This window comes from Kurthia huakuii LAM0618, from assembly GCF_000505545.1.
GTDB lineage: Bacteria > Bacillota > Bacilli > Bacillales_A > Planococcaceae > Kurthia > Kurthia huakuii.
The window spans coordinates 57,672-115,342 of sequence record NZ_AYTB01000013.1; the positions used below are offsets into that span (position 1 = coordinate 57,672).

54 protein-coding genes, 1 pseudogene and 1 CRISPR repeat array (2 of these 56 cut by a window edge) are annotated in these 57,671 nt (G+C 40.1%); of the genes and pseudogenes, 40 read left to right on the top strand and 15 right to left on the bottom strand.

Annotated features, from left to right (window positions below; translation table 11 throughout):
- From V514_RS0110110 to V514_RS0110140, 7 genes are all read left to right on the top strand, one after another.
- A protein-coding gene (locus V514_RS0110110) for a dynamin family protein (RefSeq protein ID WP_029499831.1) crosses the window boundary here: on the top strand, positions 1-1,566 show its 3' portion. The gene continues 522 nt to the left of window position 1, outside the view; 1,566 of the gene's 2,088 nt are visible here — the last part of the coding sequence; its start codon lies beyond the left edge, outside the window; the stop codon is at positions 1,564-1,566.
- Positions 1,567-1,581: 15 nt separating this feature from the next.
- Positions 1,582-3,822: a dynamin family protein gene (locus tag V514_RS0110115; RefSeq protein WP_029499832.1), complete on the top strand. Its 2,241-nt coding sequence runs from the start codon at positions 1,582-1,584 to the stop codon at positions 3,820-3,822.
- Positions 3,823-3,836: 14 nt separating this feature from the next.
- The gene (locus V514_RS0110120; protein WP_029499833.1) at positions 3,837-6,104 is read left to right on the top strand and encodes a dynamin family protein; all 2,268 of its coding nucleotides are present in this window, start codon (positions 3,837-3,839) and stop codon (positions 6,102-6,104) included.
- A complete protein-coding gene (locus V514_RS0110125; RefSeq protein ID WP_029499834.1) occupies positions 6,088-6,888 on the top strand; it encodes a hypothetical protein in 801 nt (266 codons plus the stop codon). Before V514_RS0110120 ends, V514_RS0110125 begins: the two co-directional genes overlap by 17 nt.
- Positions 6,872-7,150, top strand: a complete 279-nt coding sequence (locus V514_RS0110130; RefSeq protein ID WP_029499835.1) for a hypothetical protein — start codon at positions 6,872-6,874, stop codon at positions 7,148-7,150. Before V514_RS0110125 ends, V514_RS0110130 begins: the two co-directional genes overlap by 17 nt.
- Before the next feature lie 19 nt (positions 7,151-7,169).
- On the top strand, positions 7,170-8,117 hold the full coding sequence (locus tag V514_RS0110135) for a hypothetical protein (protein WP_029499836.1): 948 nt from the start codon (positions 7,170-7,172) through the stop codon (positions 8,115-8,117).
- A gap of 146 nt (positions 8,118-8,263) precedes the next feature.
- Positions 8,264-8,803, top strand: a complete 540-nt coding sequence (locus tag V514_RS0110140) for a PadR family transcriptional regulator (RefSeq protein WP_029499837.1) — start codon at positions 8,264-8,266, stop codon at positions 8,801-8,803.
- Between the two features lie 293 nt (positions 8,804-9,096).
- Here the strand turns inward: V514_RS0110140 and V514_RS0110145 are convergent, their stop codons facing one another.
- Positions 9,097-9,519 (bottom strand): hypothetical protein, encoded by a 423-nt coding sequence (locus V514_RS0110145; RefSeq protein ID WP_029499838.1) that lies wholly within the window; start codon positions 9,517-9,519, stop codon positions 9,097-9,099.
- A gap of 81 nt (positions 9,520-9,600) precedes the next feature.
- Positions 9,601-10,848 carry a hypothetical protein gene (locus V514_RS0110150; protein ID WP_029499839.1) on the bottom strand — a complete coding sequence of 416 codons (1,248 nt, stop codon included), beginning with the start codon at positions 10,846-10,848 and terminating at the stop codon, positions 9,601-9,603.
- Between the two features lie 172 nt (positions 10,849-11,020).
- Between V514_RS0110150 and V514_RS20000 the strand changes: the two are divergent.
- Positions 11,021-11,415, top strand: a pseudogene (locus tag V514_RS20000) (DUF1572 family protein).
- Between the two features lie 157 nt (positions 11,416-11,572).
- Entirely contained in the window at positions 11,573-12,700 is a 1,128-nt protein-coding gene (locus V514_RS0110160) for a zinc-dependent alcohol dehydrogenase family protein (protein ID WP_029499840.1), read from the top strand.
- A 43-nt stretch (positions 12,701-12,743) separates the two neighbouring features.
- Here V514_RS0110160 and V514_RS0110165 read toward each other — a convergent pair whose 3' ends face one another.
- Together V514_RS0110165 and V514_RS20390 are read right to left on the bottom strand one after the other, a co-directional pair.
- A complete protein-coding gene (locus V514_RS0110165; protein WP_029499841.1) occupies positions 12,744-13,073 on the bottom strand; it encodes a nuclear transport factor 2 family protein in 330 nt (109 codons plus the stop codon).
- A gap of 98 nt (positions 13,074-13,171) precedes the next feature.
- Positions 13,172-13,345, bottom strand: a complete 174-nt coding sequence (locus V514_RS20390) for a hypothetical protein (protein ID WP_161630190.1) — start codon at positions 13,343-13,345, stop codon at positions 13,172-13,174.
- Positions 13,346-13,523: 178 nt separating this feature from the next.
- Here V514_RS20390 and V514_RS0110175 point away from each other — a divergent pair, with 178 nt between their 5' ends.
- Positions 13,524-14,243 (top strand): Fe-S oxidoreductase, encoded by a 720-nt coding sequence (locus V514_RS0110175; protein ID WP_029499842.1) that lies wholly within the window; start codon positions 13,524-13,526, stop codon positions 14,241-14,243.
- A 123-nt stretch (positions 14,244-14,366) separates the two neighbouring features.
- Here the strand turns inward: V514_RS0110175 and V514_RS0110180 are convergent, their stop codons facing one another.
- Positions 14,367-15,245: a LysR family transcriptional regulator gene (locus tag V514_RS0110180; RefSeq protein WP_029499843.1), complete on the bottom strand. Its 879-nt coding sequence runs from the start codon at positions 15,243-15,245 to the stop codon at positions 14,367-14,369.
- A gap of 115 nt (positions 15,246-15,360) precedes the next feature.
- Between V514_RS0110180 and V514_RS0110185 the strand changes: the two genes are divergently transcribed.
- Complete coding sequence (locus V514_RS0110185; RefSeq protein ID WP_029499844.1) at positions 15,361-16,236, top strand: DMT family transporter; 876 nt, start codon at positions 15,361-15,363, stop codon at positions 16,234-16,236.
- A 34-nt stretch (positions 16,237-16,270) separates the two neighbouring features.
- Here V514_RS0110185 and V514_RS0110190 read toward each other — a convergent pair whose 3' ends face one another.
- On the bottom strand, positions 16,271-17,116 hold the full coding sequence (locus V514_RS0110190; RefSeq protein WP_029499845.1) for a hypothetical protein: 846 nt from the start codon (positions 17,114-17,116) through the stop codon (positions 16,271-16,273).
- 123 nt (positions 17,117-17,239) lie between these two features.
- Here V514_RS0110190 and V514_RS20540 point away from each other — a divergent pair, with 123 nt between their 5' ends.
- Positions 17,240-17,464: a hypothetical protein gene (locus tag V514_RS20540; protein WP_029499846.1), complete on the top strand. Its 225-nt coding sequence runs from the start codon at positions 17,240-17,242 to the stop codon at positions 17,462-17,464.
- A gap of 169 nt (positions 17,465-17,633) precedes the next feature.
- Here the strand turns inward: V514_RS20540 and V514_RS0110200 are convergent, their stop codons facing one another.
- Positions 17,634-18,224 carry a hypothetical protein gene (locus V514_RS0110200; protein WP_029499847.1) on the bottom strand — a complete coding sequence of 197 codons (591 nt, stop codon included), beginning with the start codon at positions 18,222-18,224 and terminating at the stop codon, positions 17,634-17,636.
- Between the two features lie 119 nt (positions 18,225-18,343).
- On the opposite strand from V514_RS0110200, the gene V514_RS0110205 reads away from it, so the two are divergent.
- Positions 18,344-18,814 carry an SH3 domain-containing protein gene (locus V514_RS0110205; RefSeq protein WP_029499848.1) on the top strand — a complete coding sequence of 157 codons (471 nt, stop codon included), beginning with the start codon at positions 18,344-18,346 and terminating at the stop codon, positions 18,812-18,814.
- 148 nt (positions 18,815-18,962) lie between these two features.
- Here the strand turns inward: V514_RS0110205 and V514_RS0110210 are convergent, their stop codons facing one another.
- The 3 genes from V514_RS0110210 to V514_RS0110220 are packed head-to-tail and all read right to left on the bottom strand — an operon-like array spanning position 18,963 to position 21,341.
- Positions 18,963-19,352, bottom strand: a complete 390-nt coding sequence (locus V514_RS0110210) for an OsmC family protein (protein WP_029499849.1) — start codon at positions 19,350-19,352, stop codon at positions 18,963-18,965.
- 12 nt (positions 19,353-19,364) lie between these two features.
- On the bottom strand, positions 19,365-20,423 hold the full coding sequence (locus tag V514_RS0110215; RefSeq protein WP_029499850.1) for an LLM class flavin-dependent oxidoreductase: 1,059 nt from the start codon (positions 20,421-20,423) through the stop codon (positions 19,365-19,367).
- Positions 20,424-21,341: a VOC family protein gene (locus V514_RS0110220; RefSeq protein WP_029499851.1), complete on the bottom strand. Its 918-nt coding sequence runs from the start codon at positions 21,339-21,341 to the stop codon at positions 20,424-20,426. It lies immediately after the preceding gene.
- Between the two features lie 120 nt (positions 21,342-21,461).
- On the opposite strand from V514_RS0110220, the gene V514_RS0110225 reads away from it, so the two are divergent.
- The 14 genes from V514_RS0110225 to V514_RS0110290 all read left to right on the top strand — a co-directional run bounded on the left by V514_RS0110225 (position 21,462) and on the right by V514_RS0110290 (position 38,933).
- Positions 21,462-22,052 (top strand): AbiV family abortive infection protein, encoded by a 591-nt coding sequence (locus tag V514_RS0110225; protein WP_235073263.1) that lies wholly within the window; start codon positions 21,462-21,464, stop codon positions 22,050-22,052.
- Positions 22,053-22,154: 102 nt separating this feature from the next.
- Positions 22,155-22,703 (top strand): glycerol-3-phosphate acyltransferase, encoded by a 549-nt coding sequence (locus V514_RS0110230; protein WP_029499853.1) that lies wholly within the window; start codon positions 22,155-22,157, stop codon positions 22,701-22,703.
- A 2-nt stretch (positions 22,704-22,705) separates the two neighbouring features.
- Positions 22,706-24,223 (top strand): GNAT family N-acetyltransferase, encoded by a 1,518-nt coding sequence (locus tag V514_RS0110235; protein WP_029499854.1) that lies wholly within the window; start codon positions 22,706-22,708, stop codon positions 24,221-24,223.
- A gap of 197 nt (positions 24,224-24,420) precedes the next feature.
- Positions 24,421-25,566: an acyl-CoA dehydrogenase family protein gene (locus tag V514_RS0110240; protein ID WP_029499855.1), complete on the top strand. Its 1,146-nt coding sequence runs from the start codon at positions 24,421-24,423 to the stop codon at positions 25,564-25,566.
- Positions 25,563-26,573 carry an acyl-CoA dehydrogenase gene (locus V514_RS0110245; RefSeq protein ID WP_029499856.1) on the top strand — a complete coding sequence of 337 codons (1,011 nt, stop codon included), beginning with the start codon at positions 25,563-25,565 and terminating at the stop codon, positions 26,571-26,573. The genes V514_RS0110240 and V514_RS0110245 overlap by 4 nt, the downstream gene beginning before the upstream one ends.
- An 11-nt stretch (positions 26,574-26,584) precedes the next feature.
- Positions 26,585-27,391 (top strand): enoyl-CoA hydratase/isomerase family protein, encoded by an 807-nt coding sequence (locus V514_RS0110250; RefSeq protein ID WP_029499857.1) that lies wholly within the window; start codon positions 26,585-26,587, stop codon positions 27,389-27,391.
- A gap of 30 nt (positions 27,392-27,421) precedes the next feature.
- Complete coding sequence (locus tag V514_RS0110255; protein ID WP_029499858.1) at positions 27,422-28,561, top strand: CaiB/BaiF CoA transferase family protein; 1,140 nt, start codon at positions 27,422-27,424, stop codon at positions 28,559-28,561.
- 47 nt (positions 28,562-28,608) lie between these two features.
- The gene (locus V514_RS0110260; RefSeq protein ID WP_029499859.1) at positions 28,609-29,385 is read left to right on the top strand and encodes an IclR family transcriptional regulator; all 777 of its coding nucleotides are present in this window, start codon (positions 28,609-28,611) and stop codon (positions 29,383-29,385) included.
- Positions 29,386-29,463: 78 nt separating this feature from the next.
- Complete coding sequence (locus V514_RS0110265; protein ID WP_029499860.1) at positions 29,464-30,009, top strand: NUDIX hydrolase; 546 nt, start codon at positions 29,464-29,466, stop codon at positions 30,007-30,009.
- A gap of 326 nt (positions 30,010-30,335) precedes the next feature.
- Positions 30,336-34,265, top strand: a complete 3,930-nt coding sequence (gene cas9 / locus V514_RS0110270; RefSeq protein ID WP_029499861.1) for a type II CRISPR RNA-guided endonuclease Cas9 — start codon at positions 30,336-30,338, stop codon at positions 34,263-34,265.
- Positions 34,266-34,277: 12 nt separating this feature from the next.
- Entirely contained in the window at positions 34,278-35,171 is an 894-nt protein-coding gene (cas1, locus tag V514_RS0110275; protein WP_029499862.1) for a type II CRISPR-associated endonuclease Cas1, read from the top strand.
- A gap of 24 nt (positions 35,172-35,195) precedes the next feature.
- Positions 35,196-35,504, top strand: a complete 309-nt coding sequence (cas2, locus tag V514_RS0110280; protein ID WP_029499863.1) for a CRISPR-associated endonuclease Cas2 — start codon at positions 35,196-35,198, stop codon at positions 35,502-35,504.
- Positions 35,501-36,364 (top strand): hypothetical protein, encoded by an 864-nt coding sequence (locus tag V514_RS0110285; protein WP_029499864.1) that lies wholly within the window; start codon positions 35,501-35,503, stop codon positions 36,362-36,364. The genes cas2 and V514_RS0110285 overlap by 4 nt, the downstream gene beginning before the upstream one ends.
- 92 nt (positions 36,365-36,456) lie before the next feature.
- Positions 36,457-37,676: a CRISPR direct-repeat array (repeat unit 36 nt; unit sequence GTTTTAGACCAATGTAATTTTAGATAGTAGTAAAAC).
- Between the two features lie 162 nt (positions 37,677-37,838).
- On the top strand, positions 37,839-38,933 hold the full coding sequence (locus V514_RS0110290; RefSeq protein WP_029499865.1) for an iron-containing alcohol dehydrogenase family protein: 1,095 nt from the start codon (positions 37,839-37,841) through the stop codon (positions 38,931-38,933).
- A 128-nt stretch (positions 38,934-39,061) separates the two neighbouring features.
- On the opposite strand, the gene V514_RS0110295 is transcribed toward V514_RS0110290, so the two are convergent.
- Positions 39,062-39,994 carry a LysR family transcriptional regulator gene (locus V514_RS0110295; protein WP_029499866.1) on the bottom strand — a complete coding sequence of 311 codons (933 nt, stop codon included), beginning with the start codon at positions 39,992-39,994 and terminating at the stop codon, positions 39,062-39,064.
- Between the two features lie 182 nt (positions 39,995-40,176).
- Here V514_RS0110295 and V514_RS0110300 point away from each other — a divergent pair, with 182 nt between their 5' ends.
- Both V514_RS0110300 and panF read left to right on the top strand, forming a co-directional pair.
- Positions 40,177-40,443 carry a YhdT family protein gene (locus V514_RS0110300; protein ID WP_029499867.1) on the top strand — a complete coding sequence of 89 codons (267 nt, stop codon included), beginning with the start codon at positions 40,177-40,179 and terminating at the stop codon, positions 40,441-40,443.
- Positions 40,443-41,888 carry a sodium/pantothenate symporter gene (panF, locus tag V514_RS0110305; RefSeq protein WP_029499868.1) on the top strand — a complete coding sequence of 482 codons (1,446 nt, stop codon included), beginning with the start codon at positions 40,443-40,445 and terminating at the stop codon, positions 41,886-41,888. Before V514_RS0110300 ends, panF begins: the two co-directional genes overlap by 1 nt.
- Before the next feature lie 36 nt (positions 41,889-41,924).
- Here panF and V514_RS0110310 read toward each other — a convergent pair whose 3' ends face one another.
- Positions 41,925-42,500: a hypothetical protein gene (locus tag V514_RS0110310; protein WP_029499869.1), complete on the bottom strand. Its 576-nt coding sequence runs from the start codon at positions 42,498-42,500 to the stop codon at positions 41,925-41,927.
- Between the two features lie 321 nt (positions 42,501-42,821).
- Between V514_RS0110310 and V514_RS0110315 the strand changes: the two genes are divergently transcribed.
- A complete protein-coding gene (locus V514_RS0110315; protein ID WP_029499870.1) occupies positions 42,822-44,111 on the top strand; it encodes an SH3 domain-containing protein in 1,290 nt (429 codons plus the stop codon).
- Positions 44,112-45,023, top strand: a complete 912-nt coding sequence (locus V514_RS0110320) for a hypothetical protein (RefSeq protein WP_029499871.1) — start codon at positions 44,112-44,114, stop codon at positions 45,021-45,023.
- A 44-nt stretch (positions 45,024-45,067) separates the two neighbouring features.
- On the opposite strand, the gene V514_RS0110325 is transcribed toward V514_RS0110320, so the two are convergent.
- Entirely contained in the window at positions 45,068-46,237 is a 1,170-nt protein-coding gene (locus tag V514_RS0110325; protein WP_029499872.1) for a M20 metallopeptidase family protein, read from the bottom strand.
- A 229-nt stretch (positions 46,238-46,466) separates the two neighbouring features.
- Between V514_RS0110325 and V514_RS0110330 the strand changes: the two genes are divergently transcribed.
- A complete protein-coding gene (locus V514_RS0110330; protein WP_029499873.1) occupies positions 46,467-47,297 on the top strand; it encodes a protein-ADP-ribose hydrolase in 831 nt (276 codons plus the stop codon).
- A gap of 36 nt (positions 47,298-47,333) precedes the next feature.
- On the opposite strand, the gene V514_RS0110335 is transcribed toward V514_RS0110330, so the two are convergent.
- On the bottom strand, positions 47,334-48,062 hold the full coding sequence (locus V514_RS0110335; RefSeq protein WP_029499874.1) for a hypothetical protein: 729 nt from the start codon (positions 48,060-48,062) through the stop codon (positions 47,334-47,336).
- Positions 48,063-48,272: 210 nt separating this feature from the next.
- Between V514_RS0110335 and V514_RS0110340 the strand changes: the two genes are divergently transcribed.
- The 4 genes from V514_RS0110340 to V514_RS20395 all read left to right on the top strand — a co-directional run bounded on the left by V514_RS0110340 (position 48,273) and on the right by V514_RS20395 (position 53,940).
- Complete coding sequence (locus tag V514_RS0110340; protein WP_152528965.1) at positions 48,273-49,568, top strand: hypothetical protein; 1,296 nt, start codon at positions 48,273-48,275, stop codon at positions 49,566-49,568.
- Positions 49,569-51,446, top strand: coding sequence for an McrB family protein (locus V514_RS0110345; RefSeq protein WP_029499876.1), 1,878 nt, complete (start codon positions 49,569-49,571; stop codon positions 51,444-51,446).
- The gene (locus tag V514_RS0110350; RefSeq protein ID WP_029499877.1) at positions 51,430-53,007 is read left to right on the top strand and encodes a nuclease domain-containing protein; all 1,578 of its coding nucleotides are present in this window, start codon (positions 51,430-51,432) and stop codon (positions 53,005-53,007) included. Before V514_RS0110345 ends, V514_RS0110350 begins: the two co-directional genes overlap by 17 nt.
- Before the next feature lie 693 nt (positions 53,008-53,700).
- The gene (locus V514_RS20395) at positions 53,701-53,940 is read left to right on the top strand and encodes a hypothetical protein (protein ID WP_029499879.1); all 240 of its coding nucleotides are present in this window, start codon (positions 53,701-53,703) and stop codon (positions 53,938-53,940) included.
- A 61-nt stretch (positions 53,941-54,001) separates the two neighbouring features.
- Here the strand turns inward: V514_RS20395 and V514_RS0110365 are convergent, their stop codons facing one another.
- The gene (locus tag V514_RS0110365) at positions 54,002-54,238 is read right to left on the bottom strand and encodes a hypothetical protein (RefSeq protein WP_152528966.1); all 237 of its coding nucleotides are present in this window, start codon (positions 54,236-54,238) and stop codon (positions 54,002-54,004) included.
- A gap of 236 nt (positions 54,239-54,474) precedes the next feature.
- Between V514_RS0110365 and V514_RS0110370 the strand changes: the two genes are divergently transcribed.
- The 4 genes from V514_RS0110370 to tnpC all read left to right on the top strand — a co-directional run.
- Positions 54,475-56,706, top strand: a complete 2,232-nt coding sequence (locus V514_RS0110370; protein WP_029499881.1) for an ATP-binding domain-containing protein — start codon at positions 54,475-54,477, stop codon at positions 56,704-56,706.
- 124 nt (positions 56,707-56,830) lie between these two features.
- Positions 56,831-57,025: a hypothetical protein gene (locus tag V514_RS0110375; protein ID WP_029497974.1), complete on the top strand. Its 195-nt coding sequence runs from the start codon at positions 56,831-56,833 to the stop codon at positions 57,023-57,025.
- A complete protein-coding gene (gene tnpB / locus V514_RS0110380; protein WP_029499882.1) occupies positions 57,022-57,375 on the top strand; it encodes an IS66 family insertion sequence element accessory protein TnpB in 354 nt (117 codons plus the stop codon). Before V514_RS0110375 ends, tnpB begins: the two co-directional genes overlap by 4 nt.
- 60 nt (positions 57,376-57,435) lie before the next feature.
- Positions 57,436-57,671, top strand: the 5' portion of a protein-coding gene (gene tnpC / locus V514_RS0110385) for an IS66 family transposase (protein WP_029499883.1). It continues 1,345 nt past the right edge of the window; the window shows 236 of its 1,581 coding nt (coding positions 1-236); its start codon is at positions 57,436-57,438; its stop codon lies off the right edge, out of view.

Below are 57,671 nucleotides of genomic sequence, written 5' to 3' on the forward strand. Positions count from 1 at the left end.
ATTTATTTATTTTTAGGAACGAAAGGATTAGATTTACAAGATTATGAACTGCTAGAGGAATATTTGAAGCGGCAAAAGAAAATTTTCTTAGTCGGGACAAATCGAGATCAAGTGATGGATGAGCAGTGGGATGATGTAAAGGCTGATGTCATTCAGAAGCTAGAGCCGTATGATGCACTGAAAAATGTCGAGATTTTAGGGGTTTCTTCATTAGATGCATTAGAAGCGAAGCAACAGCATAATCAATCATTATTAGAACAATCGCATATTTTAAAACTAGAAGAAAAAATTGCGCAGTACATGGAAACGAGAGAATATGAACAAGCTGAATTGCAATCGATTCAGTATGACTTCGAAGAACTGAAAAAAGATATCGAGGCAGAGGAAGTTATTGCGCAACAAACGAAGGATATCGAAGAACAAGAGCGTCTGTTTCGTTTAAATCGCTTGCGTACGATTACAAACGGTCAATATGATGACGTGCTGCGTTATGGTGAAAAATATTTGAAACAACGAGATGTGCTAGTGGCGGAATTAAGTCGCCCGTATAAGGAATCGTTGTTAGTTGAAAATAAGAAAATTTTGGCGAAAGTCAAGAAAGCGTATAGTACGTTTAAAAAGACTGTGCTTGATATGAGGCAGTCGCGTTATGGATTGGCGCAGTTTGGTTTACAGGAGCTAAAAAATACCTATGTTGCGCATTTAAATAATGTCGAAGAAACGTATCAAACGTGGGATGTAAGTTTAGTGCGATTAGCAGAGCTGTTCCAGCAGGCTATCAATGAAAAAGTAAAGCAGGAAGATCAAGCATTTTTAGCGTTGTTGCGAGAAGTCGATGCACAAACTGAAATTAAATGGGATGATTTTGATTCCATTTTGAAAAATATTCAACTAAAGGAAATTTCGATTGCACATGATGTGAGCAATTTCCGCGCATATGAGCTCGCAAGTGACGAAAGTAAGCAACGCAATGAGGCTTTTACAACACAACTGAAAACGTTAGCGTCAAAAAAACAACACGAACAAAAACAAGCTGCAGCCGCCGAGCAACGTGTGAAAAAAGAAGCACGTGAACAGCAGCAGGCGCTCGGAAAACAGCCAGACCGAGAGGCAATTTATGAAACGAAAGGAGTATGGGTTTTTAAAAAAGAGAAATTTGTTGGGTATGATTATTCTGCTCAGGAACAGTGGCAAAGTGAAAGCGAAAAAATCCACCAGCAAAAAAATAAGGCGATGCAAAAAATCAATCAATTGAAACAGCAAAATGAACGTCAAATTAATCAACAAATCGCCAACGTTGAACAACAAAAAGATGATTTGTTTGAAGCTGAAAATGAAGCGACCGATGCTTTTTTAATGACGCTTTATAAAACGATTACAGAGCAAGCAGAAGAAATACAAAAGCTTCACGCAGAGCATACACATGAAATTAAGGCGCAGTGGCAACTCGTTGTCTCCGAGCAAGAAGAACAATGTTATGAGCATAACGGCGCCATTTTTGATGCCTTTAAGCAGTTTGTTGAGGATGCGAGAGAGCAGGAACTAACTAATTTAATCGTAAATTAAGAAGGAGTTAGAGAGATGGATTATAAGCAAAATTTTCAGGAGCGTAAGGAAGAATTAAATCGTTATTTTGTCAATGCGATTGAACTTGGTGCAAGTCTTCAACAATACAATGAAGTTGTAAACATTGAACAATTGGTTACAACGTTGCAAAGTCACCAAAAAAATTGGGAAGATAATCGTTTTGAAATTGTTGTTGTTGGCGAGTTTTCTACAGGGAAATCGACGTTTATTAATGCGCTACTGCAACGTGAAATTTTACCGTCAAAAGTAACACCTACAACGGCAACGGTAAACTTTATTCGTTCAATTGATGATTTAAAAGATCGTGAAAATGATGAGCCGGTAGCTAAAGTAGTGTATATGGCTGGGAATGAAGTAATCGTGCCCTATGAACAACTTGCAGATTATGTGACAGAGATGAGCCAACTAGAAGATGTTAGTAAAAATATTCATCATGTTGATTTATATGTGGATTCGCCGTATTTAAAAAATGGTGTCGTCATTGTCGATACACCCGGGTTGCAAGCGTTAAATCCAGCGCATGAAAAAATTACGCGTGCGCAAATTAAAAAATCAAATGCGAGCATTATTTTATTTAATATGGAGCAACAAGGGAAGCAAACAGAGTTTAAGTTTTTACAAAGTTTAAAGGAATCTATCGATCGCATTTTCTTTGTGTCGAATCGTTTAGATGCTGTGCCGCCTGAAGAAGTAGCGGAAGTGATTGAACAACTAGAGCGTACACTTGTAACGAATGACTATCAAACCATTCCTGCAGCAATGGCGAAAGTACATCCGGTGAGTGCATTAAAAGCGTTAAAAGCACGCGACCAACAAGTGAAAACGATGCACTGGGAGCAGAGTAGTGCAGCGCAGCTACTAGAAGAGTCGCGTTTTGAGACGTTTGAGCAACGTTTAGAGCAATATTTATTTGAAGGTGAGCAAGCGGAAGATTTTTTAGCGGCGCCTTATGAAAAAATTGAACAATTTTATACGGCCTTATTACAACAATTTAAAGAATATCAGGTGCATTTGGAAAGTAACGATAATTTAGAAGAAATCGAACAGCAATTTAAACGCGCGCAAGAAGAAGCCGAGATGCGCAACATGCAATTAAAGCAAGAAATTACACGTTTAAAAGGAACGTTTAATGATGTTGTACGAACGAATGAAAAAGAATACAATGCAGCAATCGAACAATTAGTGCACGATGTAAAAAATGATGTGGAAGCGATTGCGATTGTTGAGGATTTTGAAGATGTTGTGAACAGTGCCATGATGGATTTTAATAACTATTTCCAACAAGTATTCGATACAAAACTGCAAGATTTAGCAATGGAAATCAACGATGTTATGCGCAAAGAAATCAATGATTTTGAATTGAAAATTGAACATGATACGACGACAAAACAGCATCATATTCAAGTTCGGACGCAAGCTAGTCACGGGAAGAGCTATGAAGATGTTGTAAAGGAAACGGAATTGAAATTTGCGGAGCGTGAAGCAGAGTTGCGTGAAGATGCTGAACAGTTACGTGAAAAAATTCGCTTAGAAGCGGAATTACAATATATGCGTCAAGAGAAAAAGGATCAAGAAGCTAGTGCAAAAGATGATATGAGATTCCAAGAATTACTCATTAATAGTACACCACAAACGAAAGAAACGTATGGCACGATTAAAGAGCGTCGCTTCTGGTTTGATAAAAAGGGCATGGTTAGCGAAGATAATGAGAATTACGATCAGCTCGTGCGCGAAAAGCGTAATCTAAAAAAAGAACATGAAGCACAGCAAGCTGAATTACGTCACAAAGAAAAAGAATTAGTAATCGCTACTGGCCAAAATAATAGCAATTATAGCAATCATGAAGAATTGCGCGAAGAACGCCAAGAATTGCGCGAACAAAAAAATCGAGAACTTATGCATCGCTTAAATGAACAGTTGAAACAATCAGACCGCGAGCTGCAACAACAACGCCGCAAAGTGATGCGTGAACTCACAAATATTGCGACAGGTGCTAAACGTGACTATCGTGCATTTTTGCGTGGATTAGATACATTGGACATCGCGCAACAAAAAATTGATGATTATATTCAACGTCAAGATCGTCAATTAATTGAAGTGCAACAACGCGCGCTACGTTTAGAACAACAAAAAACAAACTCTGAAACAGAACGTGCCAACATTCATACAGAAATCGAGAACATTAGCCAAAAAATTGAACATGAACTGACAGCATTAGAATTGACAAGAATTTAAGGGGGACTGAAACGATGCTAGAACAAATTAAACAATTACCACTACAACCAGAGGACCGCGCTTTTATTAAATCGATTGAAGCACAAGCCAAACTAGAAAATGTTACGCTAGGTGTTTTTGGTTCATTTAGTGTTGGGAAATCGGCGCTGATTAATGAGTTGCTTGAACAACGTGGATTGCTACCAACGCATACGAATGAAACAACAGCACTACCAACGTATATTGTAGGTGGCGACACAGATTGTATTACAACGGTTTATTTTGATGGCCATGAGGAAATGATTACGCGCGAGCAGCTGCAACAATTAAAGGCAGGCGGCAACATCGAAAATATTGAATATGTACATATTCAATGCCAATCACCCGACTGGCTGACATCATTTACCGTGATTGATACGCCGGGACGCAATACGAAATATCAAGCGCATATTGATGCATCAGAGCAAGCATTGACTACATCTGACGCAGTTATTTACGTCATGCCATGGCAAGGGTTGACACTTGAAGATGTCGTTTACATTAAACATATTTTACGTTATCAACCTAACTTATGTTTTGTTATTAATAAAGTCGATGAAGTGAATGAAGCACAAGGCGTTAGTATAGAAGAATTGAAAATGCATGTCGCACAAAATTTACGTGAGCAGCTTGGGAAAGACTATCCATTATTCACCGTTAGTGCAAAGACGGGTTTCAATTTACAAAACTTTAAAGAAGGCTTTGTAGCAGACTTGAAAAAGAATGCGCAGGCAGTGAAAAAACAACGTTTACAACATGCACTGACACAATTTTTAAAAGATGAACAGCAACGTGTCTCACAACAAGTAGCGATACTAACAGAGGCATTATCACATGATGAAGCAGGTTTTGAAGATAAAAAGCGTGAACTAGCGCTACAACGTGAACAAGTTGAATTAGAAGTGAGTCAAAAAGTTTCGACGTTGCATAATGCATTAGAAAAGATTGAAATCGAGGCGGAAAGTTTTGTCAAAAAGCACTATCAGGAGCTTGAAAAACGTTTAATGAGGCTTGCAACGTCAGAGCTAGCTATTGATGAGTTAGTCGTTCAACTCGAAGACCAAATTGTAACAACACGTAACCTCGTTTTTGAACAGCTCCAACAGCGCGTGCAAGATGTGACAAATGAAGAAATTGCGAGTACATTACAACAGTTGAATTTAGAAGTAGCAGGCTTCCAACTTAGTGAACCAAATTTAGAGCAGCTAGAAATGCATTACGAGTTGGCAAAAAATAAACATATTAAGCGCATTGAAGAAACGCAAGAACAATTAAATATGATGTTGCCCGCTCAAAATAATGAAGCACAACGCCAACATTTAGAACAAGAAGTTCAAGAATTATCTAAACGAGTAGCAGAAGTGTTCGTTCCCAAAATAATTAAAGATCCAACATTTGATCCGGACCGTGCGAAAAAAATTGCGGGTGTAATCGGCTTCGTTGGCGATATTGGTGTATCAGTAGCAGCAGCCGTGGCAACGTCAGGAGCAACTGCCGCAGCACAAGTTGGCGGAAAATTAGCAGGGAAAGAGGCCGCCAAAGCAGCAGCTAAAGTGGCGCTTAAAAAAACAGCGACAGAATTAGCGGAAAAAACTGTTGTAGCAGGTTTGCAAGCCGCTTCTAGCGAGAAAAAAAGCGCTTGGGTAGCAGGTGCACAAGCGTTAGATAAAATGACAAGTCCAGTGCAAACGATTGCTACAAAAATTGGTACACAAATCGATGAAGGACGCCAACAACCTGAGAAGGAAGATTTACATCATCGACGAGCTTTTTTTGCTAATAAGTTACAAATTGAAACAGAGCGTGATGAACGCCTTGCTAAACTGCACGACATGGAAGAAAAAGCGACAGCAAATGAACAATTACAACAACAATTGACAACGAAGCGTGAAAAATTGAAACAACAGGCTGAAACAAAATTAGCAGATTTAGAAAAAGCTTATGAACAAGAAAAAATTAGTACATTACAACAACATCGTGCATCAGCCATCTCGCAACATATTACAACCGTGCTAAAAGACGAAGAACAACAATTAAACGAATGGTTTAACTTACAATTTTCGAGTATGTTACACGTCATTAAACAAATGGTCCCAGCACAGTTTGATGCTCAACTAGATGAATGGCACCAACAATTGACGGCTTTAGAACAATTGAAAAACACCGATTTAAAGGCGGTTGAAACACAGTTAGCTGCACAACAAACAACGCTTGCAGAGATGAACAAATTAATCGAGGGTTCTTTGTATGAACTACACAGCTGAGGCGATTATTTGGCTTGCAACACAACTCGATCGTATGCCTATATCGACTGAGGTGTCATTATGGAATGCTATTCGACAAGAGGAAGCGCCACAACACCGTTTTGCGAATGATGAAACATTGCGTGTTTACATAACGGGGGAGCCTGAAGTTGTGTATGGACAGACTGATTTATTTCACACAATACCATCAAAAACGCAGCCTATCGATGTTTTTGAGCAAAACCCTACGCATCGTTTAAACGAATGGTTGGCGATTACATATGTGCCACCACAAGCGGTAGATGTGAACAGTCCGTATAACGTGACACTTTTCGTCAAGGATCGTTTGCCGCGATGGTCGCGTGAGCTATTGTTGGCGCAGAAAATTTGTCGTGTTGTATCGACCGTGCCAATTCGTACACTAGAACGTTTTAACGGCGTACATCAAGTGGTGTTAACAGACTTTGATTATGAGCAATTAATGATGGATATGTTACCTGCTAGTCCTAAAAAAAATCGCACAACTGCACCACAATTATATCCAACAGTTCCAAAGCATCACACATTAAAATTATTAAATTCTAATAGTGGACAGCAAGAAGAAAGTCATTTGATATTAGACAGCATCGCAGTAGACATGCTCAATATTTATTGGCTGCAAAATCGACCAGTTATTTCAGATTGGATGCCTTATTTATTAAGGGAAATTGATGCGTTTTTAATGATTAAACAACAGCATGGCCATGATTTAAATAACATCATTCAAAAATTAGAACGGTGGGGAGCTCGTGACAAACTTAATTGATGTAGAACGTACGTATTTAGCGTTGAAACATTTAGTATTAGAAAAAGTTGCGGTGTATTTTCCGCAATGTTTAGTCGAAACAACGACATTTCTTGAAGATATTGATAAATCCTCAATACATGAACGAACATTATGCGCTGCACAGCTATTAAATAAAATCGAGCAGAGTACAAGCAATCATGAGTGGCTTCAAGCAAAGCAAGTGTTAGAGGAGCAACAAGTTAGCCACGCAACGATTGCACAATTAGAAAAATATATGTAATAAGAAAAGAGGAATTCATGTGAGTCAATCACATACAGTAACATTGCCAGTAGGTTTAGGGCTGTTTGCATTATTATTGACGCCTATTGCACAACAAGCAGCAATCGCTTATAGTGCGATTGCTTTAGGTGTTGTTTTTTTAATACTCGCTTTTGTATCACAAGCAAAACAGCAGCAACACCGCACATTAAAATTACAAGCGCTAGAACAATTAGTAGAAAAATCGCAATTAGATAATCAGAAGCTATTAACGACGACACAAACATCTCAAATGACCGTTGAAGAGATGCTGCAACAATTTTTACCTAGTTATCAGCAACAAGCAGTAAGTAATGCAGAAAAAATAAATCAAACATTAGAACAATTAGTGAATGGCGTAAACGATGGCAATCAAGTTCGCGAAACATTGACGATGGCTTTAATTACAGATACGCGTAATTTAGCGGCAGATGTATCCGCCATTCTTGATGAAATGCAAGCTGGTTTCGACCGCCTTGACGAAACGATGACACAACTAGACAATACGACACGCGACAGTATAGAAGATTTACGGGATTCGATGGATGATACGACTTCAAAAATATCGGACAGGATTTCTAGTGTAATAGAGCAAACAAAAGAGGCTGACGAAGCATTAGTAGGAAATTTAACGGCAGCATTTAATGACGTTTGTGCCGAACTTCAGCAAACGGCGACAATGTTTGAAACAAATGTAGTAGCACAAACGGCGGCAACAACCGAGCAAGCTAATCAATTACAACCAATTATCCAAACAACCCAAGCAACGACGGAACAACTGGTTTCGCATACAACTGATTTTTCTATGAAATTAACAGAACAACTCCAACAGCTAATGATAATGAATCGTCAATTAATTGACGCGACAACGGAATTAGCAGATTCAAAAAGTGCGGAACGGAAACGGCTATTAAACGTACAGAAAAAATTGTTAGAAACATTTTCATAAGCAAATGCAAAAAGGAATCGCCCTTCTTCGTGTGATTCCTTTTTTTATGTTAGCGTGGGGCAACATGCGAAATATACCGCATGAATAATATTTTTAAAAAGAGGGTACTGCCAATTAGATATATCATGAAAATAGGAGGGTTTTTGTTGAAAAGATATAATGCAACTACTTACGCCATCCTTGGATTGCTGACGACGCATTGTCGTACCGGCTATGATATAAAGCGAATGATTGATACGAGCTTATCGCATTTTTGGAGAATAAGCTATGGACAAATTTATCCGTCTTTAAAGTTGTTAGTAGAAGATGGTTTACTAGAACGTCATTCGCCAACAATTGATCATAAAGTGGAACGTGTTGAATATCGATTGACGTTTGCTGGGCAACAAGCTTTAAAGGAGTGGTTACATGAGCCAATTGAGAAATTTTCGTATGAAAAAAATGAAGTGTTGTTGCGGTTATTTTTAAGCGATGACGGAGATACCGCAACCATGATCCAACAAATCGAAAAATATCGCTCTGTTCAATATGAGCGACTTGAAACGTATAAGTTGCTCGAGCATAGTTGGCATATGGGCACGGTGACGACACAAAAGAAGCGAGCATTAATGACACTATCATTTGGTAAAAAAATCGCACGTACCATCATAGAATGGTGTGACGAGGCGATTGCACAATTAACATAGTAGCAGAGAGGGCGCAACTGCACTGTTATTAAATAATATCCTCTTTTAAAAATAGTACAAAAGTAAAATTAAATACAACATATCAAGGCATATATAAGCTACCCTAATATTCTTGTAGTCACTGTCTTTATCAGAATTTAAACAGAATGAAGCGAGATGAAGAATTTTTTCATCTCGCTTTTTTGTACCTAGATATAACTAATTATGAAGCAACACAACTTCAACATTAAAAAAACGCAACCACCTGGTATTACTATCAGATGGCTGCGCTTTTTTGTGTTATTTAATTGAATTTACGGCATTAACACTTCTGCAAATTGTTGTGTGACCGTTTTTTCCGGGTTGATAGTAATTAATAAGTCGCCGCTTCGCGGGTGTACAATACTCGTTTGATATTTATTAGACTGTGCATCTGCATGCCAGCCGATGCGGTATATTTCATTTGTCGTATCGTCATATGTAAGGGCGATTTTTGCGATGTCACATGTTTGTTGAATGCGATCGAATGGCAGCGTACGCTCACCTTCTAAAAATTCGTTAACATACGACTCAAAACGGTTTGCATTGTGGTAAAGAAAGACGCTCACGTTTTGCACTGTTTGTTCATTGTTGTGTTGTTCAACATCGTCAAAGTGCATCATACGGAAATCATCTGCGTCAAAATGAAGGCTTTCGCCATTTTTTAAAATAAAATCAAAGGCTGTAATTTGTTTCATGAAATTCCACTCTTTCTTTGATAAAGATAGTCTTAGCATAACATAACACAGACCCTTGGTATATACGGCTTTTGGGCAGTTTTACTCGCTACGCAAGCGGCGCTCTTTTACGAGTAACCAGCTGACAAAAATGGTCATACAGCCACTAAAAAGTAGTGTCAAAATAGGCAATGTCGTTGGAATAAGTGCATGCATGAGCTGTGGTAAATCGACGGTACGCTGCCAGGCGATACTAACGATGATTGCGACAATCATTAGTTGAATCGAAATTCCACCGAGGCGATAAAAGCGATTTTTAATAAGCAGTGATTCATCTTTTATCGTGATGGCTGCGACGTCATAATAGGTGTGATTTAACTGCGTTGAAAGTTTTGTATGACAGAAGCCGACACCGATAGCGACAACAGGCAGTAGTGGTGCATACAGCAGCCCCCAGTTACATAGTAATAGCAGTAACAGCAGTAGATTTTTTGAAGGTTTTATTGGTAGCGCAAAGGCCAGCAAAAGACCGATAATGTACGGAATATAGATCATATAAAGCGAACCGGCCGTAACCCAATGTTCAAAAACGGTTGTCATAAAGAAAAAGGCAACGAATAAACCATCTGCATAACTATAAAGATGCAGATGAATTGGAAACGTACAAACGCTGCGCCAAGCATACCAAATCGTTACACAAGTTAATGCAAATAATAACAGTAACACGATTGTTGAGAAGAACGTTTGCCATTCTACAGTACGCGCAAATTTTACGATAAATAAGGTGACACTGAGCACAATAAATGCGGCAATTCCTGTATAACGTAGCGCCTGTTTTGTATAAGGTACGGTATCGTTCATAATTTTTACCGGCAAAAAGAGCAGGAAAAAGAATGCGAGTCCGAGCCATAAAAAGGCGAATGAAAATTGCTTTGTTGTAAGTGCCGGTAATAAAATAATGAGCCAGCAACATGCAGGAATAATCGACCATAAAATAGGGCGTTTTTTCGCGTTTTTCTTTTGTTTTAAAATCGTATTATACGTTGGAAGCAATACGCTACAACATAACCCAAATAATAACGCTGAAATGTTTAGTACCGCGGGATATTTCGGTGCGGCAATGCCGAGGATAGACCCCGCAACAGCACACAAAATCAACCATTTAAATAATTGCGTCGTTTGGATTGTAGAAAATGTATACCAAAAAAATGCGCCGGTATATTTGGCTGTATAAAAAATAAGCAGCGGCAATAACCCAAAAAGTGGCTGCGTCGTTTGCGCACCAATAATTAGGAACACCGCATAAATAATATAAACGATGAGGTTCATAAATGCATAAGCATAATACATGCAAACACCCCTTAAACAGTTATGTAAGTAGCTACAGCATAACATATTGTCGTTTATTTTTTTGATGAAAAAGGGTAAAGAATTCTAGGGGGCGATGAATTTGCTATGACAACTTTATTTAACAGCGACAATTGCTCGCTTTGAGAAGTCAAAAAACTTGGCCGAAAAGGCGATGGCACAATTAACATTTCATGAATTGTGTACGAAGCCATCTCGTGAATCCAATAGTATTGCAACGATCGTGAAGCATATGCATGGCAATATGTTATCGCGTTGGACAAACTTTCTAACCGAAGACGGCGAGAAGGCTTGGCGACAGCGCGATGCAGAATTTAGTGAGCTTTATACAACGCGCGCCGCACTTAAACAAGATTGGCATTGCGGTCGCTTGATGAAGTAGCGCTTAGCCAAATGATTACGATTCGTCATGAGGAAATGACAGCGCTTGATGCGATTCAGCGTCAGGTCGATCACTACGGTTATCATATCGGCCAAATTGTTTACATCGCAAAATGGTTGAAGGATGGGGCATGGCAAAATTTAAGCATTCCTAAGAAGAGTGAGTGAATCAGTAGTAGCTAATATGTATATTTGGTTAATTGGATAAGATAATAATTGTATAAAACGTTATTTTTACATGATTTAAAGCATATACGAATGTGATTAATCTAGAGCACAATAGCTTGATTTGAGAAGAAATTATGTATACGAAGGAGTGTTTGGCGTGAAAATTCGTTCAGCAGTATTACGAGAATTAGGTGCGAAAATGCCGTATAAAGACAGTAAGCCCATTCATATTGAAGAGCTGGAATTAGATGCGCCGGGTCGCGGTGAGGTGCTTGTCAAAGTGTTAGCGGCGAGCTTATGCCACTCGGATTTATCAGTTGTTAATGGCAGTCGTCCGCGTCCGGTTCCAATGGCGCTTGGTCATGAAGCAGCGGGTGTCGTGATGTCGGTTGGTAAAGGTGTGAAAGAATTTGCGAAAGGGGACCAAATTATTTGTGTCTTTGTGCCGAGCTGTGGTCAATGTGTCCCTTGCCAAGAAGGACGTCCAGCATTATGTGAGCGTGCGGCCAAATCCAATGAAGCGGGCACGTTATTGAATGGTGATATTCGCCTGCATAACGGCGATGAAAAAATCCATCATCATATTGGCGTGTCAGCATTTTCAGAATATGTCGTTGTATCAAAGCATTCGCTCGTCAAAGTAACCGAGGATTTAACAGCCGAACAACTTGCCTTATTTGGTTGTGCTGTCATTACCGGTGTAGGTGCTGTGACGAATACCGCAAAAGTGCCACTAGGTAGCTCTGTTGCAGTTGTTGGACTTGGGGGAGTTGGGTTTAGTGCCATGCTAGGGGCCATTGCAGCCGGTGCTCGCGAAGTGGTCGCCATTGATATTAATGATACAAAGCTTGCGCGTGCAGCAGAGCTAGGTGCGACTACGACATATCGCTCGGACGAAGAAGGGATTGTCGAACGGATTATGCGCGAGACAAATGGCGGCTTTGATTACGTATTTGAAACGGCGGGCGTTGTACCGGCACTTGAAGTCGCCTATGGCATTACAAAACGCGGCGGTGTGACAACGACGACCGGCTTGCCAGACCCGAACGCGAAATTTGAGTTGCCGTATGTGACGTTGACGGCGAATGAAAAAACGTTAAAAGGTTCGTATGTTGGAAGCTCGGTGCCACGCCGTGATATCCCGCACTACATTCAATTGATGAAAGCAGGGAAGCTACCGGTAAACGAGCTTGTCGCAAAAACAATTCGCTTAGAGGAGATTAATGAAGGGTTTGATTTACTAGCAAGTGGTGAATATACGCGTATTTTAATCTCGTTTGAATAGCAATAAAGCGAGCGCCTACTAGGGAGGGCTCGCTTTGTGGTGCTTAAAATTTAGTGCCTTGATGGAAAAATAATTGCCACGCATCGTCTGTTTTACGCCATAGCGAGCTACGATGGGAACGACGACCGGAAAACTCGACCGTATCATAAATGGCTTGGATGAGCGTGTCGGATAGTTCGTGAATACGGAAATTCAGCACTTCTGGTAATTCATTGGCAAGCGCTTCATTTGTTAGCGCATCGAGTTCAATTTGCTTCGTATAGATTTTTCCTGATGTGCCAATTTCATAAAAATCATCAGCAAGTAGCTGTTCCATATCATGGCGTGAACGGCGCATCAATTGGCGCTCGAGTGTTAAAATATAATTTTTCACCAAAATCCCCTCTTTCATATGTGGACGTTGATTTTACCATTTTTTGTCGGAAATTTTCAACTAAAAAAGGAATCGCACGCATCGCGATTCCTTTTTATTTATACTTTGCCCGAGACAAGTGTATTTTTAATTTCAAGTGTGCCCACGATTAACATGATGATGCTAATCGGCACAATACCAATAATAAAGACAGTGCTGCTAATAATATTTGTGACAAATAAAATTGAAATGATTGCCGCTATTGCGACAAGCCCATGAAAGTATTTTTCCATTTTACCACGACCTTTATTTAGAATATACGCACTATTTCTTACGGTAATCGTACCATATTTCCTTTGTACTTGTGAACGATGACGACTTATTCGTTTATGTGACGTAGTACGACAATTACCCATTTTGCATTCATTTGTATTATGATAAAGAGGACTACTTAAGAATTTAGGTGATACAATGCCAACTTTAACGATGGATCAAGTGCTTGTGCTTGATTCGTACAATGTTTATACGACGCCACCTGTGCGTACGTTGTTTACGCTTGACCGCGTACATAAGGAATTTTTCCAAGAAGATGAAATGGGCGACTTGATGCAAGGTATTACAAATGCTACATCGAAAACAGCCGCAATTTCGCATTTTTCAAAGCGCTACGGCCAATTTGTTGCGATGCAGTTTTATATGCTGACGGCGTTTGATGAAGTGTGGGATGGTCATGAAGAAGATTTGCAGTTTGATGTAACGAATGAAAACGGTGTTTATACCATTAGTATGTTCGCAAACCCCAATGATTGGCGTTATGTCGAGGATTCAGAGCGTGCGTCTACCATTGCGACCATTTTGTATAGGCAATGCTATCAAGTAGTGAAAGATTTGCGCAATGTGACGGCGATTTCGCCACGCGTCATTTGGGATAATTTCTTCGTTCATATAACGAATGTTTATGCGAAATTACTCGATGATCCGCTACTAGCAGACCGTGCCATCGATGACCTTGAATTATTAGAGTTACCGGAAGTATGGGCGCGCTTTAGCGAAAAATCGCTGTATTATGATTATACAAAAGGCCAAGCACCCGCGAACCTTGTTAATCAGCCGATTCGTAAATCATGTTGTTTGTCAAAAGATATTCCAGGTCTAGGTGCCTGCGGTTATTGCCCATTAGAACGAGATTAACATACATAAAAAAAGAGGCTAGGACAAAACATTTTATTTTCCTTTTTTAGCGTTCGTAACAAAAAACCGGAATCGCGCTGTGGCACGGTTCCGGTTTTTCTTATGCTCATCTGAGATGTTTTTTTAACGCGTTCGTTCAAAGCGCGAAAATTGTGTTAATAGCGCATCAATAAAGCTACGGCTCGCAATCGGTAAAATTTTATAATCTTTATACGCGAGGTGCAGTGGGCGCATAGCAAGTGGTTGAAGTGGTTTTGTAATGACGCGGTACGGTGTGCGCGCAAGCATTAGTTCCGGCATAATCGCCACGCCGAGCTGTTGCTCAATTAACGCCATTGCCGCATAATCCTCTTCAACAATATAATGAATATCAGCGGTTAATTGCGCGGCTTCAAACAATTCAAGCGCGTCATTTGATTCACCTTCATCAATGAGTACAAATGGCTCGTTGGCAAGAGCTTGAAGCGAGAGTGCTGGCTGCGTTGCAAGGATATCAAGCGGCGAGAGGACGGCTAATAATGGGTCATCGAATAAATGATGCATCGTCAATAATGGACTTGTCGGGTCACTTAAAAATCCAAAATCAACGGTTCCTTCTAAAATCCAATTTGTAATATCAGTATATTCCCCTTGTCGAATCTCAAATTGCACGCCAGGAAAAGTCCGTTTAAAACGTTTGATAATGTCAGGCAACATATGACATGCCACACTCGTTAGCGCACCGATTTTGACGATGCCCGCATCAAGCCCCTTCATTTCACGTTTCTTTTTGAATAACTCCGTTTCGGCGTAGCAAATATTTTTAATATAGGGTAAAAATTGCTCACCATCGGCTGTGAGCGTAATCCCTTTGCGCGAGCGGACAACGAGCTGTGTATCGAGCTCATATTCGAGGGATTGCACGATTTGACTGACCGCTGATTGCGTGTAGCCTAACTGCTTAGCAGCGGCTGTAAAGCTCCCGGTTTCAATGATTTTTAAAAATGCTTCGTATGAATTCATTGTGTACCTTCTTAAATAAGATTTTCTAATGTTTCCATTATAAACATTCGTTTTATTAATGCAATAGATGGTGCTAAAATAACAAATGATTTTTAGGTGGAAGGAACGTAGAAACATGAGTCATACAAGAGCAAATTTATTATTAATCTCGATAGCCATCGCATGGGGGAGTTCATACATCTTTATGAAAGTAGGTCTTGAATCGCTGAATACGTCGTCGATTATTATGTGGCGTTTTGCGATTGCCTTTGTCGTCATGTCGGTGCTATTTTATAAAAAAATCATTCGTGTCACGAAGCAAACACTCGTTGCGAGCGCCATGCTTGCACTGCCGATGTATGGAGTTTTTGTTTTCTTATTAAATGGTATGCAATCAACGAGCGTATCAACAGCGAGTTTTTTAACGAGTACAACGGTTGTTTTTGTGCCGCTCATTCATGCGATGCTCACAAAGCGCGTGCCATCGCGTAAAACGATGATGGCACTCGGTGTTGTCGTAGCTGGGCTTGCATTATTAACAATTGGCGATGATTTTGGGTTATCTTATGGTGCCATTCTTTGTCTATTATGTGCTGTGTGCAATGCATTGTATTTAGTGTGGACCAATCATTATGCGCGTAAAGTACAACCGCTTCAACTTGGTATTTTCCAATTAGGCTTTACGGCATTGTATGCTTGTGTAGGTTTTGTGAAAGAGACACCGATGATACCAGCGACGACGAATGAGTGGATGGCCATTCTTGGCATGGCACTATTATGTTCGGCTTACGGTTATGTTTTACAACCCGTTGCACAGCGCTATACATCAGCGGAAGAAGCTGGTTTTATTTTCTCATTAGAACCGGTATTTGCAGTGATTTTTGCGTTTATGTTTTTCGGAGAGGTGATGTCTGGCGTAGCCGTTGCCGGTGCAGCGCTTATTTTAAGTGGCGTGTTGATTGCCAATTATGTCCCAAAAACAAAAGCGATGATGAAAAAAGGACATCTTTAAAAAAAGAGAGCTTCCAAATAGTGGAGGCTCTCTTTTACATTAAATAAGCAGTTAATTCGGTGCTAGCAGGTGTGTCGGTCAAATAACGTTGCCACTCCGTATAAAGCGGTGCGATATCCGGCGCAATAACTTGCATCGCCGCAATATCGCCGAGGAATACCGATAACGCAATGCGCGACATTGGTTGGCATGCTAAAAATAATGCTTCATTGTCTTCAAATGATAGTGGTATTCCTTCTAAAATATGTTGTAATAAGTTTTGCCGAATTAATAAATGGGGTTTTACAAGAGGTGCGTCATCAATCCAAGAAATTTGTGTCATTGCCTGTACAAGTTCATGGGCTGTGCGCCATTGACCAAGACGTAAATAGGCGCTTGTAAGATGTCCATGAATTTGCAACGATAGCACAGGTACTGAGACTTCGAGTGCTTCAATCATAGATTCGCCTAACTCATTGTACGTTTTCACGGCTTCCATATAGTGACCTGTATCAAGGAAATGGAGTAATTTATAGTGTAGCGTAGCGGCATAAATATAAATATAATCAAGCAAGTTTGGCATGTTTTTAATCGTTGTTAACAACGAGTCAGCTAATTTAAGCGCTTCATCTTGTTGCTTGATGAAAAATAAAATCGCTAGTTTACAATGTAAAAATGGAATTTGTTGTTCAATTGTAGCCACAGCAGGCATTTGTTCACTATACAATTTATAATATTTTAAAATTAACGCGGGCTGCTCTAAATAGCGCGCACATAACGTACAACGATAGAGTACGTGGCGCCGGTCGTGCGCACTCAATGGTTGGTCAAGTAGCGTTTCGCCGACTGCGAGCGCTGCTTCATAATTAGCAGCTATAAAGTACTTCTTCAGTTCATCCATGCAAGCACCACCTTTTTCTGTATTATACAATAGCTTGCATGAGCGTAGAGAATAATGTTCAAAAGACTTAAAATATTCATTCGGTACAATAGTATTACGACAGCATGGGAAGGAACATAGTGGATGAAAGAATTACGCTCATACAGTTTAATTGTGCTAGGGACATTGATTTTAGGGATTTCCTATAACGCCTTTTTAATACCGGCAAAGGTGCAGCTGCGCACGTCAACATCGAAGTTAGTGTTGATTGTGACAGATCAGGAAGATGCGGTAAAAGCATTGATTCATGATGAGATTGACCGAGGGATTACGAAGTTATGGTCAGAAGGTGGCTATTCGAAGCAATAAAAAGCGTTGCTATTTACAGTAGTCGAACAAGCGGAAGTGGTGTATTTGAAGGAGCTGTTGCAGCAGCAAACGGATTCATTTGTTATTTTTCTAAATGCCTCCGATATTTATTGGGCGCGGATTTTCAATGTCACGTTAAAAAAAGCAGGAGTGGCGCTTCCTGCTTTTTTTAATAGGCAACTTCATAATACGTCAGCATCGCATCGCCTAAATAACGTCGTAAATCAATAGCCGTTTGAATTTGTATTTGCCCTGATGTGGGCTCATAATATAATGCACCGTTTGTGATGGGTTCAAGACGCTTCAATAACTGTTGACTATGCGATGATGTAATCGAAAATTGCTGCGGTGCTTCTTCAATTAGTTCATACATTGGTGGAATATGTTGGACATCAATAAAATGAACAGGTAACGGAAGCGTATCGAAAAATAAAATATGCTCATCAAATAATGCGAGCAATGTTTGGTTTTTTTCAAACGTGCATTGGAGGTCTAAACCACTTAACTGCTGAATAAATTGTCGCTCGGCGGGACCAAGACGGAAATGGTAATGCTTTTTTGCAGCATCGAGACAATGATATTCAATATGCAGCGTTTGATGTTCAAGAAGCTGCGGGTTTAAATTAAGAATCGAACAAGAGTCGGCTATTTCTAAAAAATAGAGGAATAGTTGTTTATGTTCGCGGACAATTTCTTCATCGCGCCATAAAAAATCAGTTGTTTGCACCTCAAATGCATTCGTTTGGTCTAAAATATACATAAGGAAACTCCTTCAAGCGTTAACGTCAGTTTATTATAGCGGAAAATGACGTAAAAAATCAAACATTAAATAGATTTTTATCATGTTTGTCCGTATTTTACAATGAAAAGGGTGAGTGTGTGAATAAGAAAATAATCATAGGACTTGCTGTAATCGCGTTTACGGCTATAGGGCTTAAAAAACGACAACCTCAAAACACGAACAATACATTTTATTTAGCAAAGGATACTCCTTACTATGATGCTGTGCGAGGGATGAAGTTAGGAACGTTGCAAGCCGTTGTTGATGGCGTACAGCAATGCGTAACGGTGACGCATTTTGCAAACGAAAAATGGGCGGTCTTAACGGGCAATCGCTATGTGAAATTGTCGTATTTGCAAGTGAATATCGACGGCGTACAGGAATTAATGGCGAAAGAGGATGTACTTATTTTTTCTGCCCCGCAGCAACATGCATCGCGCGTTGGTGTATTATCATTTGGTACGCGTGTGACGGTCATTGAAAACGCTGGGGAATGGACGAAAATTTGCGTGCAGAAAGGTTGTCGTCAGCGACAAGGGTACGTCGTTACAGCGTATATGAAATATTAAATGAAAAAAAGAGGGTTGGGCCATACGTGTAAAAATATCCTCTCAGATGAGCATAAAAAAAACGGAATCGCGCTGTGGCGCGGTTCCGGTTTTTTGTTGTGAACGCTAAAAAAGGAACAGGAACTGTTTTGTCAAAGCCCCTTTTTAATTAGGCTTCGTTAACTGTAATCGTAGCCGAAGCTGCTAGTGTATTCCCAATCGTACAGCTACGTTCGGCCATTTTTACTAATTTTGCGCGATAGTTAGCCTCTAAATGCGCCGGCAATGTCAGCGTCACCGCAATCGTTGTGAAGCGATTTGTAATGCCTTGTTCTTTTGAAGCGGTTGCGGTTGCTTGAATCGTATCAAGTTCAAAGTCGATACCATCGCGCTCTAACACATGGCGTACATTTAGCGTCATACAAAGTGCTACCGATGCTTCTAATAATGATTTTGGGTTGAGACCTTCTGTACCGGCTACACCGTTCCAACCAAGTACTTCGAGGCCTTGTTCGTTTGAAATTTTTGCTTGCTGCTGTTCATAGCGAATATGCGCCAACTATAATGCCCCCTATGCTTTCGTGTATTTTTTAATCGCTGGTAAAATATCGCGACCAATAATTTCTACATTATGCATTAATTTATCAAATGGTACGCCACCAAAATCAATTTGTGCCATAAAGCGGTGCATACCGAATAATTCATATTGGTAAAGAATTTTTTCGATAATCATTTGGCTATCGCCAACCATTAGCGCATCAGTCGGATCTTGTGCAGCATTGGCTACTTGGTCAAATGGATAACCGCCACCGCGAATTGCTTGGAAGCCGCCTGATAAATGAGGATGCATGCCTTCTGTTGCTAGTTGTGCATTGTCGCCAACATGGAAGAGACTCGCTGTCGCAAGTGGGAAATCTTCACGTTTGAAGCCGCTACGTTCAAGTGCTTCATAGTAAGCATCAACCGATACTGCAAAGTTTTGTGCTGGGCCGCCAAGTGTCGTCAGCATCATCGGCACGCCCATATAACCGGCTTTGATGGCCGAGCCAGGAGGACCTCCAACCGCGCGCCATAGCGGTAAATTTCCTTCGACAGGTTTCGGTAAAATATCGGCATTAACGAGTGGTTTACGGAATTGTCCTTCCCAATTGACCAGACCTTGTGCATCGTTGATTTGTTTTAACAGCGCTAATTTTTCTTCGAAAATGGCCTCGTAATCTTTTAAATCAACGCCAAATAGTTCATAGGCACCGACGCGTGAGCCACGACCTGCGACGATTTCCGCACGACCGTCTGAAATTAAATCAAGCGTTGCAAATTCCTCATAGACACGTACAGGGTCAGCTACGCTAATCACCGAAGCTGAACTTGTTAATTTAATGTTTTTTGTTGCTTGTGCAATGGCGCCAAGCACAACGGTATGCGCCTGTGTTGTAAAGTAGCTTTGATGGCTTTCGCCAACGCCAAAGACATCAATGCCAACGTCCTCAGCAAGACGCGCTAACTCAATAATTTCTTTAATACGTTCGCCAGCAGAAAGGCGAGAACCTGTTAATGGATTGGGGATATGGTCGCCAAGTGAATAAAGGCCAAATTCCATTCCATTTGCTGGATTAATGCGGTTTTTCATTTATAATTCCTCCTCAATAACGGTTAATTTTTGCTCAATTTCTGGGCGGCGTTGTTCTAAAAATGGTGGTAAATCTAATGCCTCGCCCATCTGTTCAATATTTTCATCAATCGTGAATCCAGGGCCATCTGTCGCTACTTCGATTAAAATACCATTTGCTTCACGGAAGTAAATGCTGTGGAAAAAGTAGCGGTCAATAATGCCCTCTGATTTAAAGCCATGTGCGCGCGCTTGTACTAGTACGTGTTCAAGTTCTGCGACATCATTGACGCGCAGTGCGATATGGTGAATGCTACCGCGACCTGGTTTTTCGCGGTCGCCTGCTTGTTCGATAACGAAAATTTCGCCAACTGCTGAGCCAGCTTGTTGTTGATAAACATGACCTTGCTGCGCTGTGTAGTCGAAAATTTCTGTTAATGTTGTTGCAAGAGCTGCCTCGTCACGTACGGTCATTTCGACGGTGCCCATCCCTTGAATTAAATGCTCAGTAGGGATTGCCGCTTGTGGCCACGGTTCCCAAAAACTTTCGCGCTCATCCGCTACAATTAAATGCATACGTAGGCCATCTTCATCTTCAAATGGCAAGGCTTGACGACCTGCATACGTTGTGATATCGCCATGTTTGACGCCTAACTGTGCAAAGCGTTGTTGCCAAAATGTTAAGCTTTCTACGCTTGGGACGATTAATGAAAAGCCTGTAATGGCATTTGTGCCGCGACGTGTGGCACCGGCAATTTTCATTTCGAAAAATGTAATGTTTGTGCCGGGTGTTCCCGTTGTATCGCCGTAAAATAAATGATACATATGAGGATCATCTTGGTTGACCGTTAATTTAACGCGGCGTAAGCCTAAAATATGACGATAGAAATGGTTGTTTGTATTGGCGTTTTTCGTAATCATGGAAATATGGTGGTGCATGTAGAATCAGTCCTCCTTCATTGAGTTTATTTTATCTTGAATTCAAGATAAATGCAAGGGTTATAGAAAAAAAGATACTATAGTCCACTATTTTTACTATAATAGAAGAGAGGGGGATGGATGATGCAACAACAGACACAGCAACTTTTGAATGCGCTTCGCCAAAATAGCGAGGCGCTCATTGATGACGGTCTCCTTTTAGCGACACGTCATCGCTATAGTCGTGCCTATATGTGCTTTCAGGCAGCGATTGATGAGATGAATAAATATTTTAGTATTGAACGTACAGAAAAGGTGGCACCGATTAATTGGCCAGCGATCGACGTTGAATTATTAAATGATAATACGGTGCTTGAAAAGGATACGATTATTGAACAAGCACTCGTGAAATTATTAAAGGAGCGCGCTTTTGGCAATGAAGCGCAAACGTTACAGGAGTTTGTGAATGCCATCGATTCGTTTAAACGTGTACTTGCAGGTGATGAAGAAGCATTAGTTGCAGCACTTGATGAACCGCTACAATATATGATGTTTGACGGCGAAGCGCATATTAAACAAGTGATGCATGAGCGCAATGAATTGCGAAAAAGTGTATTGCAAGTTGACATTACGAATGACGGCAGCATCGCACCAGAACAGATGATTACGCGCGAGCATATGACCGAAATCGGCATGGCCGCACTCGCAAACCAATTAATGATGGATTACTAATGATAAAAGACAACTCCTAGACAGCAGTGTAGGAGTTTTTAATTACATTTTAACGAGATTTTTTCGTTAAAAAGGGAATATATGAAAGAAGGAGGGAGGCCGATGAGCATTGTACTCTATAGCTTATGCTGTTATTTAGTTGGTTCATTTATGACCGCTGCAGTTGTCGGGAAATTGTCTGGCGTGTCATTAGCTGCTGAACATAGCGGCAATTTAGGGGCACGTAATGCAGGGCGTACGCTCGGTAAAATGGCGTTTGTGTGGACGGCAGCGGGAGATGTGTTAAAAGGCGTTGCAGTCGTGCTTGCTGCGCGGGCGCTTGGTTTAGCCGATACGGTGGCTGCAGTAGGACTTACATGTGCACTGCTCGGGCATCTTTATCCGGTGTGGTGGCGATTTCGCGGTGGTAAGGGAGTAGCGACACTATTAGGTGGACTACTCGCATTAGAGCCGGTGTTATTATTAGGCGCGTTGCTTGTGATGGCACTCGGTTACTTAGTAACGAAAAGCTTAACGCTTGGCTTTGTAGGGAGCGTGCTAGTATTAGCCATTGTCATTGTCGCATTTTACCCAGCTTATTTCATTTTACTACTCGTACTTGCGGGCATTCTATGGAAGCATCGCACAAATATACAGCAAAGGTGGCGTTAACGATGTATTTTTGCAAAATAGCGAATACAGCAGCAGAGTTTGATGCGATTGCTGCACTCAACTATGAAACATTTGTCGAAGAAATCCCACAGCATGAGTCCAATACAACGCGTCGTCTCATTGATCGATTTCATCATGAAAACACGTATGTAGTTATTTATAAGGAACAGCATTTAATTGGCATGTTGGCATTTCGTGATAATCGTCCATTTTCTGTAGATGGCAAGGTGGGCGTGCCGGTCGAGCAATTACTACAAGACTATGACACATCAAAACTATGTGAAATTCGTCTATTGGCAATTCAAAAAGCCTTTCGGAATGGGCGCGTTTTTCAAAAACTAGCACAAGCGATTTATACATATGTTTATGAACGCGGCTATTCCGGAGCGGTTATTTCCGGCGTGACGCGTGAAGAAAAATTGTATCGTCGCATTGGCTTTGAGGCATTTGCCGCAGTAACGGGAACAGCAGAGGCAGCATTTATTCCGATGATTTTAACGCGCGCAAATTGCTTGCGCATACAGCAGCAAATTCGTTTAGAGCCGCACAATTTTTATCCGGGGCCGGTCGCACAAACGGAGTTGACGCATACGACGATGTCGCATCGCTCGGTCGCTTTTCAGGAGTTATATGCACAGATGAAGCAGCGGCTACTTACATTAACATCAATGCGTGACGTGACGACATTGGTCGGCAGTGGCACGTTGGCAAACGATGTTATGCTTGGGCAAATTCGCGCGACATTTGGCGAGCGACGTGGTTTAGTGTTAGCAAATGGTGAGTTTGGGGAGCGATTACAACGTCAGGCAGCGCAGTGGCAGTTGAATTTTGAAACGTATGATGTACCGTGGGGAGAGGCGTTTGATAGCGGAGCGGTGCGTCAATTAATCGCACAACAACATTATGCGTGGCTAGTGTTCGTGCATGGCGAAACATCGACTGGCGTTTTTAACGGTGCATTGATCGATGCATTAGCAGATGTCGATGTCGCGATTTGTGTCGATGGCATTAGTAGTATCGGTGCAACGCCGACTAATTTGGTGCGTTGTATGATGGCAACAGCGGTTAGTGGCAAGGCTATTGGGGCATTAAGCGGCTTGGCGTTTGTGTTTACAAATGAGCATTTTACAGAAAATGCGGCGCCGTTTTATAGTAATTTAGCCTATTATCAGCAGCAAGCCTTGCCATTTACACTACCAGCTTATTTAGTCGCGAATACGGTTCGTGCGCTGCAACAGTATCCAGCGCGTTTTGAGTTGCTGCAGCATCGCTTTAATAGACTCGCTCAATCGTCATTGGCGAAATACCGTTTTAGCGCTGCGCCGGGGTATGCGATGATTGCGAGTTTTCAATTGCCAGAGGAGCTTTGTGCCATTGCGCGCCTAAATAGTTTATTGCTACATGATGAAAGCCATTATTTAAAGCAGCGGCAGCTCGCACAAATTTCTGTTATTGGTCCACAATTTGATGAAGCGTTTGTGGCATTACAAAAATTAGTTGCATGGTATGAAAAATTATAATGAATTAGGGGCATTGTCAGCACAATGCTTCTTTTTTTATGCCAAAAACTTTATTTTAAAAGAAAAATTTTCTATAAAAATAACACAAGGCAGAAAATAAAAACATTTTGTAGAAAATATTGACAATTTAAAAAACTCGTAATAAGATACTAATATAAGCAAGTGATTACCGAATATGCGTAAAAGGAGGATGTTCAATGAATTTACCTACAGTGCAATTTACTGCAGAGCAAGAGCAATTCAGACAAGAAGTACGTGCATTTTTACAACAACATATCGAGGAGGGTACATTCCAAACGAAATGTGACTCATGGTTAAGCGGATGTGATCCAAGCTTTTCAAAAATTGTTGGGGATAAAAATTTAATCGGTCTTACGTGGCCAACAGAGTATGGTGGTCAGGCGCGTAGCACAATCGACCGTTACATTTTAACGGAGGAACTACTAGCGGCTGGGGCACCGGTTGCGGCACACTGGATTGCCGATCGCCAAACAGGTCCATTATTACTACGTTTTGGTACAGAGGAGCAAAAGCAATTTTTCTTACCGAAAATCATCGCTGGTGAATGTTACTTTGCGATTGGTTTAAGTGAACCAAACAGTGGCTCTGACTTAGCATCTGTTCGTACACGAGCAGAAAAAGTAGATGGCGGTTGGATTATCAACGGTGCAAAAACATGGACAAGTAATGCACATGACGCACACTACATGATTACACTTGTCCGTACAGGAGCATACAATCCTGAGAAGAAGCATGAAAATTTAAGCCAAGTAATTATCGATTTACATGCGCCAGGTATTACGATTACACCGATTAGCTACTTAACAGGTGAGCATCACTTCAACGATGTATTTTTCGATAATGTGTTCGTACCAGATGAGCGCGTTGTTGGAACACTTGGAAACGGTTGGAAGCAAGGCTTAGCGGAATTAGCGTTTGAGCGTAGCGGCCCAGAGCGTATTTTAAGTACATTCCCTCTATTAAATGAAGCCATTGAAGAATTAAAACGCCAAGGGGATGAGCGTGGTTTAGCAGAAGCGGTGAAGCTAGTAGCGGAAGTGTGGAGCCTGCGTAATTTATCGATTGGTGTAGCGAAAGTATTAGAAGAAGAAGGCGAAGTAAGTATTCCGGCGGCACTTGTAAAAAGTGTTGGTACGAAATTCGAGCAAAAGGTGCCTGAAATCGTTCGTCTACTATTAGATGTGTATCCACGATTAGATGCGGAAGATAAAATCAATCGTTTATTAGCACAGTCAACATTGCATGCGCCAGGATTTACAATTCGTGGTGGTACTTCAGAAATCTTATACGGCATTATTGCGAAAGGGGTTATTGCACAATGAGCGAAATGAAAGAGATGTTAGTAGAAGTCGTTGAAAAAATGTTAAAAGATAAAGTGGAAAAAGAGGATGTTGACGTATTAGAGCAAGGTCAGTGGGGCGAGGCTCTATGGAACTTGCTTGATGAAAACGGCATGATCAACATCGCTGTACCAGAGGAGCAAGACGGTGCCGGTGGCGATAAAGAGGACTTATTCGCCGTGTATCAATTAATTGGTAAATACGCAGCGCCAATTCCATTTGTTGAGCATACGTTAGCAAACGTGTTATTAAACGAAGTCGGTGAAATCGCACAGCAAACGCTAACAACACTTCATTTAGCAAACAGTGTTGAGACGACATTACCATTCGTTCCATGGGCACGCCATGCGGAGCAAGTTGTCGTTGTGACACCAGAAAAGCTTGTTGTGTTACCGTTAGCAGATGCCGTAATTACTGAAACGACAAATATCGCTTCAGAGCCGCGCGATACAGTTGAAGTAACAGCAGCGCCAACAGTAGAGGTGGCGTTAACAGCAGCACAATACAAGCAATTAATGAAAATTATTACCGCTTCAACAATCGTGAAAACATCTGGTGCGCTTGAAAAAGCATTTGACTTAACTGTACGCTTCAGTAAAGAGCGCGAGCAATTTGGTCGTCCGATTCACCGCTTCCAACTAGTGCAACAACACCTTGCATTAATGGCTGGTGAGCAAGCGATTATTAGCGTAGCTGCTGAAAATATTTTAGCGTCACTTGAAACACTTGAATCAAATGATGTTGGTTATGCGCGCCTACGTTTAGAAGATGCAAATCGCGTCATCGCAGCGTCTGCACACCAAGTCCACGCAGCAATCGGTGTAACGGATGAGCATAGCTTAAACCATTACACGCGCCGCATCTGGTCTTGGCGTGATGAGCTTGTAAAATCAGATTACTGGAAGAAAGAACTAGTACATGATATTTTAACGAGCTCGACGGATATTTGGACGTCATTAACAGCGTCAAAGCAAGCACAAAACGTTTAGGAGGGATTTAAGTGGCAGATTTATTATTTGAAATCGAAAATCGTATCGCGACGATCACGTTGAATCGTCCAGATAGCTTAAATGCATTTAGTGAGGACATGGTGCTAAAGTGGATTCAAGCACTAGAGGAAGTGCGCGATAATGATGACATTCGCGTTGTCATCTTAAAAGGAAACGGTAAAGCGTTTTGTGCAGGCGGCGACATTAAAGCGATGACTGCTGGCAAAGGCTTCTTTGAAAGCAGTGACGATATTTCGTCAACAGCACTAGCACGTAAAAACTCGCTATGGAAACGAATCCAACGCATTCCGCTTCTATTAGAAGAAATCGATAAGCCAGTCATTGCACAAATGCATGGCTATGCGATGGGTGCAGGACTTGATATGGCATTAATGTGTGATATTCGTATCGCGGCTGATACAGCGAAATTCTCAGAAAGCTACATTAAAGTGGGCATCGTGCCAGGCGATGGCGGCGCGTATTTCCTACCGCGTATTGTAGGCGTTGATAAAGCGCTTGATATGCTGTGGACAGCGCGTGTGCTTGATGCAGCGGAAGCGAAAGAAATGAATCTTGTGACATATGTAGTGAGTGAAGAAGAACTCGCAACGTTTACACAAGCTTATGCTGAAAAACTTGCCAATAGCCCAGGTGAAGTTGTGCGCATGGTGAAACGTGCAGTGTATCAATCACAAACGATGTCACTACGCACGTCACTTGATTACATTTCATCGCAAATGGGCATTGTCACAGAGCTTGCGGATTATAAAGAAGGCGTGCAAGCTGTGTTAGAAAAACGCAAACCGAATTTCCAATAACAATAAAAACTGAGAAAGGTGTGGAGGCGGATGAGACCGTTAGAAAATATTCGTGTATTAGATTTATCGCGTGTGTATGCAGCACCAGCAGGAACAATGATTTTAGGGGATTTAGGCGCGGAAGTCATTCGCGTTGAGCAGCCAGGTGGCTCAGACAGTACGCGTGGTTGGGGACCATATGCGGGGGGGCAAAGCACGTATTATTTATGTGCAAATCGCAATAAAAAATCCATTTTACTCAACTTAAAAGATGCGGCAGATCGCGAAGAGTTTTTAGAGCTTGTACGCGATGCTGATATTGTCGTTGATAACTTCAAAACGGGTGATTTAAAACGTATGAAGTTAGATTACGAGCACTTAAAAGCAGTAAATCCACAAATTATTCATTGTTCTGTAACGGGCTTTGGCCAAACAGGACCATTGGCATTTGAGCCTGGCTTTGACCCGGTTATTCAAGCAATGAGCGGCTTGATGGATGTAACGGGCGAGCCAAGCGGTGTCGCAACAAAAGTTGGGATTCCAACAGCGGATATTTTAACGTCTCATTTTGTTGTCATCGGTATTTTGGCAGCACTTCGCCAACGTGATTTTACAGGTGAGGGACAATATATCGACATCTCGCTATTAGATGTGCAATTAAGCAGCATGGCAAATGTATCGAGTGCGTATTTGAATTCGGATTTCGTATCAAAGCGTCTTGGCAACCGTCACAACAATGTGGCGCCGTACCAAGTGTTTGAATGTGCAGATGGTCCACTAATGTTCTGCGTGGGGACGGAAGGACAATATAAAAAATTCTGTGAGGCGATTGGGCGCCCAGAATGGATCACTGACGAACGATTCTCGGATAATTCGAAGCGTAAAGCGAATGAAGATGAACTTGTAACATTATTAACACCAATTATTCAACAAAAAACACGCGATGAGTGGATTGCGTTACTACAAGAGCACAAAATTCCGGGTGGTCGCGTGAATTCGATTACCGAAGCGCTCGAACAACCACAAGTGATTGCGCGCGATTTAATCGGCGAAATCGAGCATCCGGAATACGGACCTGTGCGTTTTGTGAAAAATCCATTGCAACACTCATCACTTGGTATTGAGTATGAGTTAGCACCACCAATGCTTGGGGAGCATAGTCATTTATATGTGAAACAACCGAAAGCATAGTCCTTGCGACGTATTTTTGGTACGATACTTGGTAGGAGGGGAACGGCGTGAATCAAGAAAAGCTAGAAAAAAATTATTTGATGAATACTGTCCAAAAAACGGCTAAAATTTTACGTGCCTTTACCCGCGAAGAGCCGAAGTTATCGCTGACGGATCTTCATAAAAAAACCGGTATCGGCGTTTCAAGTTTACAGCGCTTTGTCGCGACGCTTGTATATGAAGGTTTTCTCATTCGTGATGAGCGCACGAAACTGTATCGCCTCGGCTTATCGTTGTTTTATTTAGGTAAGCTAGTCGAGCAGGAGTCTAGCCTATTATCTCTTGCGAAGCCAGCGCTAAAAGCATTAAATGACAAGTACAATGAAAGTGTGTCGATGAGCATTTTAGATGGCAATGAACGCCGCTGCATCGTCAATTTTGATAGTACGCATTTATTAACAGCACGCAATCATGTCGGCGATACGTCACCACTTTATGCGGGTGCATCCGCAAAATCGTTGTTGGCCTTTTTGCCAGACGATGAGATTGCAGACTATTTAGAGGAAGTAAAATTAGAAATGATTACCGAAAATACCGTTGTAGACCGCGCAAAATTGTTAGCCGAATTAGCTGAAATTCGTGCGCAAGGCTATGCGGTATCACGCAAGGAGCGTATTTTTGGCGCCTGCTCGGTCAGCGCACCGATTCAGACGGATTCAAGTACGCGTCCTGTGGCATCGATTTCGGTCATTATTCCAGATGTGCGCTTTGACGATGTTGATTTAGCGCAGCTAACATCAGACGTGATGGATGCGAAGCGTGAAATTGAACGTTTAGTGCATTAAAAAAAGAGGCTATGGCCTCTTTTTTTTGCGTACATACGTGCTATGATAAGCATATCGTAATTAAAGGGGTTTTTGAACATGACTTGGCAACAGCAATTATTACAATACAAACCAAAAAACGAGCAGGAGGAGCGTGACCTAGCCGCATTTCGCTATGCCTTTGAACATTTTGATGATGTATTGACGCGCGACAATCCGCTTGCGCATATGACGGTGTCGGCGTTTGTCGTCAATCGTGCGCGTACACATGTGTTAATGGCGTACCATAATATTTATAATTCATGGGCTTGGACAGGGGGTCATGCGGATGGCGACAGTGATTTTTTAGCGGTCGGCTTACGTGAAGTGAAAGAGGAAACAGGTGTCGATGCGGTCGCTGTGAGCACAGAGCCGATTTCAATTGAGCAGTTATCGGTGCTTGGGCATATGAAAAAGGGGCGCTACGTGTCAGAGCATTTACATATGAATGTCACGTATTTAGTTGAAGCAGATGATTCGGCGCATTTAGTCGTATGTGAAGGCGAAAATAGCGATGTGGCGTGGATTCCGTTCGATGAAATTGCGACGTATTGTAATGAGGCGCATATGATCCCGATTTATGAAAAGATTATTCGGGCGTTGTAGGGCTACTGATTTGAAGAATTTAAAGAGGAACAGCTATGAATCAACATAGTTGTTCCTCTTTATTTTAGTTTAAATAAGTAAAAATACTTATTTATTTTACAAAATATTTGTTAAAAATGACTACTAATAATATAATTAATAAAAGTAAATAATGTCTTAAAAAATAAAAAACCTGTAGACATATAGTCTACAGGTTGGAGGTCTAATATGACCAACTTTTACGCTTTAAGCTTATTTTAACTTACCAATGTAATGTTACATAGTAGTAACAAATTCATTGTATAACATAATATAAAAAAAGTAAATAATAGGTTTTGGAGGATTATATGAATTATTCAATTGGTTTAGATATTGGAACAACAAGTGTAGGCTGGGCTTGTATCAATGAGCAACATGAAATTTTACGCTATCAAAATAAATGGGCGATAGGTGTACGTGAATTTGAAGCTGCGCAAACGGCAGAAACTACTAGACAAAAGCGCCAAACTCGACGTCGTTATAACCGTCGTAAAAAAAGAATTCAGTTAGTGCAACAGTTATTTTCAGCTTATGTACCTACAGATTTTTTTGGAGCAACAGATTCACTCCATTTTTGGAAAAATGACAATCAATTTGAGCAACGTACTTTATCACAAGTATTAAAAGAATTACGTATTAACCCTAAAAAAATTCCAACTATTTATCATTTGAGAAAATTACTAATGGAAGGTCCAAAACAAGATATTCGCTTAATTTATTTGGCGATACATAATTTAATAAAATATAGAGGCCATTTTCTAAATACTGGGCGCTGGACGAAGCAAAATCAAGGGTTTAATTTTTTAGTAGAGTGCAGCGACATAGTAACTGCCTATAGTGAAATCAATGGTTTAGCATTACCATCTCTCGACTTTCAGGCAATACAGTCCATCATTGAAGATACCGATATGGTGCGCAAAGATAAACAAAAACAATTAGAAAAAGTATCATCAAAATCATTTGTGCCATTGTGGCAACTACTATTAGGGTTAAGTGTAAATGCAGAAAAACTGTTTGTTGAATCGCAAAATACAATACTTTATAAAGAAGCTAAATTGAAATTAGTTTTAGGAAGTGAAGAATTAGACGAGGTGCGTGAAAATTTAACAGAAGTAGAAAATCATTTTATTGATGAAGCTTTTGCACTATATCAGCAAATAATGCTACAAGATTTGTTGCAAGGACATGAATGTGTTGCAGCATCTAAAGTGGCTAGTTATGAAAAATATCAAGAAGATTTGTGTGAATTTAAACGTCTTATAAATGAAACTAAAGATGAAGCATTATATCGTCGCTTATTTATTACGCCCAAAAAAGCAATGGCAGAATATAAGGAACAACCGAATAAAGATAATAAAGAGAAATTATGTTTATTAGATCGTTACAATCGTAGTTCAAAAGATAAAGAAGCGGTACTGAATACTATGGCTAAACTATTAGCAACATCAAATGTAAATCATCATGCCGATTTGATTGAAAATATAAAAGAAGGCACATTTTTAGCACATCAAAAAGGCACACATAATGCGGCAATTCCAAATCAAAATAGTATTTATGAAATCGAACAAATTTTAACGAATCAGCAATCGTATTATAGTTTTATCACCGATGAATTTATTAATAAAGTTATCGAAATTGCTTCATTCCGTATTCCATATTACATTGGACCATTGGCAAAGAATAATCAAAGTAAATTTGCATGGTTAGAGCGTATAAACAATGAAGGGCATATTACACCAGCAACATTTGATTCATTAGTTAATGAATCGATAACTGCTGAGCAATTTATTAAACGCATGATTAATAAGTGCACATATTTACAGGAAGAAGATGTTTTACCAAAACAGTCTTTATTGTATCAATATTTTGAAGTGTTAAATGAACTAAATAGTATTCAGATTCGCCCAGCTAATGCGGCAAGTCATACAAAATATCGTTTACCAATTGAAGCCAAAAAATGTGTGATTGAATTTGGTTTTCGACAATACAAGGTAATGACACATAAGCGTTTAATTCAAGTATTAAAAGAACAGCAATTTGAGTATTTGATTGGTGAAGATTATGAAGTATTTGGCACTCAACAAGAAGGACGATTTGCAAGCAGTTTAAAATCGTATGTTGAATTTAAATCACTATTTAAAAATAGTGCAGTACCATTTGATGAAGTAATGATTGAGCAATTGATTGAATGGTTAACAATTTTTAATGAAAAGACCATTATTAAAAAGAAAATAAAAGAACAGTATCCAAAATTTCCTGATGTGATGATTGAGCGCGTACTTAAAAAGAATTTTGTTGGATGGGGAAATTTAAGTAAGAAATTATTAGATGAACTGATTTTAAATGATGGAAAAACAGTGATTGAAAAAATGTGTGATTCTACTTTAAATTTTAGAGAAATGTTGACGGTGAAAAACTCTAATTTAGAAGAATTAATTAAGAAAAACAATCGTTCAAAACGTCAAACGAAAAAAATTAAATATAAAGATGTACAAGATTTAGCGGGATCTCCAGCATTGAAACGAGGTATTTGGCAGGCTATTAAAGTAGTAGAGGAACTTACGGAAATTTTTGGAGAACCACAGCATATTATGCTAGAAGTAGCACGCGAAGAAGGTACAAAGCAACGTACGCAAAGTCGTCTGATGAAGTTTAAAGCAGTAGTAGACGGTTTAGGTAAGGACGAAAAATCTCTAAAAAATGAATTAAACTCGTATTTAAATGAGCCAGAAGCAAAATTTAAAGACAATCGATTTTATTTATATTTACTGCAACAAGGTAAATGTGCATATAGTGGAAAGCCTTTGGATGTTCAACACTTAGCGCAGTATGAAATTGATCACATTTATCCGCAAAATTTTGTGAAGGATGATAGTTTAGATAATCTAGTATTAGTAGAAAAATCACGCAACCAACAAAAAGGTGGTTTCAAGATGCCTTTAGAAATTTTAAATGCTGCAGAAGGAGCGCGTATGCGTGGCATTTGGAAAAGTTGGCTTGATAAAGGATTCATGAATGATAAGAAATTTCATCGCTTATGTAAGGCTGCTTTTTCAGAGCTGGATCGTGACCAATTTATTGCACGCCAGTTAGTTGAAACAAGACAAATTATTAAAAATGTAGGCGTGCTGTTAGAAGAACGTTTTAGTGAGACGACCGTTCACTTAGTAAAAGCGCCGATTGTTTCGAAATTTAGAAAAGCTTTAGAACTACCTAAATTACGTAACTTAAATAATAAACATCATGCGATGGATGCACTTTTAAATGCGTTATTAATTAATCACGCAATTCAACAGTACGGTGAAAATATTTTCGCTTTCTCATTTAAAGACAAAGAGCGATCAAGTAAATTAGCAAAAGCAGCTCAACAAAAAAATGGCTTTTTCTTATTTAATAGTTTTTTATCTGAACAAATAAAAGGGCCTCGCTCTCGTAAAACTTTATCTGCTATAGCATACGTAGAAGAAATTTATTATGAGTTACCTTGGCAAACAACAAAGAAAATAGGAAATAGCGACGAAATGTTTTTTGATGAAACATTACACTCACCCAAAATAAAACCAGCGAAATATGAATCGAATAAAACTAACCTAAGTGTTCATGATAGTGTGAAAAGTTCTGCTGTTATTGTAGTGAAGTTGATGGAACAAACAAAAAAACAAATTGTCGAGAAAATAGATTTGATTCAGTTGAGTGTATTAGAAGATAAGCAGTGGCAGCATTTATCTAATGATGAGAAAGCTTTGAAATTAGCATCTCGTAAATATTCTACTAAAAAAATTATAGCTGCTACATGGATTATGAAACTGTCAAAATATCAAAAATTTATGTGGAATAATCAGATGTTTTATTTAGCGTCGATGAAGGAGCGACATTTAGCAACACAATTTATAGTACCTAAAGAGTTATTGATGGCCTATTTGCAAGCCAATGAACAAACTTCAGTGGCAAAGTTGCAAACAATTTATGCCACGATTGCCGAAGAGATGTTTAAACAGTATCCAATTTATAGAGAAGGGAATATGCCAAAGAAGGTAGCAGAATTTACAAAAGATATTCAAAATTTTGAACAAATGACAAAACAAGTAACAGAAATTTTTAAAGCGACAGCGAATAATGCCACGCGTTCGGACAGTTTAGGTAGTAGGTTATCTAAAGTTATGAAAGCGGCAGAAATCAAAGTAGTTTATGAGTCGATTACAGGATTGAAAGTAAGAAAACCTAAAGAATTATATTAATGGAGTGATTTGGTGGGCTGGAGAACTATTATTTTGACAAAGGAAGCCAAACTTAGTTTGCGCATGAATCATTTAGTTATTACGAGCGATGAAACGAAAACCATTTTTTTAGAAGAAATCAGTAGTATCATTATTGAAAATCCATCTATTAGTATGACAGGGCATGTCATGAACGCCTTAGTTGCCGCAAAAATCCATGTAGTTTTATGTGATAAAGCACATTTGCCAATGACGAATATCCAAAGTATTTATGGCCATCATCGACAATCTAAACATATTACTCAACAAATTGCTTGGGTAGAGGCGAGAAAGGAACTATTGTGGAAAATTCTTATAGAACAGAAACTTAATAATCAAGCAAAACTGCTACAATATTTTCAGTTAGATGGCTATGATGAAATGCAGCTATTAGTAGGAAATGTTGCATTAGGTGATACGACAAATCGTGAAGGGTATGGAGCAAAAATTTATTTCCATAAGTTATATGGTAATCATTTTATTAGAGGCTATGATGATACAATCAATGCTGGGCTAAATTATGGCTATGCATTATTGCATTCGTTATTTGCTCGATTGATTGTTAGCAAAGGGTATTTAACCGAGATTGGAATTTTCCATAAAAATGAATTTAATCAATATAATTTGGCGAGTGATTTGATGGAAATTTTCCGACCAATTGTAGATGGTATTGTTTATCAAATGGATAAAGATGTATTCACGAAAGAAAATCGGCGAGCTTTGATTAATTTGTTCGAATATAAGGTTGAAATTCGTGGGAAATCCTACTATTTGACACAAGCAGCACAAATATTTATTGATGGTTGTATGGAATATTTAAACACAGGTAATAAAGGAAGGTTACAGTTACCTAATTTAGATTATAAAGTGTATAAATGGGGTGTTTAGATGCCAAAGGAGGGTTTTAGAATTATGCGATTACTTGTCTTTTTTGATTTACCTGTTAGTACAGCTACCGATCGAAAAAATTATCGCAAATTCCGAAAGTTTTTAATTGAAAATGGCTATTTGATGGTACAATATTCAATTTATGCTAAGATCATTTTAAATCACTCGGTTTTGTCTTATCAAAAGAAAAAAATTGTAGATCAAATTCCTAAAAAAGGAACAGTGGATTTATTGCTTGTTACAGAAAAACAATATGCAGGAATGGAGAGAGTGACAAGTATTAAAAAAGATACAGAGCAAATAGCTTCTATTGAAAGGATTATTGAGTTGTGAGAATAGCTTCTTCGTTTTTTACACCTATTTATTTTGAAGAACCATGTGTACAAAATTTTATATTTCAAGATGCTAATCAATTAAATAATTGTCGTATGCTTTGGCAACAGTTTGAGCACAATCATGAAATGCTTGGTCAAGATTTTATACGACTTGACAATGGATTTGATACCGTCAAAGCAAAAGATTATCATATACTTCAATTACATGGAGGCGATTTAAATTTATTAGATGAAAAACAGTGGCAACAAAAAGTTTTTCAGAAAATTATTGAGCAAATTGAAGTTGATTTTATTCCAATGTATGAAAAAATAAAAGAGACGATTGAAGTGAATTTAGATGGATTAGTAGTGAATGTTGATGATTTTCAAATACATGTAAATTATGAAGAATTTCAATTGACACAATTGCAAAAATATATAAAATGGGATATAAAAGAAATGGAAGAACCATTAACCAATTTTTCTCGCCTTAAATTTATTCTGCAAGTATGGACTTCGCTTACAAATGGAAAACCATCGATTATCATCTATCATTTTCCTGAAAATGATATTGATATTCAGAAAATAGAGTTATGGGCGCAGATGTTGAAAAATACAAAAAGTACGATTATTTGTATTACAAAAAGCAAAGAGTGGCTGATGCAATTTCCTGTAGAACATGTGCATTTTATTAAAAAATCGCGGGAACGTTTTGATTTAACAGCGTTCCTAACCGAATTAGACTTATTAGGAGAAGTAGAAAACGATTCGTTGTCAAAGAATCAGCTCGCCATTTCTTTAGCGTATGAAGAACTTATTGTGCAAAATCCATTACTTTGTAAGAAATTAAGACAGTTTATTCAGAGCAGTCATTTTTGATTTTTTTAAGAGTAGCTAATAGCACTACAATGTTTATATGTAATTTTAGATAGTAGTAAAACAAAGCCCGGTGATTCAACAAAGTTCTGAATGTTTTAGACCAATGTAATTTTAGATAGTAGTAAAACCAAATACTATACTGTGATTGCTAGATAAGGGTTTTAGACCAATGTAATTTTAGATAGTAGTAAAACTAAAAGATAATCCACATAAAGCTATGACAGTTTTAGACCAATGTAATTTTAGATAGTAGTAAAACTAAAACGGTCCCTTTATCAACTTGACCGGTGTTTTAGACCAATGTAATTTTAGATAGTAGTAAAACTGTTTATACGCCGCAGCAGTCAGCCAATCAGTTTTAGACCAATGTAATTTTAGATAGTAGTAAAACATCTTTACCAAACACTTCCGCTACCGCATCGTTTTAGACCAATGTAATTTTAGATAGTAGTAAAACATTGTACGTGGTTTATGGCGAGTAGCTAGAGTTTTAGACCAATGTAATTTTAGATAGTAGTAAAACAACTGTATAAACGCCGTTTTCGTCCACACGTTTTAGACCAATGTAATTTTAGATAGTAGTAAAACCGGCGCTAATGTTAATGTAGAGGGTTTCGAGTTTTAGACCAATGTAATTTTAGATAGTAGTAAAACCAGTGCGTACATCGTTGCACTACGTTTACCGTTTTAGACCAATGTAATTTTAGATAGTAGTAAAACGCCGACCTTCTTATCTACTTTTTCTTCTAAGTTTTAGACCAATGTAATTTTAGATAGTAGTAAAACCGTGCGTGTGTACGACTCAACGACAGCGGAGTTTTAGACCAATGTAATTTTAGATAGTAGTAAAACTGTCTACGTTGCACCAATGCTGATTCTAGTGTTTTAGACCAATGTAATTTTAGATAGTAGTAAAACGGTACTAAAAAAGAACGTCCACAATTCGTTTTAGACCAATGTAATTTTAGATAGTAGTAAAACTTCACTTTGCCCATCTTTCGCACGATACGTCGTTTTAGACCAATGTAATTTTAGATAGTAGTAAAACTGAAAATGCTATGGTAACCGTTACGCAAATGTTTTAGACCAATGTAATTTTAGATAGTAGTAAAACTTTCTTTGGTGTATCAACTGATTACTTATTGTTTTAGACCAATGTAATTTTAGATAGTAGTAAAACTATTACCGCACGACAAGGTGCTTGCGATGAGTTTTAGACCAATGTAATTTTAGATAGTAGTAAAACCATCCCGTTTAATCATCGGCCATTCCACATGTTTTAGACCAATGTAATTTTAGATAGTAGTAAAACATTTTGTCATGCTGTAAATAAACTTATTAGTTTTAGACCAATATATTTATTGAAGAAGTTGAAAAATAATTCAGCTTCTTTTTTTCGCAAATTTTCTGAAAAATCACCTACAAAATCTTTAAAATTCGTTTTATACTATAACTATAGAAAGAAGGTTTAGCAATGAAAACAATTCATGTACATGCAGCACCAAGTGAATACATCTTAGAAGATGGTATATTGAAAAAGTTAGAGAGCTTATTAGAGGCGCGTGGTATTGCGCGTGCCTTGATTGTGACCGGAACGAAATCATGGGCGGCGATTGAAGCATTTTGGCCAGCGATGGCGGATGTTCAAACGGAGCTTTATACATACGGCGGCGAATGTTCATTTTCTGAAATTGAACGTGTGACGGCTATGATGGGCGATTATGATGCGATTATTGGTGTCGGTGGCGGAAAGGTCATCGATTTAGCGAAGGCTGTGGCCAATGAAGTGCATAAGCAAGTGATTGTCGTGCCGACGCTCGCTTCAAACTGTGCACCGTGGACACCGCTTAGCGTGCTCTATGACGATACTGGAGCATTTGTGCGCTACGACGTCTATCCGGTTGCCTCTAGCTTATTGCTTGTAGAGCCAGCATTATTATTACAAGCACCGCGCGAATTGTTTGTCGCCGGGATTGGCGATACGATTGCGAAATGGTACGAGGCGGATGTGCAACTGCGCACAATAGAGCATAAAACCGTACCGATGATGATTTCGTACGAAGCGGCGCGTCAATGTAAGGACATTTTATTAACGCAATCAGAAAAAGCACTTGCGGCGGTTGATACAGGTGTCGTCAATGAAGCGTTCATTCAAGTAGTGGAAACGATGTTTATGTATGCGGGTATGGTTGGTGGCTATGGCGATCATTTTGGCCGTACAGCGGGTGCGCACTCGGTTCATAATGGCTTAACGGCGCTTGAGGCATCGCATACGCAGCTACACGGTGTCAAAGTAGCGTACGGAATTTGTGTGCAATTAATGCTAGAGGAGCGCGATGAAGAAATCGAAGCATTACGTCCATTTTATGACGCACTTCGGTTACCGCAATCATTGCGTGCATTAAATATTGAGGCGACGGATGCGGAATTAATGGCAGTTGCACAAAAGGCGACAATTGCTGAAGAATCAATTCATTTAATGCCAATTGGTGACGTCACAGCGGCGCGTGTTTTTGAAGCGATGAAAAAATTGGAAACGTGCAAATGTCCTACAGTTAGCTTTAGTTAAGGGTTGCTTAACTAAAGTTAATATTGTATAAAGTAGAAAATGTTGTAATTGAAATAGCGTAGCGTTGAAAAATTTAAGGTGTAAAAAAACGAGAATCTCCTCTATTGAAAAGGCGGTTCTCGTTTTTGCTAGCGTTCAATTGGCGTAATTTCTTTTACATAGTCTTTAAATTCTTTTTTCAGCTCATAGGCAAATTCTTTCATGAGCTGTGTTTCGTGTCGATTGGCTTTTGTGACAATACCAAATGTGTGCTCTACAGGAATCGTCGTCAAGAAATCAATTTTCGCGAAGTTCATATTTTGCATAAAGCTTTTCGAATGTGTAAACGTTAAATCAAGTCCAACTGTATATGCTTTATTTTCCTCGACATATTGCTGAACGATATGCGGGTTGTTTACCGAAATGACGATATCGTTACGCCCAAACGCATACTTGATTTCATTCATCGTGGCGATGACCATTTTATCATCAAAAATAATGACCGGCTGTTTTTTCAGCTCCGCTGTCACCGCCTGATTGTGCTGAATGACTGGTGAGTCTTGGTGTGCGACGATGAGCATATTGCAGCTCGTAATTTTTGTGAATGTCAAATTCGGATTTTTTTGAATATCTTCGTCATTGTAAACAGCGAGTGCGACGTCTACTTTTTCACTTAGTAATTCTTCAAGCATTGTCTGCGAGTTTTGTTCACGAATTTGAATATTAATTTCTGGATAGATGGATTTCATTTGCTGGACGATTGTAAAGAGCTTGAAAAATGGTCCCGGAATCGATGCTACTTTTAATGTGCCGGTCAGGCGATTTTGCATGACTTGTGCGACTTCAGTTAAATCATCGAGTGCATCTAACACTTTTTTCGCGTGATTGACGATTACTTTTCCTTCTTTTGTAATGCTTGAACCCGTGCGATTACGGGTAAAGAGCGTCAGACCAAGTTCTTTTTCCAAGCGATTAAGACCTTGACTCAGCGCCGATAATGTCACATGTAAATCTTCCGATGCGTCTTTTAGCGTACCGTATTTTGCAATCGCTACGATGTATTTTAGTTGTTCAATCGTCAAAGCGATTCACCCCTTGTGCAATTAGTTTAGTTTACATTAACTAAAGTTTATTATAATGAAATTTACTTAAACTATAAAGTTCAATAAACTTAATAGTATAAAATTGCTCATGAATAAGCAACGAGAAAACATACATAAGAAATTATTCGTGCGTTTAACAATAAAGAAAGAGGTGTTTAATCATGAAAGATAAGCGATATCGAATCGCCAATCGTGAAGCATTGATCGGCGTCGCACTTGTCGTCGTCAACTTCGCGCTTTGGTATGGATTCGCTTATGGTATGGGTGGAGGCGACCCAACAGAGTATACATATATTATGGGGTTTCCAGCGTGGTTTTTCTACAGCTGCATCGTGACGACTGTGTTGATGATCGTCGTCATTGCCGTCTTGTTAAAATTTGTGTTTAAAGAAGTACCACTCGATGATGACAAGGAGGATGACAACTAGTGCAATGGCAAGTAATTATCCCGCTGGCGATTTTTGTCGTCATTATTTTTGGGATTGGTTTTTGGTCGAATAAGCTCGTACGTTCATCGGATTCCTTCCTATCTGAATATTTCCTCGGCGGGCGAGAAATGGGCGGCTTCCTATTAGCGATGACGATGATGGCGACATATGGTAGTGCCTCAAGCTTCATCTCTGGTCCGGGGGTTGCGTACAATACCGGGCTTGGCTGGGTGCTTTTATCGCTTGCACAGCTGCCTGCAGGTTATTTCGTGTTAATGGTGTTAGGAAAAAAATTCGCCATTGTAACGCGGAAATTTAAAGCGATTACGTTAATTGATTTTCTGCGCGAACGCTATAACAGCAACGTCGTTGTTATCGTATCCGCGATTAGTATTATTATTTTCTTATTTGCATCGATGGTGGCACAGTGGATTGGTGGTGCGCGACTTATCGAATCCTTAACTGGCATGAATTATACGACAGCGCTATTTATTTTTGCGGCCGTCGTATTAATTTACGTCGTTATCGGTGGCTTCCGTGCGGTGGCGCTAACAGATGCGCTACAAGGCTCGGTCATGGTCATCGGCACGATTATTTTATTAATTGGTACGGTCATCGCAGGTGGCGGTATTACGAATATTATGAATGATTTAGTCGACATTAATCCAAATCTTGTCTCTCCATTTGGCGACCAGCAGCAATATACATCGGCGTACGTATCGTCATTTTGGATTCTTGTTGGGATTGGGGTTATCGGCCTACCGCAAATTGCAGTGCGTGCGATGAGCTATAAATCAGCAAGCGGCATGCATCGTGCCATTTTAATCGGTACAATCGGCATCGCAACGATTATGTTTGGCATGCATTTAATCGGCGTCTTTGGGCGCGCGGTGTTACCAGGCATTGAAATCGGTGATAAAGTCATGCCAACACTGACGATGGACGTATTGCCACCGGTGCTTGCAGGTATCGTACTCGCAGCTCCAATGGCGGCGATTATGTCTACGGTGAATGCGCTGTTGATGATGGTTAGCTCAACGATTGTCAAAGATATTTATCTTCATTATATTAAGCCAGATGCTAGTGAAGCGCGCATTAAGAAAACGAGCTTTGCGGTAACGACGATTGTCGGTATATTAGTTGTCTTAATGTCGTTTAATCCACCAGATTTAATCGTTTGGTTAAACTTATTTGCGTTTGGTGGCTTAGAAGCGGTATTTGTATGGCCAATCGTGCTCGGCTTATATTGGAAAAAAGCGAATAAATACGGGGCGGTATGCGCGATGATTGTCGGTCTATCGACATATATTTTAATCGACCGTCTATCGCCAAATCTGTTTGGTGTCCATACGGTAACATTCCCTGTATTCTTGTCGCTTATCGTGTTCGTGACAGTTAGTATCGCGACGCATAAAAAAATTACCGAAGTACCAAAATATATTTAAGAAAAAAGGACTCGAGCAGCTGCTTGAGTCCTTTTTTTACGTATAACGTTCGATCTGTTTTTTAATGAACGTTGATAAAAATTTACGCACTTCATTTGGCGGAGCGATGCGGTAATGATCCGTTGCTTGTGTAGCTAATATGTATTCATGGGCATTGATTGGGAGATTTTTAAAGATGCGCGTAATTTGCAGCAGGTCCGGCTCCCCTTTCGCATTACGAGGATAAATGCCGCGTGTTTCGAGTTGTGCAATCGTCGTATAGGCTACGGTCGTTTCGCTAAATGCTGCGCATAATGTTTCGTACAGCTTAAACAGCTCCAAGTTGTTGAAGGCTTTGAAATTTAGCATGCCTTCATTAAAAAAGTGTGCGATTTTTTCAAATATTTGTTGTTGTTCGGCATTCAGGCGCGCGTCATTTAACGGACATACCATATATTCATTAAAGCGTAAGCATTTGACGATTTGTTTGTCATTGTTCGTAAATTCGGCTAATGTACGTTCAATAATATGTTTGGATTGCATACGCAGCAGTTTTTCTTTATTCATCGGAGAAATGGAGATCGTATCATCCTCAATTCGAATAATGGAATACGGTGTTTCCGTTTGAATCATACAAGTAAACCTCCTCTCAAATAGTGTGCTAATAATTTTTTTGAAATAATAAAAATATGTGATTAAGCATATCATATTTCGTGAATTAAGCATTAATTTACGGAAAAAGGTTATTTTTACATCATACAATTAGTTGGATTATGGAAGATTTTAAATGAGAGTTAGGACTTATGTGGTAGATAAGCTATCGAATCAATATGCTTATTTAAGAAATGCGCCTTTTTCTTGTAAGCATCGAGCATTTCAACGAGCAAAAGCCTATTTTTTCTTATCGTGGAATGTGCGAGAATAGAACATAGAGAGTTTGTAAGGAGTGGAAACGTGGGGAATTTTGAATTTTTTGAAGGACCATGGACGCCGTATCGTGAAATAGCAGAAGCAGCGGAGCGTATGGTTTATAGCGACCCGAATGCGGCCATGTCGAAAATGCGCTCATTCGGTGAGATGATGGCACAGGAATTATGGGTGCGTAATAAATTTCCAGAAGTAGAGGGCATTTCGCAATTTGAACGCATTCGCGAGCTTGAAGGCAATGATATGATTGATCGCCAAACGACATTTTATTTGCATGAGTTGCGTGTGAAGGGCAATAAAGCGGCGCATAATGCAATGTATGGTACGTCGGACGAGGCGATTTCGCTTTTGAGCATTGCGTATCAGCTATCGGTATGGTTTATGCGCACCGAGCTTGATAATCCGACTTTTCATGCGCGGCCATTTAAAAAACCGCTTGAGCATGACGAGCCTGTCGAGTTGCGAAACGAAGAACCTACTGAGAAAAAGAAACGTGTGCCAAAAAAAGCCACATCATCTATAGAACAATCTGCAGCAGAGCCTACAGCAGCAAAAAAAGCTAAATCATCGCCGCTACGCCGTAAAATGAGCGATATTGCAAAGGCACATGAAGAAACGCAACCAAGACCTGTGACGACTGTTAAACGACCGAAAAAATCACCACAAAAAGACAAAACGTATGAGCCTTGGCACTTCCCCGTGAAATGGATTGCAGCAGGCATGGTCATAGTCGGTGCGATTACGGCGGCAGTGTCCGCAGATTCGGAGCGTAGCAATCAGTTATTAGGCGCGGAACAAGCTGTTGAAAAACCAGTGCCGAATCAGCAGAAAAAACCAGCTGTGCTATTGGCAGGCGATCCGACGTTTGAAACGAATGCCTTACGCTTGTTACGCGGAGATACTGCTAGTACGCAAAAGCTTCGTACATATACGGACATTTCGATGACGAAGGCTGCTGATAAATTGCAAGTGCGTGAGACCTATGCAGTTTACAAAGTACGTGGCGATGCGTATCAGCTAGCGAATGGGCAATATGTGTCGAAGGAAAAAATCGCCGCAACAACGATGCAAGATGTGCCGGTTTATCACGCAAGCTATAGCTCAGACATTAGTTACGGTACGGTTGAAGTTCAATTAGCGGAACCGCTTAATGTGCGTATGGGCGCAACGACCGATAGCGACATTATTGGCGTAACGTACAAAGGACATCGTTATCAAGTGTATAGTCAGCGCGGTGCTTGGTATCGTATTGGAGCTGACGCCTGGATTTCTGCCAATCCAGAGTATGTGACATTTGAGAAAGGAAGCGGACAATAGATGTTGGAAACAATTGAAGAAAGATGGCCACAAGTGCGACATAGTTTACTAATGCTAGCACTGATTCTTTACGGTTTTATTCCAAGTTTCGCCTTTCGCCATCACGAGACATTGACGCTTAGTATCGTGTTGTTTATTGTAGCGACTTTGTTAGTGGCAGGTTGGATTTATTGGCAAACAGTGAATCCAGAACTGCTTGATGCGCGTTTTGTCGAAATGATTCGCATCGCGTTAGCAGTAATTATTAGCTTGTTGGTGGTAATGCTCGCTTTATTTGCATTATCGTATAACCAACAACGAGAACCAGTGTTTAGTAGCTTTGCGACGCTTGCGATGGTGATGTTGCTGCTGACGTTGTTATTTACCGTCTATATACATACGTTTAGTCGCCGCAAAAGCATCGAGCTTGAATGGCTGCTCATCGTTGGCGTTAGTGCATTTTCAATTGGTTATGTGCTCGTACAGCAGCATGATTATTGGTCATTGCGCACAGTAGCGCTCTTCGTAGTGCTATTTATCGTCATTGCTGGGCTTTTTATTGCGCAGCAAACGATGAACTTAGTTATTGCCGGTGATGAGTATCCACTGCTTACAATAAGTCTTGCTGCATTATTTGTTGGTAGTACGCTACTTATGAGCGTTTGCCTTGTGCTTGATTTTTTTATCGAAACGTCGCTGCTATGGCTTGTCGTGGCGCTGTTACTAGTATCAGCTGTTGGAATGATTGCACTCACAACATGGCAAATTACATTAACTTATGCGGGGCGCCCGTACTTGGAGTTATTGTACGGCGTGTCACTCGTGACGCTCGCGCTGATGATGTGGCTCTTATTTCATCAGCTAACGGCACTTCATTTGGTCGTTGCCGGTATAAGCCTCGTCTATGTGCGTTTCTTTTTAAAGGAATGGTAAATAGGAAAAGCAGGAGTCGCCTCGGCGCTTCCTGCTTTTTTGCGTTATTTCGTTAAATAATGGCCAACGAGTGCTAAAAACATTTCCCCCATATTCAACAAGGCACGCTCGTCAAAATCAAAACGTGGATGATGATGCGGGTAGCGTGTTTTAGCGTCGTCATTATGACTACCAACAAAGAAATAACTACCAGGGCGCTGCTCTAAAAAGTACGCAAAATCATCGGCGCCAACGGCAATTTGGCGCTCAACAGAAATAAAGGTTTGCGCCGCAAGTTCTGCGACAATCGCTGTTTCTGCCTCGGCATTTACGAGCACCGGATAACCATGCGTAAAGTCGAGTGTATAGTCCATATGGTCAGCATAGGACATGCCTTTTAATAAGTCGCGAATTTCTTGTTCCAATAAGGCGCGCACGTCGCGGTCCATCGCGCGAACAGTACCTTCAAGTGTCGCTGAATCAGCAATAATATTAAATGCATGACCTGCATGAAAGCTGCCGACCGTAATAACGGCCGGCTCAACTGGATTGACGCGACGGCTGACGATTTGCTGCAAATGCGTCACAAGGCGACTACCAACGGCAACCGAATCAATCGTTTGATGTGGGCGCGCGCCATGTCCACCGCGTCCTTGTAGCTGAATTTTGAACGCATCAACTGACGCCATCGTCGGGCCTTTACGTGTCGCGATTTTTCCAAGTGATAAATCCGATGCTAAATGGGCACCAAATATATAATCCACGCCATCGAGTGCCCCAGCTTCAATCATGGACTTGGCGCCACCAGGTGGTTTTTCTTCGGCATGTTGGAAGAGTAGTACAACATTGCCGTGCAACTGAGCGCGGTGCTGTATAAGTGTAGAGGCAAGCCCTAGCAAATTGGCGGTATGTCCGTCATGGCCGCACGCATGCATGACACCATCAATCGTCGACTTATAGCTCGTGTCCTTTTCATCATGGATAGGTAGCGCATCAAAATCGGCACGAAAGGCGATTGTCGGTCCGCTATGTGCCCCGCGAATGGTCGCAACAATACCGTGACCGCCAACATTTGTACGAATGTCCGTTAGCCCAAACTCACGCAGCTTGTCGGTAATAAATGCGGCTGTTTTCGTTTCAAAAAATGATAATTCAGGATGTTGATGCAAATGACGGCGCCATGCTACGATGCGATCATATTGCGTTTGATATGTATCAAAAAATGGTGTTGGCAAAAAAATCATCTCCTTTTCAACTATCTTACTATTCAGATTATTTCATGTGCAACTAAAACATGTAAGAATCAAACGTTATGGCGCCCATTATTTTTCAAAAATATCGTTTACTTCTAGGTGCTAAAGTGTCGCAAAATCGGGTATATTAACAGCATAAACCATTGAATGGGGGAATGTTTGCCTATTCATTTTAAAATACCTGCTTTAGAGCAATGTAGGGGTGAAGTAGATGAAAATAAATCATTATGCATCCGATATTTTATTATTTGAACCATTCGAGCCGATGAAGGCCGATTTTCCATATGATGAAGTCGTGGAACATTTATTTGACCTATTGCGTACCGAGCCCAATGTGCCGCATGTCGAGCAAACAAAAACGACCGAGCAAAAGCGCCAAGCCATCCGCGCATATTTTAATGTGCGTTTTCCGGGTGAATTGTATCGTCGTTTGTTGTTATTATCCGATACATTATTGCAGCAAGAGCTCGCGCAAAAGGAGCTCTATGTACCGAGTGATGGTCCTTTAGTAGCGCTTTGGCAAGGAGATATTACGACGTTACAAGTTGATGCCATCGTTAATGCCGGCAACGATCAGCTCCGCGGTTGTTTCCATCCACTGCATAATTGCATCGATAATGTCATTCACTCCGCTGCAGGGCCACAGCTCCGCGCCGATTGCGACGTTATTATGGACAGTCAGCGACAGCCAGAGCTTGTCGGCGGCGCTAAAATTACGCGCGGCTACAATTTACCAGCACGTTTTGTCATTCATACAGTTGGTCCAAATGTTGCAGGGGCACCACTAACGCCGCTTATCGAAGCACAGCTTGCAAGTTGCTATACATCGGTGCTCAATGTGGCACATGAGATACCAACGATTAAAACGCTCGCCTTTTGTAGTATTGCGACCGGCGAGTTTCGTTTTCCAAAAGAGCGCGCTGCGGAGATTGCCATTACTACGACGAAAAAATGGCTAGCCAATCATGACCATCATTTTCAGCAAATTATTTTTAATACGTTTGGCGATGATAATACGGAAATTTATGCGCAACTGCTGTAAAAAGAAGCTTCGACAATTTAGTCGAAGCTTCTTTTTTTAAGCCCAAATATAGCGCCCGTCACTAACGATACTGCCATCGTGAATATCAACATAAAAAATGCCTTCCTCGTCTAAAAAAGCTTGTGATTCATCGGTTTTCTCAAGCGTTGGTTTAATTGCGAGTAATGTTTGCGCCATGAGTACTTCATACGTCAAAATCATTTCTTCAGGGCTCGACACAATAAAATGTTTACGCGGCGAGATTAAATACGGACAGTCGATTTTCCATGCGGTGCCACCAAGCGATTGAATCGAGCAGCCGCGTGTTTTTAATAAATAGACGGTTTGATTAGCAAATTGCTGCAAACGATGCTCCGCTAATGTGACACTCGGTGCGGCATAAAGATTGTAATTTGGTAAATACCACTCCTCATGCGTTAAAATAATGCCCATTTGCTCATAATGATCGCGAATAGCCCACGATTCTTGCTTTGGTAAACAGACGAGCTTTTCGAGTTCTTCAAACTGATGGAAGTAATACGCTAACTCAACAAGTGACCGACTAAAATGGAGACGATGCCAACAAAGCAGCGCAATCTCACTTGTAATGCCGGGAATGTCCTTAAATGTTGGCATGACAATTCCTTCAAAATAAGGCATTGCGACGGGCAAACCTTTCATAACCTTATCAAGTGCGACACCTTCTGAATCTGCAAACGCGAGACGCGAAACATTTTTCATGTTAAGCCGTTCATGAAAAACCTTTCCTTGTACGATAAATAGCATGTTTACACACCACCTTTAGTAATAGTATTGACAATTTTCTTTTTTCTTAAACCCGTTAAGCTGTCAATTATTTTTGACAGTAAAAGGTGTATCATCCTAGTTGTAGCGTTTCCTTTTTGATTAAATATTGGTGGGAATATTACTTTTACTGTAAATATTTTCAGGAAAGCTACTATAATAGAATAGAGGAAACATGAATAGGAGAGATGAATGATGACATCCCAAATGATTGAAGAAAAATGGTATGAACGAGATTTTTTATTATGGGTTTTAGATGCAGCGCCGAATTTTTTAATTGAGCAACTTTTTATGGAACAAAATTATAAAACGTTCAAAAAAGGAATGAAAGATAAAACGATGACGTCACCGTTACGCAAACAACGAATGATGACGCTGTCAAAAAAGAATTTGCCATTTAAAATTTCGCATGCGGTAAAAGATGAATTAGTCGTCGTTTTTGATTGGTATTACGCAGCGTCAAACGATGATAAGCAGTTAAACAAAGAGGAAAAAATTGCAGCTATTCATCAGCGCTATAAGGACCATAAAGGTGAGGCTGTGCAGGAGCTAGCGTTAGCACTATTTTTAAACAAAGATTTCGCCGGGGCGTATGCATTGTATGAACAGTACGCGGTGACAACAACAGAAGAAGTAGCAAGCGATACAACAACAGAATGTCAGCAGCTCCAACAGCAACTAGACGATTGTAAGCAACGCTTGAAAAAATATGAAAAACTCGAAAAAGAAAATAAAGCGTTGAAAAAAGACAAGGAACGCTTAACAAAAGAGCGTGTTGAAGCGAACGCAGAGGTGCGAAAAGCAAAAAAATCCGAGGATGAAAAACGCAAGGACAACTTTGCGCTCTGTGAGAAAGTGAAACAATTAGAAGCGACGATTGCGTCAAGTGAGGAAGCATGGGAAGCGGATAAGCAGGCGCGAGTTGCGGCGGTTGGAGAAAGAGACAGCTTGCAGCGCGATGTAAGGGAACTAGAGAAAGAGCGCGATGCGTTGAATGAGGAACTATACAATTTAAGGAAACGAGAGCAAGAATATGAAGAGGCACTTGCAGTATCAGTTGACGTCCAAACGCAGGACATGCCGATACGAGAAAATTTAGCAGAGCAATTAGCAAAGCAAATGCAAGAAAATCAGCTTGGCACACCAACGCAAAAATTTACGTTTATTGCCGACGAGCCACGCGTTACAGCAGAGGCACTAACAACGGCAGTGCTCGACAAACCGCGCACCGGGCATATGGCGATTTTAGGCGATCCAAAAGGGGCACTCCACAGCCTATCAGATGCGCAAAAGGCCAATATTGAAATTTATGATACGGCAGAAATGGCGCAATTTATTGCAGATGTTGACCACTATAAGCTCGCTGTCGTGTTTGAACTGCGCTGCGAACGCCAAGCTTTTGAACGCGCTGCAACGGCTGAGGCAGTCGCGGCGGTGACATTCGTAAAAACAGTACTAGAACTTGTACAATTAATGGGGGAACGATAAATGTTAATGAAAACGATTAAAGGTTATATTTTAGGACAAGTGCGAGGCGACCGCGCGAGTATTAATGTCAACACGCAAGATGAAATTCAAGTGTATTTAGAAGTGCTATCAGATACGCCGAAAAGCTATGTGAATGATAGTTATTTATGTACGTTTCGTCATGCGTTAGAGGGCATCGGTTTTGAAGATATGTCGCATTTGAGCGATGCCGAGCGTATTCAGCATGCCTACGACTATTTAGAGGGAACGGTGCTGTTATTTGAAGCGACAAAAAATGGCCCGTATTATAACGTGAATGCACTTGACATGCGTCCACGAAAACAAGAAATGGCGCCGCATTATGTGCCCATTCCGATTTATCAAGAAGAAGTCCATGGAACGTTAGCGGAGTTTGCGCAAAATTTAATGAAAAATCGCCATGTTGGGCAAAATGACTACGTGTCGACAGACCGCATGGATTATCCGCATCATCTATTGTTTAAACGTGCCGATCACACGTATTTTGCACTCGGCTTGATTGAGGCGCAAGACCATACATACGGTGGCTTCCGCTATCGTTTACAAGACAGCGAGTTACGCATCACACAAGTGTCCGATGATTTGCTTGCGGAGATGTTTTTATACGAAGGAGTGGCGTTTGAATCGGCGCACGTGGCATCGATTATTAACGATATTTTAGCGACTGAGGAGCCACTTGATGAACGCGGGCTACTTCGTCTTATGCAACTTCCAGAACGCGTAGTAGAACCCCTTGCCGCACCAATTATCGAATACAATACGTCCGAGCAAGATTTTATGACGCATTTTATTGCTGAAACGGCGCGCCAACAATTGCAGTATAATACGCAAGATTTGTATCATTTTCATACAGCGATGAAAGCAGGTGGTCTCGTTATTTTAGGTGGTATGAGTGGCACCGGTAAATCGCGTCTTGTGACGACGTATGCGCAAGCACTTGGCCTTAGCGAACAGCAATTTAGCTTCATTCCGGTATCCCCTGCATGGCTTGACGATCATGATTTAATTGGTTATGCAGACGTTGTCAATAACTGCTATATGCCGGCTGCCAATAACTTTTTAGACGTGTTAAAACATGCCGAGGAACATCCTGATGAGACGCATATTGTTTGTTTTGATGAAATGAATTTAGCGAAAATTGAACATTATTTTGCGCAGTTTTTAGCGGTGCTTGAGCTTGGTGAAGAGGACCCGAATCGTGCTATTCAGCTTTATAATACGGCGTTTGAAGAAAGCTTTACGAACAATGCGCAGTATCCAGCAAAAATTCAGCTTCGTCGCAACATTATTTTTGTTGGGACCGTTAATTTTGATGAGAGTACGCATCAATTAAGTAATAAAGTGCTCGACCGCGCAACGTTGATTCAGTTGGCGTTAACTGATTTTATGGCCATGGATTTTGGCGAAGCAACACTTAGCGCAGCGCCGGCGCAAGCATTTTCGTTAACAGACTGGATTGCGGTGCATGAGCAACAAGCATTGGAGCCAGGTGAATTATCACTACTATGGAATGTGCAGCAAGAAATGCAAAAGGAAGCGGATAGCTTAGGATTTGGCCCGCGTACAGTGAAGCAAATAAATCACTATATGCTGCAGTACAATGAGGTGATTGCACAGCAGTTAAGTCGTGCCGATGCCCTCGATGAGCAGTTTGTGTCGCGCATTATTCCGAAACTGCGCGGTGATGAGGCATTGCTATTGCCTCTTGTTGGAGAGTATGAGGTGCAGACAGCGACGCTTAAAGAAAGCCGCTTCACAGACATATTAGATGTGTATGGCTATTTATCACCCTTTACGAAAACACGCGCGGCGATTTTAGAGAAGGCGAAGGAGTTAGCACGCTATGGCTACAGCATTTAGTGTGACATTTATTGAATCTGAACAGCATTTACCAGTCACCGCATTTTACACCTCACCGCAAGAGATGACCGACGAGGTGGGCGTGACATTGAAAGAAAATGTTGCGTTGCAGATCGTTTTCCATGCACCTGCTGGTAGCCGTCTTTATTTGAATGAACTACAAGAAACGACACTGAACTATTTTGTTGATGACCAGGGCGAGCCGTATATTGCACCACGTAGTGAGCCGTACTGCTTGTATGAATTTAAGCAAAATCAGATGTATCCATTTACATACGGGCGCTATGAGGCGAAATGTGTGCTTGCGGATGACACGACGCATTATTTTTCACTGCATGTTGATTCAAAGCTTTACGGCGAAAGCCATCAACAAATGATTGCCGATATCGAGCAGTTTATGAAAGGTATGAGCTACAGTAAAAAGAAGCGGGCACTCGTTAAAAAAACGATGCCAGATGCGCGCTATGAAAAAGCTTTTCGGACGATTTTGCAGTATCCATTTGAGCAGCTAGAGCGCCAGTACACCCTTACGACAGACGCGCGCGGTGCCGATTTTCGGACGGCAATTTATGCAGCGACTCATCCCGAGGAAACGCGGCATTATGTCCCGCGCAATGTGTTAAATCGCCAAACGCTTGAAAATGAGTGGCTTAAACAGTTTGTAAAATACAATCAGGCGTATATGAAGCAGCAGTTAGCGGCTGCAAAAAATGACGCCGAGAAGCGATTATTAATGCGTGCGCTGCAAGTGACGGCGCAATTTTTAGCCGAGCCGTGGGTGCAAGAACTCGGCTATCCGCGTATGCCCCTTATACCGGCTATTTTTCAGCAACAGGCCGCGTATCGGACGATTTATGCGCAGTATCGTCAACTACGAAAGCAAGCCGGCGAAAACGTCGTGTACGGGGAGGTGCGGTCGTATAAAAAAAGTGCCGATTTGTATGAGATTTGGGGCTATTTATATGTCGCACAACAGCTCGTATCGATGGGTTATACGATGACGCAGCAACATTTGAGTTTTGAGCATAATGAGCAAGGTGTTGTGTTTGACAACGAAGCGGCCAATTATATGGTGTTTGAAAAAGGAAGTCAGCTCATCCGCCTCTTTTTTGAAAATGCAATGCCTCGCTATCAACGAGACATTACGCCATTGAAGCCACTTGCGACCTTTCATAACAATTTACCAGACTGCCGCCTTGATTTTTGGCAGCACGAGCAATATAAAGGCTCACATATTATTGATTTTAAATACCGCCGCCTTGAACAAATTTACCAAATGGACGGCGAGCTAGACCGCGCCTTTAAGCAGCTCACCGCCTATGCACTCGCAACGCAAAGTAACACCGCTGAGCTAAACGGCACAACGAGTCGCTCTATTGATCGTAATCCAGTTGATGAAGCGTGGGGTGTCTATCCATTCATGCATAGTAGCTCAACCGATGCCTTGCGCGAACAGGTGATGCGCCTATTACCATTAACACCGGGGGAGCGTAATCTGGTGTTTTGCCAGCAGTTGAGGGAAGTAGTGGAGCGAGGGTTTGCAGGAGAAAAAATAGAATAAACTAAAAAAAAAAGAGCCTGCAATGGCCGAGAACGACGAATTTAAACAATTAGCTCAGAAGTTTACTTACTTTAAAAGGGAGGAGGGAGCTTGAATAATTGCGTAATAAAAAAAATTCTAAGCTTAAGGAATGGCGCAACAATTATGCTGCGTTGGCGATTGTAATAAGCTGCCTATTTACTCTAGTTGTCCGCTGGGGAGAAAATTGGTTTATGTCCGCATTGCTATCATTAGGAGTCATAATATGTGCAACAATTGGTTTTTTCGATTTGAAACGTATGTGGAAGAAAGGATAGTTGCTTTGTACCGAAGAGGTAAATCCTATACATGCCGAAACAAACGAAAGTTCGTGGCCATTATACAAGTATAAAATATAACATTAACTGAAAAAAGCTACGACCATTGTTCCATCAAGGTGTCGTAGCTTTTTTGAATACAAATGAACAAGAATATTTCGTTGGATAAGAATGTTTTTAACGCTTCCTCTTGCGTTGTCTCCTCGAAATCCTTACAGATTTAGAATGGACATTGGACGCGTGACGAAGTTCGGATTGAATCATCTATCTAATAATGTCAGGATGTCGCAAAAAGTCGAAAACATGGAATATTAGTAACCATTTTCTGGATTATATAGTGATGAAAATAATATTATGATATATTAAAAAAATTAAAATTTATAGAGGGGGGAACGAAATGTTCGTCAATATTATAGGAATCAGCTCGATTTTAGTGTTAGTGGTTATGATTTTACTAAATGCATCTCTGAGTAAAATAATTATCACATTATTTATAAGTTCTGTTCTCTTATTTTTGGCACGCGTATTTTTAGAAAATAGCAGTATATTAAATGCGTTGACAGCATCTTTCGGTATTTTAAGTATTGTAGGGTTTATTTATGTGTGGATTCATTTTTTAAAGCATAAAAATTCTTGATTATTGAATCAAGAGAAGTAGAATATTCCTAAAATATGTTTTGATCATTGCTTCGGCATTTTTATTTACTAGAAGAGATTTTTTCTGAACTATCTTTTTTAAATACGAGGAAAAGTACAAAAAGTGAACATAAGCTACCCACAATATATGCTGTAGTCATAGCATGTTCAAACGTTTTTTTTAAACCAAGTCCAACCATAAGAGCCACTGAAGAGAGTAATAACAATGAAATGATATATTTGTGCATGATTTCTCCACCTTTCTTATCACTATCATACTTTAGAGATGCTTTTTTCAAAAGGAATTTATGAATATTTACGCCGCCATTGCCGCGTTTGACAGGCTCGAAAATGGATAGATTCAGCGTCGTTTTTAAATGTCAAATGTAAAGACCAACTAATTTTAACGTACGTTATTTACGAAAAAATAGAGAATGAACAAAATAAATAAAAAATTACCTTTTTAATGGTACTATATATTTAGTTTAATATTTTATATTTAACTAAATAAAAACCATATATTGGAGGCGTGGAAGTGGTAACAGCATTGGAAACAAATCTTTTAACGAAAAAAAGATTTATTGAGACAGAGCCGTTAAGTAAAGCAGGTGAAAAAGGTGAGCTGAAAGTTTGGGAAGCAGTGAAGAGAGCCTACTCTGATAAAGAGTGTTTAGGTTATTGGAGATATCCTTTATTTTCTAAAGTCGGTGAAACGAGAAAAGAACCAGACATTTTAATAGCAGATCAAGAATATGGCATCGTTGTCATGGAAGTGAAATCTTTTACAATACATAATTTGTTAGAAGTGAATGGCCATCGTTGGGAATATAAAGATTTTTACGAAGATTATGGTATGCCTTATCAACAGGCAGAAGATCATGTTTTTTCTATTTTAGCTAAATTTGATAAAGAAGGCATACTTAGAAGAAAAATCTCTGCAAAAGCGCTAATTGCGTTACCTAATATTACCGAAAAAGAATGGATAAATCATGGTTTTGATAGAATGCCATCCATTCCACCAATTATTTTTGGAGATCAATTAGGAAAAGTAACAATTCTTGAGAAAATCAAACAAGCACCTGATTTAATGAAAGGTCATACAGTTGATGAGGAAAAATGGCGTGCCATTAAATCTGTTTTAGCAGGTAACCCTGTGCAACGAAAAGAAATTGCGCATGCCTCTAAAAATCAAGAGACACGTCTAGGAATTATTAATTTGTTGGCTGAAAAATTATATGAACTTGATATGAAACAAGAAGAATTAGGAAAGGTTATTCCTCCAGGTCCTCAACGTATTCGAGGCATTGCAGGCTCTGGTAAAACGGTTATTCTTTGTCAAAAGGCGGCGCAAATGTATTTGAAACATCCAGATTGGAAAATTGCATTAGTGTTCTTTTCGAGAAGTCTTTACGACACGATGGTAACGCAAGTAGACAAGTGGCTAAAGTATTATACTGATGGTGACGTTGGTTATGATGATGAAGTGGCAAAAAACTTAAAAATTATGCACGCGTGGGGTGCAAAAGATCGACCAGGATTTTACCGATATATTTGCGAAGTGAATGGCAAGAAACCGCTCGCTGTAAATGATATCAAAGCGGAAAATATTCGAGGATTAGGCAACCAAATGGGCTATATTTGCAAAAATTTATTAGAGGAAAAACCGAATATGGCGCCCCTTTTTGATGCGGTTCTAATTGATGAAGGGCAAGACTTAATGGCGGATGATTACTATAAGTTTGAAGGGAAACAGCCATTTTACTGGCTAGCATATGAAGTATTAAATCATATTACAGAGGCAGCAGAAAATAGTGCCGACAAACGATTAATTTGGGCATATGATGAAAGCCAAAGTTTAGATAATTTAACCATTCCGACAGCGAAAGAGCTATTTGGGAATGATCAGAAATTTAAAACCTTTGTATCTGGATTCCATGTAGGGGGGTCTCGCCGAAGTGAAATTATGTACCGCTGTTACCGTACACCAGGGCCTATTTTAACGGCTGCTCATGCGATTGGTATGGGGTTACTAAGAGAAGAAGGTATGCTACGCGGTATTACGACGAAAGATGATTGGCAAAATATCGGCTATAAAGTGCTGAATGGTAATTTCCGTATTGGTGAAGAAATTGAATTGCATCGCCCAGAAAGTAATTCACCAAACTTAGTACCACATTTGTGGAAAGCACCTGTTTTGAATTTTTCTACTTATGATAGCATCGAAGAAAAACTAGAAGCCCTTGCGAATAAAATTAAAGAAAATATTAAGAAAGATCATCTTAAACCTTCAAAAGATATTTTAATTGTTGTGTTAGGAAATGATTATGCACTTAGAGAGGCCATAGCTAAGAAACTTTTAGAAAAGGGCATCAACTTCTATATTTCGCCCAATAGCAAAATGAATGTGTTAAAAACGCCTAATTTTAGAGAGCAAAATAAAGATAAGATTTGGGAAGAAGATGCAGTGACGATTTCATTTGTGAATAAAGCAAAAGGGAATGAAGCGCATATGGTTTACGTAGTAGGAGCAGAAAAAGTGGCGATGCACGAAAACGATATTAAATTACGCAATCAATTATTTGTTGGATTAACGCGTTCGCGTGGTTGGGCAGAGTTGATGGGTGTGAGAGAAGCGGGAACAGAAAAAATGTATCGTGAAATCGACCATGTTATCGCAAGTGGTAATACCTTTAAATTTGTGTATCAAAAGGCACCTATTCAAACTACAAACGAAGACGCAGAAGAAAAAGAAATTGTGCTTGTATAACATTAAAACAACGCAACGAATTTTTTTGAAGGAAATCAACGTAAGCCCGTAATCAAATAACGCATATAATCTTGTAGGCATCTCCGATACGATAAATGTATCAATCAATGGAGGTGCTTTTATTATGTCTACGAACAAACCAATTATCGTCCCCGTTCATTTAGATCCTCTCCCTTTAGAACTCCCTCCGGGATCCTCGCCTCAACAAAAAATCGAGCCAACCTGTGTGATTAAAACAGCAGCAGTTGAAATCTCTTTCTTCAATGGCGTAGATGCACACCTTGTCCAAACCGTATTGAAAGGATTGGTGTTGAAATGAAAACAGATTTCACAAAGGTAAAAAATATTTATATTGTCTGTGGCAGAACGGATATGCGGAAAGGAATTGATGGCCTGGCGGCCTTAGTTCAGGATTCATTCGAATTGGATCCATATAGCGATGCTATTTTTTTATTTTCGGGTACAAGCAAAGATCGCTATAAATGTCTTTATTTTGATGGCGATGGTTTTGCTTTACTGTACAAGCGGTTAGATCAAGGTCGTCTGCAATGGCCGAAAAATGAGCAACAAGTCCGTAACCTTTCGCAGCAAGAATTGCGCTGGCTATTAGAGGGGTTATCTATACAACAGCCAAAGGCGATTACAAAATCTTTAAAAGGTGTCTTTTAATTACTTTGTATAAAATGGTATAATTATCCACAACATACCGAACGAAATGTGGTGAATGATTTGGAAAACGCTTCTATGAACAATGAACGGATTATACAACTTTTAGAAACTCAACTAGCGCACTCGAACAGACAGAATGAAGAATTAACACAGAAATTAGATCAATCGTTTAAACAAATTGAAGCGTTGACTGAACAAGTCCGTCAATTAACAAAAGCTTTATACGGTTCCAAATCAGAAAAATCAAAGTACCAAGTGCCCGATGGGCAAGGTTCTTTATTTGAGGATGATCCGTC

Coding starts and splice junctions, on each gene's coding strand:
- V514_RS0110120 (WP_029499833.1), top strand. CDS start 3,837: ATGCTAGAACAAATTAAACAATTACCACTACAACCAGAGGACCGCGCT.
- V514_RS0110145 (WP_029499838.1), bottom strand. CDS start 9,519: ATGAAACAAATTACAGCCTTTGATTTTATTTTAAAAAATGGCGAAAGC.
- V514_RS0110330 (WP_029499873.1), top strand. CDS start 46,467: ATGAAAATAAATCATTATGCATCCGATATTTTATTATTTGAACCATTC.
- V514_RS0110115 (WP_029499832.1), top strand. CDS start 1,582: ATGGATTATAAGCAAAATTTTCAGGAGCGTAAGGAAGAATTAAATCGT.
- V514_RS0110345 (WP_029499876.1), top strand. CDS start 49,569: ATGTTAATGAAAACGATTAAAGGTTATATTTTAGGACAAGTGCGAGGC.
- V514_RS0110335 (WP_029499874.1), bottom strand. CDS start 48,062: ATGCTATTTATCGTACAAGGAAAGGTTTTTCATGAACGGCTTAACATG.
- V514_RS0110290 (WP_029499865.1), top strand. CDS start 37,839: ATGAAAACAATTCATGTACATGCAGCACCAAGTGAATACATCTTAGAA.
- V514_RS0110175 (WP_029499842.1), top strand. CDS start 13,524: ATGCCAACTTTAACGATGGATCAAGTGCTTGTGCTTGATTCGTACAAT.
- V514_RS0110310 (WP_029499869.1), bottom strand. CDS start 42,500: ATGATTCAAACGGAAACACCGTATTCCATTATTCGAATTGAGGATGAT.
- V514_RS0110215 (WP_029499850.1), bottom strand. CDS start 20,423: ATGAAAAACCGCATTAATCCAGCAAATGGAATGGAATTTGGCCTTTAT.
- V514_RS0110220 (WP_029499851.1), bottom strand. CDS start 21,341: ATGCACCACCATATTTCCATGATTACGAAAAACGCCAATACAAACAAC.
- V514_RS0110225 (WP_235073263.1), top strand. CDS start 21,462: ATGATGCAACAACAGACACAGCAACTTTTGAATGCGCTTCGCCAAAAT.
- cas9 (WP_029499861.1), top strand. CDS start 30,336: ATGAATTATTCAATTGGTTTAGATATTGGAACAACAAGTGTAGGCTGG.
- V514_RS0110125 (WP_029499834.1), top strand. CDS start 6,088: ATGAACTACACAGCTGAGGCGATTATTTGGCTTGCAACACAACTCGAT.
- V514_RS20390 (WP_161630190.1), bottom strand. CDS start 13,345: ATGGAAAAATACTTTCATGGGCTTGTCGCAATAGCGGCAATCATTTCA.
- V514_RS0110320 (WP_029499871.1), top strand. CDS start 44,112: ATGTTGGAAACAATTGAAGAAAGATGGCCACAAGTGCGACATAGTTTA.
- V514_RS0110300 (WP_029499867.1), top strand. CDS start 40,177: ATGAAAGATAAGCGATATCGAATCGCCAATCGTGAAGCATTGATCGGC.
- V514_RS0110185 (WP_029499844.1), top strand. CDS start 15,361: ATGAGTCATACAAGAGCAAATTTATTATTAATCTCGATAGCCATCGCA.
- V514_RS0110350 (WP_029499877.1), top strand. CDS start 51,430: ATGGCTACAGCATTTAGTGTGACATTTATTGAATCTGAACAGCATTTA.
- V514_RS0110150 (WP_029499839.1), bottom strand. CDS start 10,848: ATGTATTATGCTTATGCATTTATGAACCTCATCGTTTATATTATTTAT.
- V514_RS20540 (WP_029499846.1), top strand. CDS start 17,240: ATGAAAGAATTACGCTCATACAGTTTAATTGTGCTAGGGACATTGATT.
- V514_RS0110180 (WP_029499843.1), bottom strand. CDS start 15,245: ATGAATTCATACGAAGCATTTTTAAAAATCATTGAAACCGGGAGCTTT.
- V514_RS0110240 (WP_029499855.1), top strand. CDS start 24,421: ATGAATTTACCTACAGTGCAATTTACTGCAGAGCAAGAGCAATTCAGA.
- cas2 (WP_029499863.1), top strand. CDS start 35,196: ATGCGATTACTTGTCTTTTTTGATTTACCTGTTAGTACAGCTACCGAT.
- V514_RS0110190 (WP_029499845.1), bottom strand. CDS start 17,116: ATGGATGAACTGAAGAAGTACTTTATAGCTGCTAATTATGAAGCAGCG.
- V514_RS0110265 (WP_029499860.1), top strand. CDS start 29,464: ATGACTTGGCAACAGCAATTATTACAATACAAACCAAAAAACGAGCAG.
- V514_RS20395 (WP_029499879.1), top strand. CDS start 53,701: ATGTTCGTCAATATTATAGGAATCAGCTCGATTTTAGTGTTAGTGGTT.
- V514_RS0110245 (WP_029499856.1), top strand. CDS start 25,563: ATGAGCGAAATGAAAGAGATGTTAGTAGAAGTCGTTGAAAAAATGTTA.
- V514_RS0110200 (WP_029499847.1), bottom strand. CDS start 18,224: ATGTATATTTTAGACCAAACGAATGCATTTGAGGTGCAAACAACTGAT.
- tnpB (WP_029499882.1), top strand. CDS start 57,022: ATGAAAACAGATTTCACAAAGGTAAAAAATATTTATATTGTCTGTGGC.
- V514_RS0110375 (WP_029497974.1), top strand. CDS start 56,831: ATGTCTACGAACAAACCAATTATCGTCCCCGTTCATTTAGATCCTCTC.
- V514_RS0110230 (WP_029499853.1), top strand. CDS start 22,155: ATGAGCATTGTACTCTATAGCTTATGCTGTTATTTAGTTGGTTCATTT.
- V514_RS0110255 (WP_029499858.1), top strand. CDS start 27,422: ATGAGACCGTTAGAAAATATTCGTGTATTAGATTTATCGCGTGTGTAT.
- V514_RS0110340 (WP_152528965.1), top strand. CDS start 48,273: ATGATGACATCCCAAATGATTGAAGAAAAATGGTATGAACGAGATTTT.
- V514_RS0110235 (WP_029499854.1), top strand. CDS start 22,706: ATGTATTTTTGCAAAATAGCGAATACAGCAGCAGAGTTTGATGCGATT.